Source organism: Candidatus Alcyoniella australis (assembly GCA_030765605.1).
In the GTDB taxonomy this organism is placed as follows: domain Bacteria; phylum Lernaellota; class Lernaellaia; order JAVCCG01; family Alcyoniellaceae; genus Alcyoniella; species Alcyoniella australis.
This window is the reverse complement of sequence record JAVCCG010000035.1, coordinates 1-57671: the sequence shown is the minus strand read 5'-3', so window position 1 is coordinate 57671 and position 57671 is coordinate 1. Positions and strand designations below refer to the sequence as shown.

Sequence of the window (57671 nt, the reverse complement as noted above, 5' to 3'; positions counted from 1 at the left end):
GCCTTCCGCGGGATGTGTATGACGTCCATCGGTGCGATGAACGCGATCAATCGACCGATCGACAGCGCTGCGAACTCGGTGATCCGTCTGTTCGTGTTGCAACTTCCTATGGCCTGGTTCGGCGCGAAGCTCTATGGCTTTAAGGGCGTGCTGATCGGGATGGTCGTGGCCGGCGTTTTCTCCGGGCTGCTCTCCGCGTTCTGGGCATCGATCGTGATTCGTCGCAAGGTCGCCAGGGAACAGGTTGCCAGTGTGTCTGCGTCGTGATCGTGATATACAAAAATCGAGCCTGTTAATCCCGAATCTGGAGAACCATCAAATTGCGTACTCAATTGCTGGTTCGAATCCTGCTACATGCCCTGGCGCTGAACTACAACCTACGCCCGAGCCTCAAAAAGCGGCTTTACAGCGACCAGGGGCCGATCGATTTTACGCTGGGGATCAAGACCGAGCAATCCACCGTCGATCTGGCGGTGGTTTTTAAATCGGGCAAAGTGCGGGTCGCGTCACCGTGTCCGGACGATGCGAATGCGGTAATGATCTTCGGCAACGACGACCTGGTGCGCCGCATGCTGCAGATCACCCCCAATGAGGTTCTCAACCTGTTGATGAAGAACAAGCTGCGGGTGGTCGGCAACATGTCGTACCTAAGCTTGTTCAATTTTTATCTGTCGCTGTTGCTGGGAAAGAAGCAGGCGAAAATGGAATCCCGTCGCCAGCGTCGCGCCGCCGCCCAGACGGCGAGCACTGCCGGCGAATCGCAGCCCGCGCAAAGGCCGCGCGCATTGCGGGATCCGGAGCCGTTACGCTGTGCGCAGAACGATTCGGGAGTGCAGTTTCTCGAGGAGCAGTACCTGTCGCAATACACGCTGGAGGACTTCCCCAGGTTCAGGCGGCTGTTGGAGGTCCATTTTAATACCCGCCCGCGGATCTGCGCCGAACGCCCCCGGCTGCTCACCGCCTGGTTCAAGGAAAACGGATTCGAGACCGATCAGCAAGGCCGTACCTGGGCACCGCAGCTGCGCCAGGCGCAGGCCTTCAGGCACCTGATGCAACAGCGCAAGCCGATGATCCACGAGCACAACTTGCTCGCAGGCACGACCACGGCCGAGCAGATCGGGGTAGTGATCTACCCTGATACGCACGGGACGTTGATCTGGGGCGAGCTGCTCTCGCTGCCGATGCGCGAGCTCAACCCCTACGACATCTCCGCCCAGACCGTTGATACGCTGCACCACGAGGTATTTCCATTTTGGGCCCAGCGCAACGTGCGAGAGCAGGTGCGCAAGGTTCACGACAAGCCGCTGTGTCAGCAGATCGACGAGCGTTTCGCCGTGTACTTCATCTGGAAGTCGGTGGGCGTATCGCACACGATTCCCGATTTCCCCAAGCTGCTCAAACTGGGAACATCCGGCATCATCGATCAAATCCAGAGCCGGATCAATGCAATCGAAAACGGTGATGGAGAGCAACGCACGAACCTCGAGGCGATGCGCATCTGCCTACAGGGGCTTGAAGACTACGCAGCCAACCTCGCAGCACACGCCGCTAGCCTGGCGCAGTCCGAGTCGGACCAAGGCCGCCGCTCCGAGCTCGAGCGGCTGGCCGCGATCTGTGCTCATGTTCCAAAAAACCCGGCGCGCACCCTGGACGAGGCGATCAACGCGATCTGGATCGTTTGGATTGCGCTGCACATGGAGAACACCAACACCGGCCTGTCGCTTGGACGGCTCGACCAATACCTACAGCCGTATTTCGCCGCTGAGATTTGCAAGCTCGAATCGAAGTCCGAACGCGAGGCGTACGTGCGCAAGGCAATCGAGCTGGTCGGCTGTTTGTATATGTCCTGCACCGATCATCTGCCGCTGATTCCGGACATCGGCAACTATCTGTTCGGCGGCAGCTCGTCGGATCAGGCGATCACCCTGGGCGGAGTCGATCAGCAGGGAGACGACGCTGTCAATGATATGACCTACGTGCTGCTCAAGGTCACCGAGATACTGGCGATCCGCGACCCCAACGTTAACGCGCGATACCACGCCGACAAGAACAGCGACGCCTATCTGCGCAGGCTGTGCGAGGTAAACCTGATCACCTCGGCCACCCCCTCGATGCACAACGACAAGGCGGTCTTCGCCGGGCTGGAGCAGTTTAGCTATCCGCCCGAGCACGTGCGCGACTGGTCGGCCACCGGCTGCGTGGAGCCGACCCTCTCCGGCAAACATATGGGGCACACCGGAGCGATGATGATGAACATGGTGGCGGCGCTGGAGATGGCGCTGAACAACGGCCGTCACCCGCTGATGAACTGGCAGGTCGGACCGCGCACCGGCAGCGTCCACAACGGCGCTTTCGAAAAGTTCGAGGATTTCTTCCAGGCGTTCGTGACTCAGTACCGGTTCTGCATGCAACAGGCCGTCGAGTACAACAACCTGCTGGGCGAGGCTCATGCGCTGATCCGTCCCACTCCGCTGCTTTCATCGTTAATCGATGGCTGCATCTCCAGCGGCCGCGACGCCAGCGCCGGCGGAGCGCTGTACAACACCACCGGCACGGCCAACATCGGGTTGGCCGACGTCACCGACTCAATGCTGGCGATAAAGCAAATGGTGTTCGACAAATCTCAAGTGAGCTTTTCCGATCTTAAGCGCGCGATCGACTCGAACTTTGCCGACGATTCGGTGATCAGGTCCAGGGCGCAGCACAAGGTGCCGCTGTTCGGATCCGGCGACGCCGAGGCCGTGCAGATGGCCGATCGCATTGCCGCGGTGGCCCGCGAGTTCTACGCCGCGCAACGCAACTTCCGCGGCGGACCGTACACCACGGGATTCTGGTCGATGTCCAACCACGTGGCATTCGGCACCTTGACCGGCGCTCTGCCATCGGGGCGGATGGCGGGCAAGGCGTTCACCCCCGGGCTCACGCCCCAGCCGGGAGCATCGCGCGAGCTGCTGGACAATCTGCGCGACGTGGCCGCGTTGGATCCGGCCAATTTGAGCAACAATATCGCCTTTAACGTTAAAGTTTTTCCGGGGATCAACGATTCGCGCGAGCGCGCTGTAGAACGGATGCAAGCATACGTTCACGGCTATTTCGAGCTCGGCGGAATGCAGATGCAGATGAACGCGCTGACCTCGCAGACTCTGCGCGATGCCATGGCCCATCCCGATCAGTACCCTCAGCTGCTGGTGCGCATCTCCGGGTACAACGCCTACTTCGTCACCCTCAACCACGACATGCAGGTCGAGCTGATCGAACGGGCGGAGTACGGACTGTCCTGATCAGATCCTGTAGGCGCTCGCCAGGGCGTCGGATGTCTTGCGCAGTATCTTCAAACCAGGCAGATAAGCCCGGCGGTAGATCCGCTGGTACAGCCGATGATTTTCAGGAATCGGCTCGACCAGCGGCGCGTCGGGCACCATCGTCTCTACCGCGGTTTCGAGGTCCGGATGCAGACCGGAGGCGGCCGCGGCCACAATTGCAGCGCCTCGAGCCGCCAGCTCCTCGGAGTGAGGCCGTCTAATTGGCAGACCCGTTACGTCGGCCAAAATCTGCACCACCACATCCGAACGCGATCCTCCGCCTCCCACCGCCAATGTCTTAACCGGCGACCCGGTGGCGCGATCGACGATCTCCAGGCCGCGACGCAGGTCGTAGGCAATCCCCTCGAGCAGCGAGCGGAAGAAGTGCCCGCGGTTGTGGGTCTCGCGAAAGCCAACGCTGGTTCCGGTCTCATGCGGATGTTGCAAGGTCGGCGACCAGCGCGGCCAGGTGAGCAATCCGTCCGAACCGGCCGGCGCCCCTTCGGCCTCGCGGCACAGCAGTGCCTCCACCGGCTCGCCGCTGATATCCGATTCGCTGATCAAGTCGCCGCCGAGCTCCTGGGCAAACCAGCGCACCGTCCAGATTCCGCGAAACAGCAGGTATTCCAGCGACCACGATCCGGGCTCGCACGAGGCCATGGTGATGTAGTCGTATTTGCGGTGGGTCAGCGCCTTGGGCCAGGGCACGCTGATCGACGAGCCGGTACCCAGGCTCACCGCGGCCACGTCCTTGCGCCCCAAGCGTACCCCCGCACCCATGGCCTCGGCCTGCTTGTCGCCGCCGCAGGAGTAGATCGGCAGCCCGGAATTCAGGCCGCAAAGCTGCGCTGCTTCCGGGGTCAGACGTCCGATAAGTTGGCCGGCCTCCACGATCCGCGGCAACCATTCGTGCTTAAACCCGAGCAGCTTGTACATGATCGCCGAGTCGGTCCAGCACCGTTTCTTAGTGTCCAGCGGCCAGGGTCCGGCAATGCCGCCGGGAGCCAGTGCCATCTCGCCGGTAAGCTGATGGTGCAGCCAGGCCTCGATCGGCGCCACCCAGTGCGCGCGTTCGAGCATTTGCGGTGCGCTTTCGCGCCACTGCCTGGGAACCGATTTTGACAGTAGGCGCGGGACCAGGCCGTTTTTGCCCATCGCCTTGAGAACCAGACGGATCAGCGACGAGGGCTCGGAATCGATTCCCGCGCTGCGCCGGTCGAGCCACGAGACCAAGTTGCAAAGCGGCTCGCCCGCTGCGTCTGTGGCCAACATCGTGTTGCGTTGGGTGGTCAGGGCCGCGCCGCTGATTTGGCTGGTATCGCCACCCCATTCGGCGATGCACTGTTTGATCGATGCGAACAGGCAGCCGCGGATGTCGCGCGGATCCTGCTCCACCGCTCCGAGAGTAGGGTGCAGCATCGGAGCATGCTTGTGCTGGGCCTTGCCCAAAACCTCGCCGCGTTCGTCGAACAACAGCGCGCGTGAGCTCTGGGTTCCCGAGTCGAGCGCCAGAACGTATTTACTCATCGATCTTCCTCATGGGTTCGCAACAGATCGGCTGTTCGGGCCAAGTTCGCTTGATCGGCGAGCTCGGCCGCGTTGCCGGCCGATTCCTGCCAGCCCTCCAGGGCGTTGAAGTGTCGGTCCACGGCGTCTCCGGTGCTCGTGGGCACCACGAACAGATGCGTATGCGGAATACGTTTACCCCGCGCGTAGATCATCACCATCTCGGGCCGCAGCTCGCGCTCGATGCGCAGGGCCACCTCGCGCGCCAGCGTGAACAGCGAGGCGGTCTCCGCAACTGTCATCTCGTGCCACCACTGCACGTGGCGCTTGGGAATCACCAAACAATGCCCGCGGGCCAGGGGTTGGATATCGAGGATCGCAAGCGACAACTCGTTATCCGCTATCTTGTGGGCCGGGGCCTCGTTGCGTAGGATGTCGCAGAATATACAATGCTCACGCAGGTCGTCGGGCATCTGTCAATCCAGGTTGTTGCTGTTCGCTTAACGTCCGACCACCGGGTCGAACGTCACACAATAGATTATGACGCCGCAACAGCCGCTGCAACCGTTGAGCACGCGACGCGGCAAAGGATGATCGCAGAAAATGGTCCATACACAACACGAGAATATCCTCAAAGAGCTACGCAGTCTGCACGACAAGGTCGATCACCAGTCCGAAAAGATCAGCGGGTTGCTCGGGACGCGGCTGGTCTGCCGATCGGGTTGCTGCGAATGCTGCCAGGACGAGCTCACTGTTTTCGAGATCGAGGCGCTGCGGATCATGCACGAGTATCCCCGCGTACTGGCCACGCAGCAACCTGCACCGGAAGGACGCTGCGCTTTCCAGGGCGATGACGGGCGCTGCCGGATTTACTCCGCACGACCCTACGTCTGTCGCACACAGGGGCTGCCGCTACGCTGGCTGGAATTCGGCGAGCAAGGGTGCCTGGAGCTGCGCGACATCTGTCCGCTGAACGACAACGGCCCGCTGATCGAGAACATTGACAGCGAATGCTGTTTTACCATCGGGCCGACCGAGGAGCGGCTGCGCGAGCTGCAATCACAGCTAGCTGACGGTGCGTTAAAACGCGTCAAGTTGCGCGATCTTTTTAACCGTCGACTCTCATTTGTTTAGTACCATATCCGCGGGTAGGATATCCGCATCGACCAAGGAGGTTTACATGGAAACAATTCGCATCGAGCGCAAGGGCGATATCTGCCACGTGATCCTCGATCGACCTGACAAACGCAACGCGATGAACTCGGTGATGTGGGAAGAATTAGGCACGGCTGCCGACGAGCTCAATGCGATGGAGGGCGTACGTTGCGGGATCCTGCGCGGCGAGGGCAAGAGCTTTTGCGCGGGGATCGACCTCTCGCTGGAAAACAACGAGCTGCTATCGCTGATGCAGGAGCAAAATAAAGCCACGTTGACGCGGGGGATGTGGGACCTGATTCGACGCTATCGGTCGTCGTACGAGAAAATGTCCAACATACCGTTCCCGCTGATCGGCGCGCTTCACGGCCACGTTTTAGGCTCGGGATTCGAGCTGAGCCTGGTGGCCGATTTCCGCATCGCGGCCAGGGGCACGCTGTTCGCGATCCCCGAGGTCAAACTGGGGATGCAGCCGGACATGGGAGGCTGTGCGCGTCTGGCCAAGTTGATCGGCCAACCGCAAGCACGAAGACTGGTCTATACCGGCGAGCAGATCGACACTGACGAGGCGGAGCGCATCGGTCTGGTGCAGATCGTGGTCGAGCCCGACGAGCTGATGGACAAAGCCGAAGCAATGGCCGCGCAAATTGCAGCCAACGCGCCGCTGGCCGTGCAGTCGGCCAAAAAGGTCTTTTTGCGTTCGATGGACATGCCGCTGTCCGCAGCGTTGGAATACGAGTCGGTGACCGCGTCCACGGTGATCATCGCCGAGGATCCATTCGAGGCCTTTGCCGCAAAGCTCGAGAGGCGCGACCCGGTATTCAAGGGTAAGTAATGGGACCATTGCGCGGCGTAAGGGTGCTCGATCTGACCCGGCTGCTGCCCGGGCCCTTTGCCACGACGATTTTGGCCAACCTCGGAGCGCAAGTGCTCAAGGTCGAGCCGCCGGACGGCGGGGATTACGCCCGCTGGATGCCGCCGCTCAACAGCGAGCAAGGCACGTTCTTCGCCTCGCTGAATCACAACAAACGTTCGATCACGCTGAACTTAAAGAATCCCGACGCCCAGAAGATCTATTGGAGGCTGATCCAGCAGTATGACGTGGTGGTCGAGCAGTTCCGTCCCGGCGTGATGCAGCGGTTGGGAATCGGCTACGAGCAGGCACGCGAGCGATTTCCCCAAGTGATCTACGTCTCGCTCTCGGGCTATGGTCAGGACGGACCGCATCGTCAACGGGCCGGGCACGACCTGAACTACATCGCTCTGGCCGGTGTGTTGGGAATCAGCGGCAGCATCGAGGGTATGCCAACCGTGCCCGGTGTGCAGCTCGCCGATATCAGCGGAGCGATTTACGCCGCACTGGGAGCTCTGGCTGCGGTCGTGCAGCGCCAGAGCAGTGCTCAGGGCGATCACGTGGACGTCTCGCTGGCCGAATCGGCCCTGAGCCTGGTCTCGCCCTACCTCGACGAGGCTTATTTGCGGCAGCAGGCTCCGGGGCCCGGAGATATGATGCTCAACGGATTGCACCCTTGTTACAACATCTATCGCACGGCCGACGACAGATTCATGGCCCTGGGCGCGCTCGAGCCAAAATTCTTCAGGCCGTTCGTCGAGCTGGTAAATCGACCGGACTTGGCAGACGACGGAATGGCCACCGGTGAACGTGCCGAACAGGTCAAGGCCGAATTGCAGGCGATCTTTTCCAGTCGAACCCAGGACGAGTGGATCGAGCTGTTGCGCGACCACGACGTTTGCTGCGAGCCGGTACTCGATCTCAAGCAGGTCCCGACCCATGAACTTTGGTCAGGCCGCCAAGCGATCAGCAGCATTGAGCATCCTAGCGAGGGAACGCTGCATGGCGCCTACGGCGCGGTCCGCTTTGCCTCCCATCAACGCCCGTCGATCGCGCCCTCTCCGTCTCTTGGAGAGCATACCGACCAGGTGCTGGCCCAGCTGGGATTTGAGCCGGAGCAGATCGCCAAGCTGCGGCAGGATGGCGCGATTTAGGCGATGACCATTGCTTTGCCGCAGCCTCGATCAAAGCCGCTGAATTAAATAAATGCCTGAATTACCCGAAGTCGAAACCATTGTCAGACAGCTTGGTCCATTGGTGATCGGCCGACGACTTAAACGCGTGCAGATCCTCGATCCCAAACTGGAGAGCCCGGACCTGGCAGCGGCTAAGGGGAAGATTGAGAATATCTTTCGCGCGGGAAAACAAATCGTCATCGAGCTTAAGCATCGCGGAGCCGAGCAATGGCTGTGCGTTCATCTGCGGATGACCGGAAGACTGTTGTTCCAAAGACAAGTCGATCAACGGCCGCGGGCGATCCTCGAGCTCGACCACGGTAATCTTATCTTTTCCGACACCAGGCGCTTTGGCACGATCACCATGCACCGATCGCTTGATGAGCTGCTGCCAAACGCCTTGGATCCGCTGGACCATGGGTTCACGCCTTTTGCGCTGGCCAAGCTGCTATCTGGCAGCACACAGCCGCTCAAGGTCTGGCTGATGCGCCAAGATCGGCTGGTCGGCCTGGGAAACATCTACGCCTCGGAGATTTTGCATCGCGCCAAGCTCAGCCCGTTCGCGCCCGCCGGCTCCCTTAATCGCGCGCAGGTGCGGCGACTGCACAATGCAACGCGCCGCGTATTAATCTGGGCCATCGATTGTTGCGGCACGACCTTTTCCGATTTTCAGGACGCACGTGGAGAGCAGGGGACTTTTCAGCAACGCCTTGCTGTTTACGGCCGCGAGTCCCGGACCTGCAAGCGTTGCGGCGCTGCCATTAAGCGTAGCGTCCAGGCCCAGCGCAGCACCTTCTACTGCCCGGACTGCCAAAGCTGATTACGATTCAAGATCTTATGTCCAAGATCATTATTCCCGCCGTTGTCGATGTGGAACTATCTCAATAAATGGAAGTTTTAAAGGGGGAAAATAATGGATGAAAATTCAAACGCGGTGACGCTCAACGGCACGCCAATGACGCTGATCGGAAAGCTGATCCAGGTCGGAGCGCAGGCGCCCGATTTTAAATTGCTCGACAACGATATGCAGCAGGTCGGCCTTGATGCGATCACCGGCAAGACCTTGATCATCTCGGTTGTGCCCTCATTGGACACCCCGGTGTGCGACATGCAGACGCGTACGTTCAACAAAGCGGCAGTCGAACTGGGGGCGGATGTGGAGATTCTCACGATAAGTATGGACCTGCCGTTTGCTCAGAAACGCTGGTGCGGCGCAGCCGGAGTCGAGGCCGTACGAACGCTGTCGGATCACCGATACGCGTCGTTCGGCGAGGCTTACGGTCTGCTGATCGGGGAATTGCGGCTGCTGGCCAGAGCGGTAATCGTGGTCGACGAGCAACGGGTAGTGCGCTACGTGCAGCTCGTGCCGGAGATCTCCGCGGAACCCGATTACAACGAGGTTATCGCACGGGTGGCCGAGTTGATCTGAGCGATTGCCACCGCGTATGCGACGACCTGCCGGGTCCAGGCGGCAAAGTAATAAATTATCCCGAAGAATTGCACGATGTGATGCAATCGCTTAATATCCCCATGACGCGTAGCGTCATAAGATCAACCCGAAATGCCATTTAGCTTGCTGGCCCGGCGTATGGGCGGGAGGATATGAGATGGGACGTATTGCCGACATGATTCAGATGTTAAAGGAGCAGCGCTTAGGCTTCATGATGGACGAGAAGATGAGCGGCACTCATACATTCGCCAAGGGCGCGGGGCCCGAGGGCGAGCTGCCGATGCATTTCGAGGTCACCTGGGGCAACAAGCGCATGGAGCGTTTTATCAATCCGCTGGGAGACCAGTTCATGATGAACTGGCTTCGGGGCAAGGTCACGGTCGGCGGCTTGTGCCAGGACGCGCCGTGCGAGGGAACCCTTGAGCTGCGCTACTTCCAGGAAGGCAAAATCCGCTATACCTTCAATTTCGAAGCCAACGGCAAGAAGTATCACTACGTCGGCGAGAAGGTCGACATCCGCCCCTGGAACCTACACCGCACGCATACCACCTGCTACGGTAAAATCACCGAGATCGGCAGCGGAAAGGTAATCAGCGAGGGGATCGTCTACTTCAAGCTCAATACCATGCCCGAGTTTATGATCAGCGCCAGGCTGGGCTGACCGCCACAATCTGTTTAGGTATGGGCCTGCCGTGATCTCGTGGCGGGCCTTTGTGCTGTATACTGTCCTGCAATAATCGACGAAACAGGGGGCGGTCTACAGTGCAATATTCATCGCCTTACAAGCTGTCGGCGATCGTGCTGCTCTTGACGCTGTGTGCCGTGTTGTTGTTCGCCTGCGGCAACGGCTCGGATGGTGACGACGATGACGACCAAGTTGACGACGATGGCGACGACGACTTCGAGTCTCCCGGCGAAGCTTCGACCGCGGACGCTGACATCCTTCCGCGCTTCTTCCGTGATCGACCCTGGTTGCAGGATCGCTCACTTTGGAGCATGCAGGTCGAGGCGGACAATCCGCCGCTGCTGCGCAATATCGGCGAGCTTGGTCTGGGCAACGGTCATACCTTTTCACTGCTGAGCACCAATCTCCCGCTGAACAGTCTGCATAACATCAGCGGACCGGATTACCACAAAGACGTGCACTGGTTCTCCGACAAGTCGCTGAGCCTGCACGCTTACGGAATTCCGTTGGCCTACGAGGACCAGAGCGCCTGGCGCGTGAGGCGCACGGCGATCAACATCACACGCTCGGTTGCCGGACCGCTGGACCTATGGACGGTCGATTTCGCTCCGCTGGTTGAGGGCGCAGAGGCGGAAAAGTCCCTGCCGATCGACGCCATCGTGCGCATCTGCGTGGTGCATAATCCGGGCTCGCAAATCGTGCGCGATGTGCGCCTTAAGATCGGGACGGTGTTCGGATCGCCCGACGGCGTAATGCTGCACGAGGAAAACGGCGACGAGAGCATCTACGTGGCGCACCCCGGGCGTCAGGGTTGGTTCGAAGATCAGAGCCTGGTGTTGCCCGTACAAGATCTGGGACCCGGAGAAGAGGCCGCTGTTCCGGTGGTGCTAGCCTTTGTCAATGGAGACCAGAGTCCGGAACCGATCCTCAACGTGGTCCAATCGTTGGGCGCTGAAAGCCTGCTGGAATCGACCCGCGACGCCTGGTACGCCTGGTCCGATCAGGGGGCGCAGGTCAACACAAATAATCAGCGTTTCGACGATCTGATCGAGGGCCTGCAAGTGACGATCCGCGCCCAGCAGACAGCACAAGGCGCGAGTGCGGTGATGAGCGAGTACGGCGGCACCTGGATCAGAGACATCATGGGCCCCACGGTTTTCTTCACGCCCATCGGCCGCTCCGAGGATGTGGCCGCGATGCTCGATTACTACTGGGCAGCCGCACTGTTGCGCGGCAATATCTCCAACTCGATGGCCTTGGACCTCGACATCTCCGAGCTGCCCGCACAGCCCGATTGGGATGCGATGAGCACGATGCACGGACGAACCGGAGCAGAGACGCCAAGCTACATCGTGTTGCAATACCGCGAGCTGTACCGCGCCACCGGCGACTTCACGCCTTTGGCCGAGCGCTATGGGCTATTAAAGCATTGCCTGCTGCATCAGGATTTTCGCGACGATTGGCTGCTGCCGTTTTCCGACGACGAGACCTACCGGCTGTTGATGCAGGCGGCCTACGGGATGTGGTTCGGCGACTCGATGTACGAGACGCATCTGAGTTCCAACTCGTCGTTTCTCTATGTGCCCGCGGCGTTGTTTGCCGCCGAAGTGGCCCGCGAGCTGGGATACGAGGCCGACGCCGAGCAGTTCGAGCTGATGGCTCAGCGAGTGCGACAGGGAGCTGAGGAGCACTACTGGGTCGATGACCCCCACGGTGGCTATTACGCCTCGATCGTTGACGTCAATACGCTCGAGCCCTGGCCACAGCCCTACGAGGATGTGGCGACCAAGCCGCTGTGGACCGGATACGCCGCACCCGATGACGAGCGGGCGATCGAGTCGCTGCTGACCTTGACCGACTGGTTCGGCCGTAGCGACGGGACGGTGATCAGCTATACCGATCCGATGTACACCTTGCTGATGGACCTGATGGGAATCCGTAGCGGGATCTTCTCCGGGATGTCCCAGGGCTACGTGCTCAGCGGACTGAGCGCCATCGACCACCCGCGTGCCGAGCAACTATTCCTATCCTCGCTGGACGTGTTCGGATCAACGGGCAATACCGGCGAGGCCCAGGTAGCCGACGATTACGGTCGTTTCGCCTACCTCTGGGAGCCCTTCGGCCTTGTCTGCGACCTGACCTCGCGCTATCGACCGTGGGAGGGCGGAATTTACGGCGACGCGCTGCTGGACTACCTATTTGGCTATCGCCCCGACGCTCCGCACGGCCGCGCCGCGCTGACGATCCATCTGCCCCGCCAATGGGATCACGCCGACGTTAGCGGCCTGACCTACGGCCAGGGCGGGCTCGACGTAGAGGTAAGCGACAGCGGCGGCGCGCGCAGCGTAGTGGTGGGTTCTAATGGAGTGGCGCTCGAGATCGAGCTGGCAATTTCTGTAATCGGCGCAATCGCCGGACTATGGATCGACGGAGTGGAGCATGATCTCGCGGGGTATGAGCTCTTCGAACGCTGGGGCGTCAACCGGGTAACGGTTCCCTTTGACCTGGCAGCCGGCGACTCGGTGGAAGTGGAGATCAGCTACCGTTAGCCGCGATTTTGAAAGATCACGTTATTGGCTCTCAGGCCCTAACGCCAAGTCGAAGCGTGTGCTGCCGACCTCGAACGATCCGCTGAGTGATTGGGGCAGGGCGCTTCCTGATGCGAGTTGGACCAGTACTACATCGGCTGAGAAATCGTTGACCATCGACTCGTAGGCGATAATGCTCGCGTGGGAGGCGTAGCCGTCGAGGTCGACCACGGCCAGGCCTGAGGCAGGATCGTACTGTGCCAAACGCGCCCGGCAGCTCAGAGCGCGCAGGTAGTCGCCGCGCGCCCCCTCGAACAGTTTCCAGTTGAATCCGGCCAGGCCGATGAAAGCGGTTTGCAGCCCGGGCGTTCCTTGCAACTCCACACGACGCTGTTCGGCCGTAGCATGGTCGATCTGCTGCTCGCGAAGTAGCTTGGGTTTATCGTAATGCAGGGTGTAGCCGTGGGACTGCTCGATTGCCGCACCCTGATCGATCAGTACCAGCAGGTAATCGACCACCATCCGGGTTGTCGAATGCGGGACCGCCGCGTTCATGTCGTCGCGATCAGCCACCGCTGCCTGGCAGCGAACCCGAACATCGAACGTCGCGCGTCCGTTTGTAAGCTCAGGTCGACTTAGGCGTATACCAAGCCCTTTGGATGTATAGCCCAGTGCCGGGTCGTAATCAGCGGGGAACTCCGGATCGGATTGCTCGACGCCGGTGTAGATCTCCATGCCCTGGACCAGCGCAACGGCTGTGCTCGGTACGAATTCACCCAGGTCTGGCAGCTGAATTTGCAGCTGTTCTTCGGTGATGAACTCCGGGCCGGTGACGTACAACACGGCGCGTCCGGGAATGAAGCGAACCTGCGGCGAGTCCACGCTGAAGTAATCGTAATCAAACCAGGGGTTGTCGCGAAAAAGCGTGCCCGTGGTGAAACTGCCGCCGACAACGGCCATACCCAGCGACGCGTCGTCCGGCACCTTCGGCGGACACAGGCCGCCAAACTCCGGGGTGATCCGCCACAGGCTCAGCCGGTGGTTGAGGCGCTCCCAACCGTAGCCCAAACCCGAGGTGACCACCGCTCTTGCACATGGCGGGCTTACGCTGGGTTGGGGATCGGACAGCGCGAGCTCGCCGGAACCGACCTTGACCTCGCCGTGCTTGTCGCAGGCGCAGAGTACTAAGAAACACACTCCGATAATCGCGATCAGCAACAGTCGTTTCATCGACTGGATCTTAACAATTGAACGCCGTGTTTCACAAATCTTACGCTCAAGCGATGACAATCGGTTGTGAGCAGAACGCTTTGCAATCAGGGCATAGGTGTTCCACAATTGGATAGTTAAAAATCGGCCTCCACGGAGAATGAAAATGCGAATCGTACGATTTCTGGCTGCCTGTGCAATATGCTTGGTTCCAATGGCCGTGTTGGCAGGACCGTCGTCGAACCCGGATCAACTGCATTTCTCCTGGCAGCAAGATCCGTCAACCTCCATCACCGCTGTGTGGCGCACCGATGTGAGCGTTACAGGCAGTGTTCTGGAATACGGTATTGGCGAGCTGGCCGACTCTGTGGAGGGTTATAGTTATTCGTATTCAGGAGGGCACGGAATTCTGCACGTGGCCGAGGCCACGGGGCTCGAGCCGAACACGGTCTATCAGGTGCGCGTGGGCGACGGAGCAGGTCACAGCAGCGGCATTGAGAATATCGTTACCGCACCACTTCCGGACGACGTGTGTCAATCCTACAGCTTCGTGCTTTTGGGCGACAGTCGTTCGACAGTGGGCGATGGCGTATCGATCTGGTGGCCCACGCTGCTCGACGTGGCCACCGACCAATCGCCGGACTTCATGCTGTTCAACGGCGACGCAATCAAAGAGGGAGACAATCAGGACGGCTGGGATGATTTCTTCGATCCGGGCGATATGGCGTACTGCCCGCTGATGCCGGTATGGGGCAACCACGAGGACCGCGGCGGATCGAAGTATCTGCCCCAGTACGCCCTGCCAATCAACGACCGCACCGCGACCGAGGATTTCTACAGCTTACGCTACGGCAACGCGCTGTTCCTGGCGCTGGACACTGAGCACGGCGCAGCGCAATACCTCACTCAGCAGTCCTGGATGCACGATCAGCTCGGCGGCAGTGACGCACTGTGGAAATTCGCCTTCTTCCACCGTCCGGCATACTCCTCGGGCACGACCCACGGCTCGGAACCCGAGGTGCAGCAGTACCTCGTTCCGCTGTTCGACCAGTACCACATTGACGCGGCCTTCGGATCTCACGATCACATGTACGAGCGCACCGTGCCGATCTACAACGACCATCAGGTGGAGCAGAGCGAGGGCACGGTCTACTTCGTTTCCGGCGGCGCCGGCGCCTTTGTCAACCCGATCGGCGGGATGGCCTGGTTCACCGATAAGTTCCTGGGGATGATGCACGTGTTGCTGGTCGAGGTGGACTTCGACCGCGCACGGTTCACGATGATCGGCGCCACGGAGGTCACCTGGGAAACATATGAAATTTTTAAACCCGGCATCGGCAAGCCCACGGCGGCATTCACCATCGATCCGCTGCCTGCGACTACGGGCCAGACAGTGCGCTTCGACGGCTCGGATAGCTTTGATCCCTGTGATGAGCTGGCCAACTACTCCTGGCAATTCGGCGACGGGACTGCGGGTGAGGGGGTCATACCCGAACATATCTACAACGAGCCAGGCACCTACAGTGTGGCGCTGATCGTGACCGATTCCGACGAACAGACTGCTCAGCTGGTGCAGCAGCTCGAAGTGCTCGAGGGTTCCGGCGACGACGATGACGACGACTCGTCGGACGACGACGATCAGAGCGGCGATGACGATGACGACGATGCTGACGGCTGCGGCTGCTGATCCGGCGGCTTGACTTCAGGTAGCGTCGTTATAGACTAGATACAACTTATGCGGTGCGGTTCGAGGGAAGCCGGTGAAAGACCGGCGCGGACCCGCCACTGTGATGGGGGATGCACTGTTCCGAAAGCCACTGGCGCAAGGGCGCTGGGAAGGCGGGACAGGGCGCTTGACTCCAGAGCCAGGAAACCTGGCCGCACCGCACAACCATGATCCTCGAGGAACAAGAGATCGGTTGTGGATCGTCGGCCAAGCAAGATCAAACAAAAAGCCTTCGTTCCGCTCTCGGTCTCGCACGCGCGAAAGGAAACCGATATGCGTGCGGGAAGCCTAGTTACAATTCTTGTGTTGTTGTTGATCCCGATCGTCTCTGCGGCGGGACCGTTCGACCAAACCGGCATCGATAAAGACGATCCGCATATCCTCGGTTGGGCCAGCGGATACCTGGACTACCTGCCTGCCGATGGCGTTGACCTGGCCTGGCAACACCCGGAAAAGGCGCTGGGCCCGGCCACGGGCAAGCACATCGACATCGTCTCCCTTGGGGAACGCGCGCAGGGATCCACGGAGCCTCCCGGCGAGATCACCCTGACCTTCGATGGGTTGATCAGCAACGGCGAGGGAGCGGATATCGTCGTCTTTGAGAACGGATTTACCTCGGACGGTCTGTTGTTCGCCGAGCTGTCGTACGTCGAGGTCTCCACCGATGGCGAGAGCTTCGCGCGCTTCCCCTGCGTCTCGCTGATCGACGGGCCGGTGGGCGCCTACGGGCTGATCGATCCGACCGATGTCTTCAACCTTGCCGGACGACACGCCAACGCCTACGACGTTTCCGAGGGCACGGGGTTCGACCTGGAGGATCTGCAGAGCGACGCGCTGGTGCTCTCCGGTGAGGTGGACCTGCAGCGGATCAACTTCGTGCGGATCGTCGACGTTCCGGGCTCGGGCGATTACAGCGATACGGCAACGCGGTTGGGTTATGCGCAGGACAATCCGATCTTTGACGTGTATCCCACGTACGGCTCGGGCGGAACCGATCTGGAGGCAATCGGATATTTGCACGGCAGTACGGCTGCGGATGACGACGACTCTAGCGACGATGACTCGGACGATGACGAAGATGACGACCAAGTTGCTGACGACGACGATTCCGCTGATGACGATGACCTCGATCATCAGTCCGCCGTGGGCAGCGATAACGCGGCTTGCGGTAGTTGAAAATGTCCCGTCGACAGAACGAACTTTCGAAGGTATTAACATCGCTGCTTTGCTGCATGCTGATTTTGGTTTTAGCGGGCTGCGAGGATCCTGCGGTCGATGAAGATCAGCCGATTGACCTGAACGACGATGACGATGCGCCCTATCCGTACGCCTTGGTAATCGGCGGCGGTCTGAGCGAGACGCTCTCGGTGCTCAAGGTCGAGGGCCCTGGAGAGTACGTGCTGCTCGACGACGTTCGCGCCACGGGCCAATCGATCACGCAGACGCTGCTGCACAGCGGCGAACTGTACGCGCTGTGCTCGCTGTCCAACTCGGTGGTGGTCTACGACCAGGGCGAGCTGCAAGTACAGCGTGAGATATCGGTCGGATCGGGCAGCAACCCGATAGCAATGGACTTCGATTCGCAGGGTCTGGCCTGGATCGCCAACTTCATGGAACAGGACGTATCGCTCTACGACCTGTCGACCGGGATCAATGCTGAAGATCGCGAGCTGGCGCGCATCGCGCTACCCGAGGAATTTCAGCTGCCCGGCGACGAGGGCTGGGCTCGTCACAGCGGCCTGCTCGTTGTCGACCAGCGGGTGTTCGTGGCGCTGCCCAACCTTGACGGCGATTTCACAGCCAACGGGCCGGGAGTGGTGATCGTCATCGATCGCGCTGAGCGCAACCAGACTGCGGATCTGACCCTCACGGGAAGCGATACGGTCGGACTGGTCGAGGATTTGCAGCGCGGATTGCTGTGGGCGGTCAGCGCGGGCGACTACGATCAACAGGACGGTTTCGTTGGCAACGGCCGCGTTGAGGCGATCGATCCGCAGACCCTCGAGCTGGTGCGCGACTTTGAGGTCAACGGCGCGCCGATCGAGATGTTGATCGACGAGCAGGGGCTGGGTTGGTTGGGCAATGCACGCAACGGCGTGCTCACGGCAATCGACCTGGAGAGCGGCGAACAAGTGTATCAAGTCGATTTACGCGACCAGGACGATCCTCTGGGCTTGAGCATGATCAGCGGCCTGACCCTGTCGCCCGACGGTCTGCTGTGGGTCACGGAATTCAACCACGACCGGCTGTTCGCCATCGATCCGCTTAGCGGCGAGAAGGTCGAGAGTTTTGTGGTCAACGACGGACCGGACACCCTGACGGTAATCGATTGAGACAAAGAGAGCTGATACTTGCAGCGGCGCTGTGGGCCGTGTTGCTGGTCTGTGCGCCGCTGCGCGCTGAAGAGGATGCGGACGAACAGCCGCCAGGCTACACGCTGCCCGAGCTGGTTGTCAGCGCCGAGGCGCTCAACGAATCGGTGGAGGATCCTCCGGCGTTCGTGCAGGTGATCGATGCCAAGAGCTATGCCGGTCGCATGGCGACCACCGAGGAGATGCTCTCCTCGGCCGTGGGCGTTCACATGCGCGACTTCGGCGGCCTGGGCCAGCTCTCGACGATCTCGATCCGGGGGACCAGCGCGGACCAAGTCGTAGTCTTGATCGACGGCGTGCGGGTCAACCCGGCCAGCGGCGGCGGAGTGGACTTCAGCTCGATCCCGGCCGAACACATCCAACGCATCGAGGTGCTGCGCGGCGGCGAGTCCGCGCTCTACGGCGAGGGCGCTGTGGGCGGCGTGGTCAACATCGTCACGCGCAAGGCCGGTACGGGCGAGGCCAATACTTTAGGCGTCAGCTACGGCTCGTTCGATACGTTGCGACTGTCAGCGGCGCGTAGCGCGCAGCTCAAGAAATGGAGCTATCTGGCCTCGATCGGCTATTTGCACTCGTCGGGCGCGTTTCCATTTGTCAGCAACAACGGCACTGAGCTTGACGACTCGGACGATCGCAGGGACGTGCGCCGCAACAACGGGTTTGACAGCCGCGGGCTGTTGATTAAGGCCGGATTCGCAGCGACCAAGATGCTGGACGTTTCAGTGCAAAACGAGTTGGTCAGCTCGCGGCGCGGCATGCCCGGTCTGGTGACCTTTCCCACGCCTCACGCCTATTCCGAGCAGCTGCGCGAAATGCTGACCGTCAAGTCGGCGCTGGCCGAAGTGCTGCCCGGCCTGACTCTCACCAGCGGCGGCTCGCTGATCTTTGCCGACCAGAGCTATGGCGATCAGGCGGGCGAGGGCACTGGTGTTGCCATCGACTCGCACCAACGGCAGTACGCGCCCGAGGTCAGGCAGGCCCTGCAATACGTTTGGGGCGCGCACCAGATTTGGCTGCTCAGCGGACAATACCGCCTGGATATTTTGCGCGACGAGCAGTTCGACGACCCACAGCGAACAACCTGGTCAGCTGCCTTGCGCGATCAGATCATGCTCTGGGGCGAGCTGCTGACCGTGGTGCCTGCCGTGCGCTACGACTCGGCCAGCGAAGCGGGCGACCAATGGTCGCCCAAGCTCGGCATGGCGCTCAAGCCGTTGTCGTGGTTGACGATCAAGGCCAACGCCGGGCGCAGTTTTCGCGCGCCGAATTTCTACGAGCTGTATTTCAATCAGGGTTTCGTGGTCGGCAACCCGCAGCTCAAGCCAGAACGCGCCTGGAGCATGGACGGCGGGGTGCAGTTCAACACTCGGATTTTCAACGCCGAGGCGGTCTACTTCCGCTCGGAGATCGACGATCTGATCGAGTACCTGCTGCTCTCGGGTTTTCGCTACAAGCCGTTCAACATCGGTCGGGCGATCATCAGCGGGTACGAGGGCAGGGCGGCCCTGCGGCCGGTGGACTGCCTGGCGCTCTCCGCGGCATACACCTACACCGATGCCATCGACGACACGGACGAACCCAACCGCCGCGGCAATCAGATTCCGGGACGGCCGCGACACAAGGCAGCGGGAAAGGTTGAACTGCTGATCGAGCCGTGCACGCTGTTCGCCGAGTACCGATTTATCAGCGGCAATTATGTTACCCGAGCCAACACCAAGCTGCTCGAACCGCGCCAGGTGCTCAACGCCGGATTGATCGTGCGCGCGGGCGAACACTTCCGCATTGGCGCCGAGGTTAAAAACCTATCCGATGATCGGATGGTCGACGTGCGCGGACTGCCGTTGCCCGGACGCAGCGTGTTTCTCACGCTGCAGTCATCGTTTTAGCAAAAAAGAAAACGGCGCGACCATCGGCCGCGCCGCAGTAGAAGCTCCGTGAATGATTCGGGCTACAGATCGTACAGCGCGCCGAACTTGGTCTCGAGGTATTTCATGAAGTCCTCGGCGCTCGGCGGTTTGCCCGTGACGCGTTCTACCAATTCCGAGGCGACGTAGCGTTTGCCCTGGCTATGGACGTTGGTGCGCAGCCAGTCCAGCAGCGGCTTGAACTCGCCTTGCGCGAACATCTCGCCCAGGTCGCCCAGATCCTGCGAGGCCTTGGCGAACAGCTGCGAGGCGTAGAGGTTGCCCAAAGTGTAGGTCGGGAAGTAGCCCATCATACCCTCGCACCAATGCACGTCCTGCAACACGCCCTGAGCGTCGTCGGGCACGTCCACATCGAGGTACTGCTTCATCTTGGAGTTCCAGGCCTGCGGAAGATCCTCAACCTCGATCCCGCCGTTGAACATCTCGCTCTCGAGCTCGAAGCGCAGGATGATGTGCATGTTGTAGGTCGCCTCGTCCGCTTCGACGCGAATCAGCGATCCCTCGACAACGTTGATCGCCTTGTAGAATTCATCGAGGCCCACCGAGCTCAATGCCTCGGGAAAGGTTTGACGCAGGTCGCCGTAGAAGTGCTTCCACAGCGGCAGGCCGCGACCCACGAGGTTCTCCCACATCCGGCTCTGGCTCTCGTGGACGCCCAAAGAGACCGATTCGCCCAAGGGAGTATCGACGTTCGCGGGATCGATTCCCTGTTCGTAGAGCGCGTGTCCGCCCTCGTGCATCATGCCGAACAGCGAGGGGCGCAGGTCGTCCTTGTAAAAGCGCGTGGTGATCCGCACGTCGCCCAGTGAGCCGGTGCAGAACGGATGCACGCTGATGTCCTGGCGTCCGCCCTCAAAGTCGAAGCCGAACTGCTTGATCACCTTAAGTCCGAACTCGCGTTGTTTGTCGATGGGATAGTTCTTGCCCACGATCACGCCCAGGTCGTGTTTGGGTTTGGCCAAGATCTTTTGCAGGAACGGCACCAGCCGGCCGCGCAGATCATCGAGCAGCGCCTTGGTGCTCGCCTCGTCGGCGTACGGTTCGAACAGGTCGAGCAATGCGTCGTAGGGACGGTCGGCGAAACCCAGGCAGGCCGCCTCCTGCTTGCGCAGCTCGATCATCTTTTTCAGGTAAGGGGCGAACGCGGCGAAATCGGAGTTCTTGCGCGCCTCGGCCCATGCCTGGTGACTGATCGTACCGTGCCGCGCCAATTCCTGGACCAGGTTCGGCGGAACCTTGGTCGCGCGGTCGACCTCGCGTTTGAGCTCGCGCACGTTGGCCTGTTGATCAAAATCAAGCTCGTCCCGCACCTCATGCAGCTGGTTGATCCCCTCGACAAAGCGCGGTGAGCAGACCCACTCGTGGACCAACCCCTCGAGGATGGCCAGCTGCTCGCCGCGTTTGGCAACGCCCTTGGGAGGCAGGTTGACCATGTGGTCCCAGTGCAGGATCGCCGTGGCGCCCTGCAGCCTAGAGATCTTGGCGTATTGTTCGATGACGTTCTTGTAGGTCGGTTCGATGTCCATATTTACGTCCTCGTGGTTCTGGGCAGGCGGATCTACGCCAAAGAATATAGCTGCCGAACGGTCCTAAAACAATGCTCGTCCGGCGGATCAAAATACTCGATTGGGCGGATGGTGGTAAAATAATCGCATGTCGATAATTCGCGCATCGGCCATTGGGCGGAGGTTGCTTGCAACGAGCGCGCTGCTTGTCGTTGTTATGTTGTTTGCCGGCTGCAACTTCAACGACGGCGAAGGACCCGTGAATTGGTTCGACGAGGACGACGACGCTGCTAACGAGAACGATTCATCAGACGACGACGATTCGCCAGATGACGACGATTCAGCGGACGACGACTCATCAGATGACGACGACGACGATGACGATGATTACGGCGAGCTGATTTTTTCCGAGGATTGGGAGCGACACGAATCGGGATCGCCGCCCGGCGAGCCCTGGCAAGTCTACGACAACGGTGGAACGGCGCAGGCCAAGATCGTCTACTCGCGCACCGGATGGGGCAAGTCGCTGCAGCTTGACGCCGACGTGCCATCGGACATCACTGCTGTTTCGCCCTGGGCCGTGGGCGGGCTGACCAGCGGTACGATCAGCGCGGAGTTCGACGCGGTACTCGACCAAGGCGACAACCTGGGCGTAGTTCTGATCGGCGAGGGCTCGCTTAACCAGGTATACGCGATCGTCATCGCCGGACAGGTGGTAACGATCGACGGCGAGGAGTCGGTGGTGGTCTGTGGATCGCACGATCCGGGCAGCTGGGTGCACGTGCTGATCCAGGCGCGGATCGGCAGCCAAACTCACAGCGTTACGGTCAACGGCCAAAGCGGGCAGTGCAGCGATCTGGGATGGGTCAACGCCGGAGTCGGATCGGGCGAACTGGGAAGCATGGGGATTTTCATCGACCAATATCGGGCCGGAACCGGCCGGGTGGACAATATTCTGGTCTATTACGGTGAATAGCTCGCACCTACGCCAATTGGGCAGGGGCTAGTTCGGCCCCTTTTTATTTCCAGAGACCACCGACAGCAGCTCGTCCTCTTTTTTAATCAGCTCCTCGATGAATTCTGAATATTCCGGCGGTGCAAGAACCAACTTGACGCCGACCATGTAACCGTTGGGAGAACCGGGGGGCAGCGTGCGCTGCCAGACTACGCGTCCGCCCGTGCGGATTATACGCTTGGGGGGCATTTTGACGTCGATCAATACTTCGCTGGCCATCGGGATGTTGTGGTCGGTGGTGATGCCGAAACCGGTCTTGCTCAGGTTGTGCACATAGCCAAAGCACTCCCCGCCGGAATAATTGATCTTCGCCAACAATGCCTTGAATACTCGACGGTGCTCGCGCTGATCCATGGACATAGGGCCCCCACCAATTTTTGCGGAGGATTTTGGATCATTGCTGCTGCGCCGAGATGCGGGCAAGATGCCCACATTTCAAAACTATTATTCGATCTTGACGCTGATTGCGAAGTGACAAAGGTCACTAAATTGAAAAAGAATAAAAAGGGGCCGCGAACGGCCCCTTCAGGGAATCGATCTAATTTGCAAAAACGATCAGTCGGCGAGTTTCTTCGCCAAAGCGGAGTTGGCCTGCTTGGCCTCGGCCACGATACGTTCTATCAGCTCGGCTGTCGTGGGTACGTCCTGCACCAGGCCCATGACCTGTCCAATGGGATAGACGCCCTCGTCCAAATCGCCTTCGACCGTTGAGAGCCGGAAGCCGCGGAAGCCTTTGGCCAGGTATGCCAGCTGCATCGTGGTTTTCAGGCCGGCCTTCATTGTCTGGAGGAACAGCTTGTAGTACGGGACCTGCATCTCCTTGGCAATGGCAAAGGAGTTGAGGAAAGCGCTCCACAGTCCTACGCGACGGCGCATGGCTTTGCGCGCGCCGGGCGTATCCATTACTCGTGCCGGAACGCCATCGAAGCGGTTGGTGTAGAAAGTCTCGGTAACGTCTTTCTTGATCGTCATCTGCTTGGTCGAATCGTGGACCGGGCTTTCAGCGGTGCTGGCAAAGCGCGTGCCCATGGCGACACCCTCGGCACCCAAAGCAAGCGCCGCGGCCAGTCCGCGTCCATCGCCGATGCCGCCGGCGGCGATTACAGGGATATCGAGCAATTGTGAAAGCCTGGGAACCAGCAGCATGGTCGTCACGTCGCCGCCATGGGCCGCGGCCTCGTGCCCCGTGGCGATCACCGCGTCGCACCCGTATTCCTGGGCGCGCTTGGCGTGGCGTGAGTTGACCACCGTGGCAATGACCTTGCCGCCGTAGGTCGCGGCTTCTTTGACGATCCAGTCGCCCTTGCCCAGGGCAAAGTTGATCACCGGCACCTTCTCTTCGAGAATCACCTTGGCGTTCTCGTATGCGCCGGGGAACAGCAGCGTGGCGTTGGCGCCAAACGGCTTGTCGGTCAAGCTTCTGATCTTCTTGATGTATTCTCTGGTCTGATCTGCGTTGAGGGTACCCGTTGCCAAAATCCCCAATCCACCAGCGTTGGAGACCGCGGCCACCAGCTCGGGCTTGCTGACAAAGCTCATTCCGGAGAGCAGGATCGGGTACTTGATTCCAAACAGTTCTGTTATCCGCGTTTTCATAGGTGCTCCTTGTGAAATCGGCGCCACAGTATACTGAAATGCCCGGTGGGTGGGAAGTGCATCCGGATCCGATATTCACTTGCCCAGACACAGCTGTAATTCCACGCCAACGTCGGTCGCATGATGCAATTAAACTAAACGCCGCGTTGAGGCAATGATATGATTAAGCTGCTGAATATTTTAAGAGGGGGAACGCGATGCTATACCACAGGCTGGTCGAGCTCATCGAAAAGAACGCCGATGATCTAACAAAACGCTGGATCAAAGAAATACGGTCAAATCAGCAGACGCCGACCTATGCTGAATTTGACGAACAGCAGCTGTATGAGGGAACGTATTCAGTCTACAGCGAGCTGGGCAAATGGATCGGCAAGGAAACTACCAAACAGGATGTGGAACAGCATTACACCAGCATCGGCCGTCAATTCAGGAAGGAAGGCCTTGCCCTGTCCGAGGTAATCCAGGCGATGGTCTTGATCAAGCGTCACCTATGGCTCAAGGTGCTGCGCGACGGACTGCTGGATACTGTGATCGATCTGCACAGCGCCCTGGAACTGAACAATCGGGTAGTGCTGTTCTTCGACCGGGCGATCTACTTCTCCACCATCGGTTACGAGACGGCAGGAAAATAAGCAACTACTTTTGTATTTGCTCCAGGTCCTGCTCCACCACCTGTTTGAGCTTGGCCCAGTAGCATCGCATTTTGTTGTGGTACATGGTCTTGCCGTAGATTTGCCACAGCACCCCGAAAACCCTGCCGTTGGGCTGGATCGACATCTCGTTGATCAGGCGCGTGCCGCCGTTTGCCAGGGGCTCCAGACGGTAGACGAACCAGCCGCCGAGCATTCCGTCGATAAAGGCGATCTTAACCAGGCGACCCGGATCGACCTCCACGAACTCCATCAGCATTGAGGGGTTGGAGATAAAGTCGATGGTGATCAACATCCGCTTGCCCAACACGGGGCAGCCGCTGTTGGGAAAGCTGACGTGGACCATGCTGTCGATGCCGTTCCAGCGCACGATCTTGTCCTCATCCACCAAATAAGGGTAGACCATCGCGGGATCGGCGTTGATCTCGACGCTGATCGATACGGTCTGTAGCGGCTGAGCACTTGAACAATCCGGTTCCGGGGAATCGGCGCGAGCCGGTAAGCACAGCGTACCGACCAGCAGCAGGCAGGCAATTAGCGCAGGTGCGAGGAGCGGGCGTACCCGCTGTAGCGTGTCGAGCACGGATCGTCGCGGATGACGCAGTAGTTGCGGACGGATTGTGCTTCGCAGTGGAAGCCTCATGATTAATCCAGGTCAGTGGATGATCTGATAGGTGTCGAACACCTCGCCGTCGAGATTGATCGCGTCTAAGGTCATGGTCTGGTCCGCGACGTGTACGCTCATAAAATGGTGCGTCGCTTCGTACACGCTGATGTGCTCTACATCGCGCGCCCAGCTATCCAGACCGCCGCCGGCGCCGCCGATGATATAGCTGGCAACGCCGTTGCGCAGGCCGCGCTCGTAATCGTGCGTATGGCCGTTGAAATAAACATCGACGTTGTAATTTTCCATCTGCGGCACGATGAACAGGCGAATTAATTTCTCGCCCTCATAGCCCTCCCAGCCTTCGCACCAGGGCGGGGTGTGGAAGAAGACCACGCGAAACTCCGCGTTCTGCGCTTCTTCGGAGGAAAGCGCCGCGACCATGAACTCATACTGCTGCGTGCCGGGAAAGGTGAAGTGCCAGGTGTCCTGCTCAAGACACAGGAAAAACACGTTGCCGTAGGTAAATGAGTAGTAAAGCTTGCCGTCACCGGGAAAGCGGAAATTATCCTGAAACAGCGGCGATCCGCCCTCGTGGTTGCCGATCGAAACGAAAAACGGCGTGGAGCGCCACAGCGACTGCGCGGGGGTGAAGACCTGCTGATCGTAGTCTTCCTCGACCCAGCCGTCGTCCACGATGTCGCCCACAGAGATCGCCATGTACGGATCTTCCATTTCCATCAGCGAGGCGATTTCGGTGAAGGTCTCATAGCCACTCTGGTTGTCGCCGAAAGCCACGAAGTTGAGCGGATCGGCGCTGGTAGGCGCTGTGCGGAACGAGTCCACGCTGGTCTGATCAAGACACGTGCGCGCCCTGTAGTAATAGGTGGTGTTCGGCTCAAGCCCGGTGATTGCCAGCTCGTGTTTCGTAACCCAGTTTTCGTCGTAGACGAACTTGCCCAAATCCGCGGTCGTGCCGTATTCGACCAACGAATCGCCCGTCTCATCGGATCGCCACAGCACGCTCATGCCGGTGGTTGTTCCCAATTGCAGGTAGGGCTGCCGCACCAACACGGCCGGGCAATCCAGCGGATCGGGGGGCGGATCGTCGTCATCATCGTCATCGTCGTCAGCGTCGTCGTCGCCGATATCATCGTCATCATCGTCGTCGTCATCGTTAACGGAATCATCGTCGTCGTCATCGGAATCCGTGGAGCAGGACGCGACGATCAACAGCGAGAGCAGAAGCAACAGCAAGATAGGCAACGCGTGGAGACGATGTGAATTCATTGGCAGTTCCCCCCATCGATTTACAGGATTTTGATGAGCAGCTAAGCGTCGATTGAGCCGCACGTACGGGTCGCGGGGTTGTGGTGGCGTCCCCAACGGGATTCGAACCCGTGTCGCCGGCGTGAAAGGCCGGTGTCCTAGGCCTGGCTAGACGATGGGGACATCCTTGATGAGCCGTGCAGGGATCGAACCTGCGACCTGCGGATTAAAAGTCCGCTGCTCTACCAACTGAGCTAACGGCCCAAACTTTGGGCGCTAAAACTAGATATCACGCCAAGCTTTGTCAAGCCGTAATGCTACCCGGGTTCACGATGTGCTGAACGGCTCGCTGAGCATGATCGTCTCTTCGCGGCCCGGGCCCACGGAAATCAGCGTCACCGGGATGCCCGCCAGGCTCTGGATGCGTTCGATCAATGCCCGCGCCTGCGAGGGCAGGTCTTCGAGCTTACGGCAGTCCTTGACGCTTCCCGACCAGCCGGGGAGCTGCTCGTAGATCGGCGTGACGCGTTCGAGTTCATCGATCAGCGCCGGAACGCTTTGCAGCGGTTCGCCATCGAGCTGATAGCCGGTGCAGATGCAAAGCGGGTCAATGCCGTCGAGCACGTCGAGCTTGGTCAGGGCCAGCTCGCTGAATCCGCAGAGGGTCGTGGAGTAGCCCAGCACCATGCCGTCGAGCCAGCCGCAGCGCCGCGGGCGTCCGGTGGTGGAGCCGAACTCGGCCCCGGCCTTACGCAGTTGGTCGCCGACCTCGTCGCTAAGTTCGGTGGGAAACGGTCCGGCGCCAACGCGGGTAGTGTAGGCCTTGGTCACACCGACGATGCGCTGGATACGCTTGGGCGCCACGCCCGAGCCGGTGCAGATCGCGCCGGCCGTTGTGTTGCTGCTGGTAACAAAGGGGTAGGTGCCGTGGTCCAGGTCGAGCATCACGCCCTGGGCCCCTTCGAACAGCACGCTGCGCCCCTGGTCGACGGCCTGGTTGACCAACAGCATGGTGTCGGCCGTATGGTCGCGCAGCTTATCGGCCATCGCGCCGTAGCTCTCGAGCACCTTTGCCAGTTCCAGCGGCGGGCGTCCGTAGCGCTTCTCGAGCATGAAGTTGGCTTCGTCGGCCAGCGGCTCGAGCAGTTCGCGCAGCCTGGAGGGATCGACGAATTCGGCAAAGCGGATGCCGCTGCGGTCAGCCTTGCTGCGATAGGTCGGCCCGATGCCACGGCCGGTCGTGCCGATTTTGTCGGCGCCGCGGCTGCTTTCGCGGGCCTTGTCCAGTTCGATTTGGTAGGGCGTGATCACGTGCGCGCGCTGGCTGATTTTCAGACGCGACGCGTCGGCGATAACGTTGATCGTCGCCAGGCGTTCGATCTCCTCGAGCAGGATTTCCGGGTTGATCACCACGCCGTTGCCAATCAGACACAGGCAATCCGGATGCAGAATCCCGCTGGGGATGTGGTGCAAAATCGTGGTGCGACCTTTGACCACGATGGTGTGGCCGGCGTTGTTGCCGCCTTGGTAGCGGACCACCAAGTCCGAACGCCGGGCGTAGAGATCGACGACCATCCCCTTGCCCTCGTCGCCCCATTGCGAGCCGATTATCGCGGCGGTCGGCATATTACAGCTCCACCTGGTTGACGGAGTTGACGTTGCGCAGCTTGGCCAGGTCGGCGAGCTGACGCTTGTCCAGCGAATGATCCAGGGCGATCAAGGTGGCCGCATTGCTTCCGGACTTGAGGCGACCGAGCTGCACCGTGGCGATGTTGATCTTGCGTCGCCCAAGGAACGTGCTGATCGAGCCCAGCACACCGGGCAAATCCTTGTTTTGTACGATCAGCAGCTGACCCTGGGGCTCGATGTCGACCGGGTAGCCGTTGTAGTCCACCAGCCGCAGCTCGCCGGTCTCACGCTTGGTGCCGGCCACGCTGAGCTTGCCCCGCGAGACGTGCAGCGTCACTTTAATCAGGTTGGAATGGTCGCGATGCGATTCGCTACGCGTCTCGATCAGCTTGATCCCACGCTCGGTGGCAAGCGAAGCGGCGTTGATCTCGTTGGCATCGTCGGTGAACTGCGACATCATTCCGCACAGCAGGGCCTGATTCAGCGGTGCATGCGGCAGCTTAGCCACGGGCCCGCGGTACTCGACGTCGACCTGGCGCACGTCGCGCGGCGCGAGCTGCCCCAGCAGGCTGCCCAGCTTGCCGGCCAGCGTCTGATAGGGACGCACTGCGTCCATCATCTCCGGCGGAATTCCCGGCACGTTCACCGCGTTGCGCACGACTTTATCGAGCAGCATGTCGCGGATCTGCTCGACGACGGCCACGGCCACCTTGTCCTGGGCCTCGACCGTGCTCGCGCCCAAATGCGGCGTGACAACCACGTCGCCGCGGTTGAACAGCGGAGAGTCGGTCATCGGCTCGCTGATGTAGACGTCGATCGCCGCCGCCGCGACCTTGCCCGATTCCAGCGCGGCAAGCAGGTCCTGCTCGTTGACGATCCCGCCCCGCGCGCAGTTGATGATCCGCACCCCGCGCTTCATTTTGCGGATCGCCTCGGCGTCGATCAGCGAGGCGGTGTCCTTGGATTTGGGAACGTGGACCGTGATGATGTCCGCTTCCTTTAACAGCTGGTCGAGCTCCACCAGGGTCACGCCGAGTTCCGCCGCACGATCCGGAGCAATGAACGGATCATGGCCGATGACGTTCATGTCCATGGCCGAGGCGCGCTTGGCCACGATGCTGCCGATGTTGCCCAGGCCGATCACGCCCAGCACCTTGCCCGTGAGTTCGGTGCCGATCCACTTGGATTTTTCCCAACGCCCCTCGGCCAGCGAGCGGTGCGCCTGAGGGATGTTGCGCGCCATGGAGCACATCAGGGCGATGGTGTGCTCGGCTGTGGTGATCGTGTTGCCGCCGGGGGTGTTCATCACCACGATCCCGCGCTTGGTGGCGTAGGGCACGTCGATGTTGTCCACTCCGCTGCCGGCCCGGCCGATTACCTTGAGCAGCGGCGCGTCGTCGATCAACTCGGAGGTGACCTTGGTCGCGCTACGCACGATCAGCGCGTCGGCGCGCGCCAGCTTGGCCTTGAGTTGATCGGGGCCCAAGCCCGGGGAGTAGGTCGTGCGGACGCCCTTGATCGCCTTGAGCGCTGCCAGGCCCTTGGCTGAAAATTTGTCGCTGACCAATACATTAAAGCTCATTTACGCTCTCCGAGAATTTCCGATGCCCGGCGCAGTCCGGCGCCGCGTTCGAACTCGTAGTCCAAATCGGCGAGGACGTTTTCAAGAGCGGCCACTAGTCCGACTACGTCGCGCTCGCGCACGTTGCCCATCATGCCCACGCGGAATATCTTGCCCTTGGCCTGGTCCTGTCCGCCGGCCACGGTAATGCAATAGCCCTCGCGCAGTCCGGCGACGATCTTGCCCGCATCGATTGTCTCGGGCGAGTAAATCGCGGTCACCGCATCGCTTGGCGAGCTGGAATACAGCTTCAGCCCCAGAGCCAAGGCCGCCTCGCGCAACGCGCGGGCGAACAACGCGGTACGGCCGTAAAGTTCATCTAGCCCCGGTTCGAGGAAACGGTCGAGCACCGAGGATAGTCCGACCACCAGGCTCACCGCCGGAGTGTAGGCCGAGCTGTTCTTGGAGATCGCCTTATGTTCCTTGGCCAGGTTGAAGTAGAAGCGGGGCAGGGTGGAAGACTCGCTGAGTTTCCATGCCTTTTCCGATAGAGCAATCATCGCCAGTCCCGGTGGAAGGGACAGGGCCTTCTGGCTGCCGGTGATCAGTACGTCGATTCCCAGCTCGTCCATCGGCAGCGGGAACACTCCCAAACCGGTGATCGCATCGACCACCAGCACGGTATCCTCACGCTGGGCCGTCAGCTGGGCAAGCTGCTCCACCGGATGGCGCGTGCCCGTACTGGTCTCGCTCGCCTGGCAATAGACGGCCTTGATCTGCGGGTCGGCCTCCAGGGCCAGTCTGACCTGCTCGGGATCGACCGCACTGCCCCATTGGACGTCGATGTTGGTCGTCTCGACGCCGTAGGCCTCGCAAATCTGGGTCCAGCGCTCGCCGAACTTGCCGCCGAGAATCACCAATGCGTGGTCGCCGGGGCACAGCAGGTTGCTCACCGCGGCCTCCATGGCGCCGGTGCCCGAGGACGCGAGGATCAGCACCTCCTGCTGTGTGCCGAACAGCGTTTTAAGCTGACCGCGTACTTTTTCGAGCAACTGGGCGTACTCGGGCGCGCGGTGGTGGATGATCGGTTGAGCCATGGCCAGCAGGGTCTGCTCATGGATCGGAACTGGTCCGGGAGTGTAAAGTAGTCTGGTTTTCATTGGAGTATCTCAGCCCTAACTAGTAGTTGGTTGAATTTGCGCCGGACAAGATACCTCTGAATCAAGCGCCGAAGCAAGGTTGAAACATTTTGCCTAAAATCAGTACGAGTAATCAACCGGACCGCGAAATACGTAAGCTGTGTTAAACTTGTAAGAGGCGCTGATACTTAAAGGGGCAACAACGCGAGGAAACAAACAGATGAGTAAAAGTGGCCACGTTTTTCACCTAAGCATCGCCGTCTTGGTCAGCCTGCTGCTGATATTTGCCGTTGCGCTCGACGCCCGGGCGATGATCGTTAAACAGAGCTTATCCGATATCGTGCTCCAGTCCCAAGACGTGGTGCACGGCGTTGTCAGCGGGGTGCACAGCTACCCTGATGGCGATCTGATCAGAACCTCGGTCGAACTACAGACCATCGAAACCCTGGCTGGAGAGCCGGCCGACACTGTTTCCTTTGAAGTGCTTGGTGGAGAACTGGACCAGCTCGGTCTGTGGGTCGAAGACAGCCCGCGGTTCCATGTCGGCGAGCAGGTCGTGGTCTTTTTGCGCGATCACCGCGATTTCCCGTTGGTCGGACGTATCCAGGGCAAGCTCAGCGTTACCGACGGCCAGGTGCGCGAGTACGGCGTTTCGATCGATCTGCTGACCTCGGCCGTAGACGACGCGCTGGCCGGCAATCCGTTGAACTACCTGCCCCAACCTACGTTCTACAATCCTCCGCCGGGCTGCGACAACGCTGATCCGCCCTCCAAGGGCTGCCATTACGAGTACGAGGGCTACCACTGGTCGCTGTCAAACCCCACGCGCCAGGACTATCGATACAACGAAAACAATCCCAACATCTCCGGAGAGGGCGGCCAGATCAACAGCGCCTCTCCGACTTGGTCGCTTTTCCACTCCGGCGCGGCCTGGGAAATAAGCGATAACGGTACGACCACGGTCAACGACTACACGTCAAACAACACGAACGAGGTGTTTTTCGGCTACCTCGATCTTAAGAGCGGCACTCTGGCAATGGTTATGGCATGGTACAACCCGCAGACCGGCATCATCGCCGAGTGCGACATGGGCATCAATCTGCAATATTCATGGTCCACCGGCTGCGCCGCGGGCAAGTACGACGTGCGCACCATCGCTCTGCACGAGTTCGGCCACTTTCTGCTGTTGGGCGACATCTACGACGACTCCTACGACGACCATGTAATGTACGGCTACGGCTGGCCCGGCGAGTGCGACCACGACCTGGCCTGCGGCGACCGCGACGGCGTACAGCAGATCTACGGCCTCTACAGCGGCCCTGACGATGACGACGACGACGACGTCATAGACGACGATGACGACGATACCAGCGACGATCGTGCTGATGACTGCCGGATCGTCTGCGACCGGATCAGCACCTGTAGTCTGGGAAGCGACATCGGCTTCGCGACCATGGGCGAGTGCCTGGACACCTGCGAAAACTTCAAGCAGACCGTGGTGGATTGCATCCTGGGCGCGGACACCTGCACCGAGATAGCAAGTTGTGTGGGGCTCGACGAGGGCTCCACGCGTAGTTCAGACAGCTCGGACGATTCTTCGAGCTGCGGCATTTAGCGTCTGAGAGCCCATCGGGTTTTACAGGGACGGATCAAGCTATAAGTCCGCTGCTTTTTTACGAATTGTCCGTACGATCATTGTTGACAGCGTTCAATATTGTCTTTATATAGATCTAACCGCGAAATACCTTTTTCGGAGGCTTTGAAGCACATGCGTACTGCGACGACCCTCGGATTGATTGCTCTGCTTACGCTTGCCATAGCGCTGCCGGCCATGGCGCTTACCAGGGAGCACCGCTGCCAGGTCTATTTCGGACCCAATACCTCCGAGGTTTTCGGCGACCAAGTCCACGGATCGATCCGTGACCTGATGCTGGTATGGGACTCCTCGGGGCTGAAGAACATCAGCTTCTTCATCAGCGTCTACGGCAAGGGCGAGTTGGAAGTGCAAGATATCCTCTACGTCGAGGACGGCGAGACCAAGTGGAAGATGTCAGACCGTAAGCGCGGTCTGCCGATCATGCTCTCGCACACCAATCCCAGCTTCCGTGAGACCTACGAGGAGAAGCTTTTCATCTTCGGCAGCGGCCCGATCGACTACGAAAACAGCGGTAAAATCGTTTTTCAGATGAAGGCCGGGGAACTGCCGTTCGAGATGTATTGGGAGATGAAAAGCAACCATATCTTCAGCCCGATGATTCCCGACGAGGAGTGCCCCGATGCCAAGCAGGGCGATCAACTCTCGATTCCCGACGCCGAGCCGAGTCCGCCTGTAACCGACTACAAGTGACCGGCTGACCGAACCTGAACTTTGACGCGTCGGGTAAACGCTCGGCGCGTTTTATTTTGTAAGGGGCTCAGCGAGAGGTTACTCAGATGAATGCCAAATACGATCCTACAACAGGCATGGAACAACACTGGCAGGCGGTCTGGGAGGAGAGCGGTCTCTTCCAGGTATCCGAGGACGACCAGCGACCAAAATTCTACCTGCTCGAGATGTTCCCCTATCCCTCGGGCAAGATCCACATGGGTCACGTACGCAATTACAGTATAGGCGACGTGCTCAGCCGTTTTATGACCATGCGCGGCTACAACGTGCTGCATCCCATCGGCTGGGACGCGTTTGGCATGCCGGCCGAGAACGCTGCGATCCAAAACCAGAGCCATCCCGACGACTGGACGCGCGAGTGCATCCGCATGATGCGCGAGCAACTGACACGCCTGGGATACTCCTATGATTGGTCGCGCGAGCTGTCCACCTGCGATCCGGAATACTACCGCTGGGAGCAGTGGCTGTTCACCAAGATGTACGAACGCGGGATGGTCTACAACAAGCGCTCCTACGTCAATTGGTGTCCCAAATGCAACACCGTGCTGGCCAACGAGCAGGTGGTCGATGGCGGCTGTTGGCGTTGCAATACGCAGGTCACGGTCAAGCAGCAGCAGGGTTGGTTCTTCCGCATCACCGAGTATGCCGACGAGCTGTTGGAGATGACGCAGCAACTTGGTCAGAACTGGCCCGAGCGCGTGTTGACCATGCAACGCAACTGGATCGGCAAGAGCAAGGGCGCGCGGATCATCTTTAAAATCGAGGGCGGCGAAGAATCGATCGATGTATTTACCACCCGACCGGATACGATCTTCGGCGCGACGTTCATGGTGCTCGCCCCCGAGCATCCGCTGGTAGAGGAGCTGAGCAAGGGCACGCAGCACGAGCAGGCGGTCCGCGAATTCGCCACGCGGGTGATCCTCGAGGATAAAGAGAAGCGCACCAGCGACGAGTACGAGAAAGAGGGGATCTTTGTCGGAGCCCATTGCATCAATCCGTTCACCGGGTTCCGCATGCCGATCTACGCCGCCAACTTCGTCCTGATGGACTACGGCAGCGGCGCTGTGATGTCCGTACCGACCCACGACCAGCGCGATTTCGAGTTCGCCAAGCGCTACGGACTGGAGCTCAAGGTTGTGATCGCTCCGCCGGACGATCTCGATCTGACCCCCGAGCGCATGAGCGAGGCCTACGTTGACGAGGGCCTGCTGGTCAATTCCGGCAAGTTCAACGGCATGAACAACCTCGACGCCATCGAGACGATCACCGCCGAGCTGGCGAAGATCGGCTGCGGTGGAGAATCCTTTAGTTATCGCCTGCGCGATTGGGGCGTCAGCCGCCAGCGCTACTGGGGCGCGCCGATCCCGATCATCTACTGCGAGGACTGCGGCACCCAGACCGTGCCGATCGATCAGCTACCCGTCGAATTGCCGCTGGACGTGCCGCTTACCGGCGAGGGGGGCAGCCCGCTGGAGACGATCCAGGGTTGGGCCAACACCAGCTGCCCAAAATGCGGCGGCCCGGCGCGGCGCGAGACCGACACCTTCGACACCTTCGTCGAGTCCAGTTGGTACTTCGCCCGCTATTGCTCGCCGCACTACGACCGCGGAATGGTCGACGCGGAGGCCGTTGGCTACTGGATGCCGGTCGACCTCTACATCGGGGGCATCGAGCACGCGATCCTGCACCTGCTCTATGCGCGATTCTTCCTCAAGGTAATGCGCGATATCGGCCTGGTCGAGGTCGACGAACCGTTTACCCGGCTGTTGACCCAAGGGATGGTGATCAAAGACGGATCCAAGATGTCCAAGAGCAAGGGCAACGTTGTCGATCCGGACCAGATCATCTCGCGCTACGGGGCCGACACCACGCGGCTGTTCATTCTCTTCGCCAGCCCGCCGGAGCGCGACCTGGAATGGTCCGATGCCGGAGTCGAGGGCGCGCACCGCTTCCTGAGCCGCGTCTGGCGAATGGTCCACGATTGGTTCGACGTGATCGACGGCGTGCAGCCCCAGAGCGGTGAGCTGACCGGCGAGGAGAAACTCGACGCCTTGCTGCGAAAGACTCACCAGACGATTAAAAAGGTTACCGACGACATTGCCGAACGTTTCCACCTCAACACCGCAATCTCGGCGATCATGGAGTTGGTCAACGAGATCTACGCGATCAAGCCCGAGCAGGCCGTTGGCCCCCAAGCGGCGGCTGTAATGCGCTTTGCCGTCGAAACGACGGTCATGCTGCTCTCGCCGTTCACCCCGCACATCTGCGACGAGCTGGCCAACCGTTTGGGTTATGACGATCCGCTGCTGACCCGCGCCTGGCCAAAGTACGATCCCGAGATGTGCATCGAGCAGACCGTAGAGGTCGTGGTTCAGGTCAACGGCAAGGTACGCGAGCGGATCCTGCTGGCGGCCGACGCCTCGCGCGAACAGGCCGAGCAGGCGGCTCTGGAATCGTCCAATGTACAGCGCCACATCGAAGGTCTCCAGGTTCGCAAGGTGATCTGGGTGCCCGGTAAGCTGGTCAACGTAGTCGCAAAATGAGAACTCGCGTACAGCCGCTGGCCCGCTGGCTGACGGCGTTGGTCCTGATATTTGTATTTGCAGGCTGCGGCTACCACCTGCCCCGGCGCGGCCACAACCTGCCGGTGCGCATCAAGAGCCTGGCCGTACCGGTCTTCGCCAATAAGACGTTCGAGGCGGGCATTGAGGACGGCCTGACCGATGCGCTGATCCTCGAGTTGAGCAAGACCGGGTGGGTGATCGTCTCGGATGTGGAACAGGCCGACGCCGTGGTCTACGGCACGATCAACAGCTTTCGCACCAGCCCGATCAGCTTCTCGATCAGCGAGTTGGCCGTGGAGTATCGCGCGGTGATGAGCTGCAAGGTCGTGGTCGAGGACAGCAGCGGACACAAGCTGTGGAACGACCCCAACGTCTCCGAGCGCCGCGAGTACGAAGTGACGTCCGATCCGTTCGCCTCCGAGGCCGCCAAGCAGACGGCGCTGGACCAGATGGCCGCGGCCATCGCCGAGCAGATACACGACAGGCTGTTCGATGGCTTCTACTAATCTCTCCGCGCTGCTCGATCCAAAGCTCGCGCCAGATAAACTCAAGCCGGTCTACCTGCTGCACGGCCAAGAAGCTTTCCTGGTCGAGCTCGTGGCTTCCCGGCTGACCGAGCTGGCTCTGGACAACGCCCCGCGGGACTTCAACCTGGATCGGGTGCAGGCAGGCGAGGCCAAGATCGGGCTGCTGATCGAGAACGCCAGGACCGTGCCGATGATGGCCAAGCGCCGGATTGTGCGAATCGACGGCGTCGACCGGCTCAAGGACCACGATCTGGGACCGCTCAAGGATTACCTCGCAGCCCCGGTCGACAGCTGTCTGCTGCTGCTCACCGCCGCGGGCAAGCGCGCCGCGCCGGCACTGACCCGAGCCGTGAATAAACACGGCGCGACCGCTGAGTTCAAACCACCGCGCGAGCGCGAGCTGCCCGGCTGGATCGACAAGCTGGCCGCGCAACGCGGTATCGTGCTTGATTCCGAAGGACGTGCCTTTCTCGCCCGTGCCATCGGTTCCGATTTGGGAAAGATCGCGGCGGAACTGGAGAAGGTCGCGCTTTACGCCGGGGAGCGCAAGCAGATCAAGATCGAGGACCTGCGGGCGCTGGTCGCCGACGTGCGGATCGACGCCCTGTATAAGCTGACCGATCATCTGGCGGCCGGGCAGGTCGAGCAGGCGCTGGTATTGGTCGACGGCATGCTCGGGCAGGGCACCCACCCGTTACAGATTATGCCGTTGCTGGTCAGGCATTACAGCCAGCTGCTGCAAGGCGTGCAAGCCAACGCACGCGGAGATGACCTGTCCGATCTGGCGGCGTCGATCGGCGTGCGGCCGTTTCTGATAAGGCAGTTTATCGGTCAGGTGCGATCGTTCGACGAGCCGACCCTCGAGCAGTGCCTGCGACGCCTGTATCAAACCGATCAAATGCTTAAGTCGAGCCGACTGGCGCCAGGACTGATTATGGAGCGGCTGATGTTAAAACTTGGCCGCGCGGCCGGGACGGGCCGCGGGCAACGTCAATGAAGTCTAAGAATGTTTCGGAACTATTCCTGGACAGCCTTGGCCTTGGCGGCGCGTTTGGAAAGTCGACCGATTTTTCGTGAAGCGGTGCGGTGATGCAGCACGCCTTTGGATGCCGCCTTGTCGATGGTCTTGATCGCGTCGCGCAGATCAACCTCGATCTTTTCGGCATCATTTCCTTCGAACGTTGCAAGAGCCTTTTTCGTCTCGGTCTTTACCCGGGTTTTAACCATGCTGTTACGCATGCGACGCTTTTCGCTCTGGCGGTGGCGTTTGATTGCAGACAGATGATTGGCCAATGCATCCTCCATGTCGCACGGGGCGATTGCTCAGCCCGGTCGACTCAATTTTGAGGCGCAAATAATGCACAAAAGGCCGTGCTGTTGTCAAGTGGAGAATGCGTCGCGGTGACAAACAGCGTGAATAGCCAGCGGCCGGAGTCATCTGAGAACACGCGCATCGCCCGCGCCGCCGGGGTCGTTGGTTCGGCGACCATGCTCTCGCGTGTGCTGGGCTATGTTCGCGATATGGTGATTGCGCTGTTCTTCGGCGCCGGTCCGGCGGCCGATGCGTTCTTTGTAGCCTTCCGCATTCCAAACATGCTGCGTCGGCTGCTGGGCGAGGGTTCGCTGACCGTCAGTTTCATCCCGGTGTTCACCGAGACCCTCGACAGGCAGGGGGAGCAGCGGGCCAAGCAACTGACCTCGGCCGCGTTCAGCATGGGTCTGAGCCTGCTGGTGCTGTTGACTGTGCTCGGGATCTGGCTGGCCCCGTGGCTGGTGCGCGTAATTTCCCCTGGGTTCGGCGACGATCCGCTGAAGTTTGCGCTGACCGTCAATCTGTTGCGCCTGATGTTCCCGTTTCTGATTTTCGTCTCGCTGGTGGCGTTGTGCATGGGAGTGCTCAACTCCCTTGGCCACTTCGCAGCTCCGGCGTTGGCGCCGGTGGCGCTGAACATCTGCATGATCCTTGGGATGGTCGGGCTCGGCCCGCTGTTCGGCACCGAGCGGATCTACGCCCTGGCGATTGGAGTGCTTGTCGGCGGAGTTGCGCAGCTCGCGTTGCAACTGCCGTTCCTGGCCAAACGCGGTTTCCTGCCGCGGCCGAGCCTGTCCTGGAACCTGCCCGAGCTTCGTAAAATCGGAATGCTGATGCTGCCGGCGATTTTCGGACTGGGAGTGACCAACCTCAACGTGATGGTCAATACGTTCTTCGCCTCGCTGCTGCGCGAGGGCTCGGTGAGTTTTCTATACTACGCCGACCGCATCATGGAGCTGCCGCTGGGGATTTTCGGCGTGGCCATCGGCACTGCCGCGCTGCCGGCGATGAGCAGGCAGATTTCGGCCAACGACCTAAGCGGAATGAAGGGCACGCTCAATCTTTATCTGCGGATTATCATCTTCATTACGCTGCCCGCGGCGCTGGGGTTGATCATGCTGCGCGAGCCGATCGTGGCCGTGCTGTTCCAGCGTCGGGAGTTCGACGATGCGGCCACCCAGGCCACGGCACTGGCGCTGGCCTGCTACGCTGTGGGGCTGGTGGCGTTCTCCGCGCTGCGCATCGTGGTTCCCGCGTTTTACGCGATGAAGGATACGCTGACTCCGGTGCTTTGCGCTGCTGCGGCATTCTTTGCCAACATCGTCTGCGGCCTCTGTTTCATCGGCCGTGTGCCATACGTCCAGGGATCGGGCGCGATCGTCGGCCTGCGCAATGCCGTGGCCTGGACCACGCAGCACTTCTCGCTGGCCGACCTGGACCACGGCGGACTGGCGCTGGGGGCCAGCGCAGCGGCGTTTCTCAACCTGGGGCTGCTGTTATGGATTCTGCGTAGGCGCGTGGGCAGGCTCGGAGCGCGACTGGTACTGGGCTCCACGGCGCGCATTGCGCTTGCCTGCGTACCGCTGGTTCTCGGCTGTTGGGGGGCGCAGCGGATCGGGCTGGTGAACAACGGACGCGGCTTCCTGTTCGAGGCCGGCGGCCTGTTGCTGACGATTTTAGCAGCCCTCGTGCTCTACGCCGGGGCCGCGGCTTTGCTGCTGCCGGCGGAACTGGGGCGTATAATACAGATCGTCTCCAGGAGACTTCGCAGGCGTCCATAGCTTCCGCAAGCTTGGCACAAGCCCGGCCTTCTGGTAAAAACACACGGATATTATGAGCAAATCACCCTTGCGAATCTGCGGCCTGATGGCGATCGGCGAACAGGACTATACGACCTTCCGGCCGCTGTGTTTCGCCTCGCTGGGCGCCTACATTCATCGCGAGCTCGATGGAGTGCGCCTGCAGGTGGCCGACAGCCTGGAGCAGGTCATCTCGCTGGCGCCGGACCTGGTCTGGATCAGCTCGGGCTCGATCAACTTCGGTCTGGCGCGCAGCATGGCCGTCCAAATCAAGGAACGCTTAGGTGTGCCGGTCTGGATCGGCGGTGTGCATATCACGGTAATGCCGCACACTCTGCCCGAGGAGTTCCAGATCGGAGTACTGGGAGAGGGTGAGTTGACAGCGGTCGAGCTGCTGCAACTGGTGCAGTGGAAAGCGCTGGACCCCGAGATGCTCAAAGACGTCAAGGGCATCTGCTATCACGACGAAGACGGCGGTGTATGCGTGAACCAGCGCAGGCCGCTGGTCGAATCGCTTGACGATCTGCCGATGCCCGATCGTTCGTTGGTCGGGTACAAGGGCGAGCCGGCCTATATGTTCACCAGCCGCGGCTGTCCCTACGACTGCTCCTTTTGCTCGTCACAGGCGTTTTGGGGCAAGTATCGGGCGCATTCGGCACAGCGGGTGATCGAGGAAATCGAGCTGCTGGTCGAGCGCTACGACTGCAAAGAGATCCACTTTTTTGACGACCTGTTCATCGCGCGCAAACAACGTCTGGAGCAGATCGCCGATGGTATCGTGCAGCACGGTTGGCACAAAGAGATCTCGTTCTCGTGTACGATCCGCGCGAACCTCGTCGATCGAGAGGCTCTGGAACAGCTCAAACGAATGAACATCAAGCGCGTGACGTTCGGTGCGGAATCGTGTTCCGACCCGGTGCTGCGCTACCTCAAGGGCGATTCGGTCACCGCCGAGATGAATCAGCAAGCCCTCGACCTGTGCTTCGATTATCAAATCAAGGTCGGCCCCAGCTTTATTAAGGGCGCACCCGATGAGAGCACGGAGGATCTGTTCACCACCTATGAATTCATCCTGCGCAACCTGCGCGATCGCAAGATCGATTACTTTGAGATGCACACTCTGACGCCGTTTCCCGGCACCAAGATCTGGGACCAAGCTCTGGAGCGGGGCCTGGTGTCCGAGCAGATGGATTTCGAGCAACTGCGCTACCCATGGGAGCGGTTCTACATGGGGCGCAAGCTACCCAAGACCAACTTCTACTTTTTCGACGATCTGACGCGGCTGGGCCAGCGGATGATGAAGCTCAACGAGATGATGATCGTCGGACTGCTCGACGTGACCGACTTGGCGGGCAACGCCGACGGGCCGCAGCTCGCAAAGCAGTGGGCCCAGCAATGCCTGGCCACCGGTTTCTTCGACAAGCTGATCGCGGTTGATTTCGGGCTCTACGATCCAACGCCCGAGATCTGCGATGCGCTCGAGCCTTTGCACGTTCAGCAGGTCGGCCGCAAACACCTGCATCGCATTCCACGCGATGGGTGGAAAAAGACGCTCACCGCCTACTTCAAGGCGACGGCCGACTTTGATCCCGAGCGGCTCAAGAGCATCATCTGGCACCACTTCCTCGAGGATGCGGACTACACGACCCACGCGCCCACAGCGCATTTCATGCCCGAAAATGCATTCGCGCGCAACCTGCTTGTATTCTCGGAGCGCGCGCTGATGGTCAACCGCCAAGCTTACTTCGAACAGACCGTACCCGGCGAACCGTTCCCCGATATTCGCGACATCCTGCAACGCAAGCACTTCCGCCTCAGCATCTTCCGGCCCGAGACCGACCCCTGGCTGAGCTTCAGCCCGGCGCGCGGCGTATTGGCCGGAATCCTGAGCAACAATTGGAAGCTCGATCGCATGCACGGAGACAAGCGCGAACGCAGGCACCGGATCATCGAGCAACGAATGATCGACGACGAACAGACCCTGGCCCAACGTGAGGCCGAGGCGCGGAGCAAACGCGGTCGCAAATGAGAGGCGAGCCCGCGGGCGCTGAACGAACAGGGCGGCGCGCCGCCTGGTCCCTGGCCGGGATAATAGCCCTCGCCGTTGGTCTACGGCTGTTTGCGCTGACCCGCCAATCGATGTGGGACGACGAGATCAGCCAAGTGATCGTCGCCTCGCAAAGACTCGACGTAATCTGGCAACGCATGGCGCTGATCGATTCCAACCCGATGCTCAGCTATACGCTGCTCAAGGGCTGGATGGCGCTGGGGCTGGTCTCGGATTTCGGCTTGCGCCTGTTCTCGGTGCTGCTGGGCAGCCTGACGGTCTATCTAAGTTACCTGCTGACCCTGCGTCTGGCGGGCAGGGCCGAGGCGCTGGTCACGGCATTGCTCGTCGCCTGCAGCCCGATGCTGATCTTCTTAAGCCAGGAAGTCCGCTACAACGCGCTGGTGATCGCACTGGTGCTGGCGGCCCAGATTGCGTTTGTCGGTCTGTTGCATCGTCCGCGTTGGAGTTCTTTCGCCGCACTGGTGTTGTGCGGCACAGCCGCGATTTACACCCACTATTTCGCCTGGCTGGCAGTGGCCTCATTTGCACTGATCGCACTTGCCCAAGGCTATGTGGTTTCGCGCGCAGCGGGCAGGGGAGCCTCATCGGCCGCAACACTGCTCGGCATTGCCCAATCCTCACAGCTTGCGGCTCCCAAGGCCTTCGGCCTCTCCGCGGCCAACGCCTGGATTTCCGCCCTACGGCGATCAATCCGCGCCGCCGGACTGGCACTGCTGGCCGTGGCGCTGATCGGCCTGGCGTTTTTACCCTGGGCCAAGATGTTCTCAATGCAAATCCTCAAGGGCACGCCGTGGCTCACGCCGCTGCCCACGCTGCGCGGGATATTCAACATCGCCTCGCAACTAATGCTAACGCCCACTCCTGATCGCACTTTCGGGCTGATCGAACCACTGCGTTCGCTGATTGATTCGGATTTCCATGGCTACGCGTTGATCGCCGCGCTGGTGATGCTGCCGATCTGGGGACTGGTGGCGCTCGGAGTGCTGCTGCTGCGTCCCGAACGTCAGCGCGTGGGATCGATCCTATTGCTGGGCGCAGTGCCGACCTTGGGCATTATCGGCGCAGCATTGGCCATGCACGTTTACGAGGCGCGCTACGCAGCTCCCTATTTACCGCTGGCCCTGCTGCTGATCTCGGTGGCGCTGGTCGGACTCTGGCGTAAGGGGGGCGCAACCCGCGTGCTGTGCGTCTGCCTGGCGGCCTATCTGGGCCTGACCACTGCGGCCAGCTTGCGCGAGTACTACTTTCATCCGGACTACGCGCGCCAGGATTGGCGCGGCGTCGCACGGTTGATCGAGGATCAGGCCGAGGATCAGGACTTCATCGCCTACTACCATCTGCTCAAGGGAATCCCGTTCAATCGTTATTACCAGGGGCATAACGAACAGCACTGGCTGATCGGATACAACGAATGGGACCTGCCCGACAGTGTCTACGTCCCGCGTTGCGAGCAGCTGGCAGCGCAGCTGACCGCGTCGGGCGGCGCGCTGTGGCTGATCGATTACCACGGCGAGTTCTATGATCCGCCCGGGCTTGACGGCCGCGACCGCCTGGGGCGCGCCCTGGCGCGGGCCGGGTACGTCCCGCAGGTAGTGCACTGTGAGCGCTACGGACTGCGGCGCTTCTGCGTCAAGCGCTTTGAGCACGATCCACAGCAGTTGGTTGCGGGATTCAGCTCGCAGATCGACTTCAGCGGTCCTCACGAGATGCTGCAGCTCGCAGACGGCTGGTTCGACGAGGTGCTCAACGGATTTCGCTTCATCGGACCGCAGGCCGAGCTGCGGCTGCGCAATATCGATCCGCCCGGTCAAGCGTTGATCGAGGTCGAGGTTTACATTGCCCGCGAGCTGCTCGACGGCCCGTTGCGCCTTGAACTGCTGGTCGACGGGGAGCCGACGGCCTCGCGGCTGATGGACAGCAGCGGGATTTACACTGTGTCGGGCGAAGTTGATACGAGCGCGATGGGCGAGCTGATCGACGTCACGCTGCACGCCGACCGCTGGTTCGTTCCGGCCGAAGTCGGATTTCCAGGCGATTACTCCGTCAAGTCGCTGCAGGTGCGCAACGTGGCTCTGCGAAAGGCGGATCGATGAAAATCGAGAGCCGCGATATTCGCACGGCCGCGTTCTACGCGCTGTTGGCCGGGTCAGCCTTCGCCCTGCGGATGCACGATATCGGCCAGCAGCCGATGTGGACCGACGAGGCCACGACCATCGAGCCGATCCGTCGACTGGGGTTGCTGCAATTCCTCTCGCTACAGGCTTCGATCGATCCCAACCCGCCTCTTTATCACCTGCTGGCATACTTGTGGGGACGCCTGGGCAGCTCCGTAGAGTGGATCAGGGCTTTCTCGGCGGTCTGCGGCGCGCTGAGCGTGCCGCTGGTTTATCGGCTGGGTCGCGAAGCGCTCTCGCGCCCGGCGTCGCTGTTGGCCGCACTGTGGCTGATGATCACTCCGCTGCACGTACACCTCTCGCAGCAGGCGCGCTACCCGGCGTTCCTTGGGCTGTGCGCTGTACTGAGCATGCTCTACCTCGTGCGTTCGATGGACGGCGGAACGTCCGTCGACCGACGACGATTCATTCTGTTTAGCGCGGCGATGCTCTATACCCACGCCTTCTCCGTGCTGGTGATCGCCGTCGAGCTGCTGGTGACCATCATCTACTGTAAAAAGGTTAAAGGCCTGGGGCGACTTGCGTTGTCCTGGCTGATGGTCGGGTTGCTATTTGCGCCCTGGATCGGCCACGTAATGCAGCAGGCCAAGGCTTACCACGGAGTGGTGTCGTTGCTGCCGCTGCCCCTGGTCCTGACCATGACGCCGGTCTACCTGACCATGGGCTACACCGATTGGCATCCGCCGCTACGCCTGCCGCTGAGTGTCAGCGAGCTGTTCGGTCTGGACAAGCTCGATATAACTTTGCACCTGACGATCCTCACCCTGGCGCTGTTGCCGTTCCTGGCACTGTGGGGCGTAGGCGCCCTTCGCGGACGCAAGCGCGAGATTGGTCATGGTCTGATCAGACTCGGTCTGCCGCTTGGCCTGCTGATGCTGATCGGCGCGATCGTCGCGGTGACGCTGGGGCTGGAGCACGGTTGGTTGAACAAACCGATCAGCCTGTTCAAGCCTTACTATTTGGTGGTGCTGCTTCCCATGGCGTGCCTGCTGTTTGCCTCCGGAGCCGAGGCGGCCTGGCGGCGCAGCCGATTGGCGGCGATGCTGCTTGTCTGCGTCGCGGCAATCCCCACCTGGTCCGGCCTGCGCGAGTATCAGCATCCGCTGATTCTCAAGGAGGACTGGCCCGGGGCGGCCGAGCTGATCGAGCAGCGGGCGCGCACCGGTGACGGCGTTCTGCTGCCTAATCGGCTCAACGAGCTGTGTTTCGACAACTACTTCGACCTGCACATTCCAATGCGTACGGTGACCGGGTTCCATCCTATGCCCGACGGCTCCGAACCAGTGGCAATCGACGCCCAGGCCGTGGACGCGGCATTCGAGCAATATATTTCAGGGCTCGAGCGGGTCTGGATCATCAGCGCCTACCCCGAGCGAACCGACCCGCAACGGTTGCTGCGACAGCGGATCGATCAAGAGCTGTATCCGATCGGCTGCGATAATTTCCGCGGAAACGATCCGCAGCTTGAGCCGCGCTTCAAGCTCGAGCTCTACACCACACGGCCCGAGGTGCTTTGGCGCGAGTTCACACCCTGCATCGATTTTATGCAGGATGATTTCCACTTCCTGCAACTCGACGATGGTTGGAGCTCGGGTGGTGAGCAATGGCGCTGGATCGGTCCGCGGGCCAAGGCTTGGCTGCAATGGACCAAGGGCGCCGATCGGCTCTCGGCGCAGATCTTCGTCGACACCGGTCACTTCGAGCAAGTGCCGTTTTTCGTGCATTTGACGGCAGAGGGCAGGGTAGTCAACAGCCTCTACGTCACAAGCACCGGGATATTTGATATCCAGGGCGTGCTTCCAAGCGACCTGAAGTGGAGGCCGATTCTCGAGGTCGAGCTGATCTCCGAGCAATTCTTCATCTCGAACCACGTGTACGGCGACGGTGATATGGAGCCCAAGTCGATCAACGTCCAGCGGATTGAGCTGCAATGATAGCGAACGGCCCCACGACTTTGCGAAGGCTGAAATCCGGTTTCGACAACAGCCGGGGCACGCTGGTCGGCGTACTGTTGATCGTTGTTGTCGGCGCCGTGTTGCGCCTCTACAAGCTGGGCTATCAATCGTTATGGACCGACGAGGCGCTGACGATCTACGTCAGCCAGTCGCGCCTGATGTCGCTGTTGCAATTCCAGTTACACGACGCCAGCCCGCCGCTTTATTACCTGGTGATCGGCGGCTGGACGATGTTCATAGAATCGGATTACTGGATCCGCATCTTTGCCGCGCTGTTCGGCATCGCGGTATTGCCCTTCATCTACTTCCTGGGCCGCGAACTTTTTGGACGACGGGTGGGAATGCTGTCAACGGCGCTGTTTGCGCTGTGGCCGCTGCACGTTTACTACAGTCAGGAGAACCGCTACCAAAGCCTGTTTGTGCTGCTGGTGGTGCTCAGCTCGCTGGCCTATTTGCGAATGATGGTTTCGTTGCGGCTAAGCTCATGGGCGGTCTACATCGCGGCCTCGGCCTTGGGGATGTACACCCATTACTACATGCCGATGGTGATCTTCGGCCAGACCATGGCGACGTTGCTCTATTTCCGCAGTCGACGCGCCTGGTTGCTGCAGGGCCTGGCCCTGCTCGCCATCGCGCTGGCGTTCCTTCCGCAGTTGCCGTTGTTCATGCTACAGGCCGGCTTCGAGCAGCAGCGCGAGACTTTCCCGCTGATTCAACGCTTGATCATTTTGCTGGGATTCATCGTGTTCGGCGGCAGCGAATGGAGCATGGCCACGCTGCCCTACGTCAATCTTGATCCGGGCGTTAAAAGCTATACAGCGGCCGCCTTTGTTTTGGGCGCTCCGCTGCTGCTTTCGATCGCCCTGGGGGCCTGGCGCGATTTTCGGCATCCGCGCCATCGCGGGCTGATCGCGGTGATGGTTCTGCTGCCGATCGTCATTTTGCTGTTGCTCGCCTCGTTCAAGCAGGTGTTCCGACCCAAGTACTTTCTGTGCTGGATGCCGTTCTTCGCGATTCTGGCCGCCGGTGGGTTGTCCCTGCTTTGGCATCGCAGCCGGCCGGCCGCGTCGCTGCTTGCCACGGCGGTAATTGCGCTGTTGCTCGGCTCGACGCTCAATATCTATGATGGTCCGAACTATCGGCGTGAGGCATGGCGACATGCGGCGTTTGAGATCAGCGAACAGGCGCAACGCGGCCGCGATTGCGTGGTGGTGCTCAACCGCTATTCCAGTATCGCCTTCTTTCACTATTTCGACGGTGAGGTGCCGGTAATCCCGATCCTTGGAAACTTCACCGAACCTGCGAACATTCCGCAGAAGGTGGTGCAACAGCGTTTGGAAAAGCTGTCGCAGTATTTCGAGCGGATGTGGCTCGTGTTGTACCAGGAGCAGATCTGGGATCCCGAGCGCGCTGTGCGCAATACTGCGGAGCAGATGTTCCAGCAGGTCGAAATCAAGAACATCCCCCACGATCCGCGCTTCGATGTCGCGGTCTATTCTCTGGAACGTGATCGTCAAGGGGCGGGCCTATCCAGCTGCGTCGATTTTATCGACGACGCGTTTTCTCGCGAACAGTTGCTCGACGGATGGCTGCGCGAGATCGAGAATCAGCGCTGGATCGGACGCTCGGCCGAGGTTAAGCTCAAACATCACCAACGGGAGCCGTTCGTGCAGTCGATCTTCTACTTCTACGCTCCGTACTTTCAAGACCGCACGACGCAGGCCTGTCTGACGGTCGAGGGGCGGGACGTCAACTGCCGCGATCTTGACCAGACCGCCAATTACTGGATTCACGGAGTGATCCCTAACGACCTGCTCGATCGCGACGTGTTGCGGGTCGGACTGCGCTTCTCCGAGGGATTCATCCCCGATGAGGTGCTGCACGATGGCTACACCGAGGAACTGACAGTGCTCGTGCAACGCATTTGCATCCAGGATGCTGACGAGCGGGTGTCTCAGTGATGAAGCTCGGGCTGTTGCTCAGTCGCGAGCCGGGCGACTTGTCGTGGTACCACCCGTTGGGCCTGGGCTACCTGGTGTCGTACCTGCGCGCAGCGGATTTGGACTTCGAGCCGCTGGTGACCGACGACGTCGAACGACTGATCCGCTGGAATCCCGACGTGGTCGGAATCTCATGCTCCTCGGCAGCCTACGGTCGTGCCGTGGACCACGCGGCGCGGATTCGCTCGAGACTGGGCGTGCCGCTAATCATCGGCGGCGTGCATATCTCGACATGTCCGCAGAGCCTGCTGCCCGTTTTCGACCTGGCGGTGATCGGCGAAGGCGAGCGGACGCTGCTCGAGCTGCTGACAGCGCTAAGGCACAGCGGTCGACTGCAACGCGAGGAACTGCGCTCGATTAACGGACTAGCCTGGCTTGAAAACGGCGAGCTGGTAGAGACTCCCGGACGCGCGCTGATCGATCCGCTGGACAGCGTACCGTTGCCGGACCTCGATGCGTTGGGCTACACCGGCGGTCCGGCACACGTAATGACCAGCCGCGGCTGTCCGTTCAAATGCGCATTCTGCTCTTCCGCTGTGCATTGGGGCGGCTACCGTTCGTTCGGCGCGCAGCGGGTGGTCGACGAACTGCAACGGCTGGCTGACAACTACGGCGCCACCGAAGTGCACATCTACGACGATTTGTTCACCGCCGACCGTAAACGGCTTGAACAAATCGCCGAACTGATGGACGAACGCGGGTTGATCGGCCGGCTGAAGCTTTCCGGCGCAGTGCGCGCCGACTTGACCGATCCACAGCTGGCGCTTTTGCTCAGGCGGATGGGATTTGAGCGCATCACTTTCGGCGCCGAGTCGTGCTCCGGACCTGTGCTCAAATTCCTCAAGGGCAACGTCACTCCCGAACAAAATCAGCAAAGCGTTGACAGCGCGTCCGCGGCCGGAATCAAGACCGGGCTGAGCTTCATCGTCGGAGTGCCCGGCGAGACCCGCGAGGACGTGCTGACGACCTATCGCTTTATCAGCCGCAACATGCTTCAGCGCAAGATCGACCAGGCCGACGTCAACATCTTGGCTCCGATGCCCGGAACGCAGATCTGGCAAATCGCCCTCGATCGCGGGCTGGTCGGCCCGCAGATGAATTTCGAGCTTCTGCGTCGTCCGTGGGACGGGCTGCTGCTGGAGCCGAGCTTCGAGCGCCACGGCCTGGAATACTTCCGTTGGGATCGCACGGTACGACGCATGGTCGAGTTGTTCGGCAGGCCGATTATCGGCCTGACAGGGTTCAGCGTCTCCGGCCGGGAGTCGGCACAGGATTGTGAGCTGCTGGGCAGGATCCTTAACACGCTCTATCTGATCTCCACCGAGTCGCGTAATCCGCAGGTGGTTAAAGGGCAGGGGGCCGACCTGGTGATCTGCTCGTGCGACGACTGGTACCGCACGTCACGCGAGCTGATCGACAAGATCCCCGAGGCGCTGATCGTGATCGCGGACGATGCACGGACCCTGGTCCGCGACGCGGAGCAGGTCGGTCGGATGCTCTGGCGCTCACATCTTGCGGGCCTGGACCTGCTCTCATCTCAACAGATCTGCGTCATGTCGATTGCGGCCCTGGCCCGGGCGTGCGACCCATCCCCGAGCCGCTTGCTCGAGCTGGTTGAAAACGTTGATCTCAGCGGATTGCAAATCGAGATTTTCGACGATCAGCTCGACATCGACCCGTTCAGCCCGTCGAATATCGACCGCTTCGAGGTCGGAGAAGCCACGTTGAGCGAGGTGCTCGGCGCATATTCAGACGGCTTCCTGGAAAAGCAGCGCGCCTTGAACCTGGAGAGCGAGCTGCGCGCACGCGTAGCACAGCTCGAAGGGCTGATCCGCAACGGACAGAAACAGTCTTGAAAAGCAGACTAATCGTACTCCGACGGATCTTCAGCGTGGCCTTGTGCGCATTGCTGCTGGCGCTGATCGCATCCAGCGCACATACGGCCTGGGTCGAACAAGGAACCGGATTAAACGCCAAGTACTGGCGCTATCAATCGCTCTGGGATTCGCGCAAACCCGCTGAACTCGGCGGATTCAAACCCGAGCCCGGCGCGCGATTGCTCTATCCGGATATGTATCACGTGCGCTCGCTCTACCAGCGTTCGACTCTCGAATTCACGGCGCAACAAGCACGTGGGATAGCGCTGGAGGTTACCGGCGTGAGGAGCGGCAAGCGCTTCCGCTTCGAGCTGGGCCCGGAACAACAGGCGTTACTGCAGCCGGGACGTCACACCCTGAGCCTGGACACCAACGGCAAGCAGTTGGGGATGATGCTCGACGGAGAGTTCGTTGAACGCGTGGAGAGCATTGACGACTATCTGCGCGACCTGGTGATCGAGCTGGGCGACTCGGAGTTGGAACTTATCAATTTCAGGGTTTACAACACGATCGCGAACACACTATCGGAGCAGACCGATTTTGAACCACGACGCGTGCAGGTGCTGGGCATGCTGCCGGTCTGCGCAGTGGCGGCGATCATCGGCGCGCTGTTGCTGTTGCTGGACTTGCTGCTTGTCTCGCGTCTCACTGTTCGTCCGTGGCGCGAGATACTGGACAAGCTGGCGCTGCATTATCTGCCGCTGATGATCGGTCTGCTGATCTGGCAAGGGCACACCGACCAGCCGATCGTTCCGCTGACGGGGTTGGCGATTTCGTTATTTTTGCGCGCTCGTAGCGCGATTCTTGTAAGAGGGCTGTTCAGCGTTCGCCACAGGCTGACCTCGAGCTCGCGAATCTGGCAACGCCGCATCGATGCTCGCGGCATGGTGCGCTGGTCCGTTGCCGCCTTGGTGCTCGGTGCGTTGTATGGTCGTGCGGCGCTGCCCTACGACCTGGACGCGCCCGAGCTGCTGTCCGCCTGCGCCGCCTTGCTCTGGGCCTTTGCCCTGGGCTACGGCACGCTGCTGGCCGCGCTTGGACGCTTCGGCGGTCACGAGGTCGTGCGGCGCTACCTGTGGACCTTCTCGCCGCTGGCGCTAACCCTGCCGTGGGTTGGCTTGTCCATGCCGCGTGCAATTGTCGGTCCGGTGCTGCTGTGCGTGTTGCTGCTGCAGTTCACATTTCTCACGGCCAACCGCAGCAGGCTGCGCGGCTACGGACTGTTGATGAGTCTGTGGCTGGTAGTACTGGTCGCTGGATTCGAGCTGTGGATGCGCAGCGAACCGGCAATGCGGCGCTGGGAACAACCGATGGGGCTGGGCAGTGGGTACGTGCCGGACGATTCGTTGTTCTACATTCCCAAGAGCCTGTTCGTCCGTCGCGAGGATTTTCAGATGCGCGACGATTTCAAGGTCCATCGCGAGGTTAATTTCCGCAGCGGCGTGATCCCCTTTGACAAGCCGCCGGGTGTTTTTCGCATCATCGTTATCGGCGGATCCAACGTCTACGGCGACGGCGTCGACGAGTTGAGCGACGTTTTTACCGAGGTGCTCGAGCGCCGACTGAACTCCCACGGAGCGAACGTCGAGTTCGAGGTAATCAACTCCGGGGTCAGCGGCTACAACTCGTTCCAACTGATGATCCTCGACCACGAGTACCTGTCGCGCTATGAATTCGACCTGAGCATCCTCTATCTAAATCGTAACGACCTGATCCACGACGAGGGGCCCTACACCTACCGCGAACTGCACCGAATGATGCAGCGCGGCGAGCACCGCAAGCGCTGGGTGCCCGGGCTGCAATCGCTGCTGCGTCAAAGTTTCGTCTACAATTATTACACCGACCTGGTGGTGCGCATCCGGATGTGGATCGTGCGCAGCTACAGCCCGAGCGTGGGCATCAGCAAGAACGTCAACCCGCCCGAGGACTATGCGCAGAACTTGCGCGAGCTGATCTCGCAACAACGCGGGCGCGGCGCGCAAGTGATTCTTGCGGCCGAATACTGGGGTGAATCCGCAGCGCGCAATATGGACCTTAAGGGAGTTATCCCGCAGCAGCGGGAACTGATGCAACAGATCGCCGAGGAGACGGGTGTGCCGTTCGTCGACGTCTACGGCTATCTGCGCAATAACTACGAGGTGGCGCAGATCGTGTTCGCCCACGACTTGGTGCACTGTAACCAGGTCGGCCACCAGGCGATCGCCGAGCTGCTCGAACGAACGTTGATCGAAAATCGACTGGTGCCGATCGACTAGCTGAAGTTACTTGACCCGGTAGCCCGCGATCTGCGGATCGTTGTTAAAGATCCAGGCTACGACTTCCCCAATATGGATTTCGTCGTACAGGTAGGCGTCGCGCGTAACGTACTCACTGGACCACTTGCGGCCCCGGTTGTAGTGCGAGCGCAGCATCTGGCGCATTGTCTTTTGCCACCAGGCCATGTGCTCGGGACGCAAGTCGATCCAGCCGCGTTTGGCCCAGCCATCGATGCTCTCTGGGTCTGAGGGAAGCTGCCATTCGCCCTTGAACTCCGGAACCTTGATCCGTTCGCCACGCCAGATATTGCGACCGTCGGGGTGCAGGATCGGAATGCCGATTGAGGTGATCGTCTCGCGGTGCGGACTGCGCTTGAGATGGTTGAACAACCGCCGTGAGATTTCCGCAGTCGGCCGATCGCTTTCGCCCTTCTTGCCCTTTTTACGCAGCATCTTCTCCAACGTGCCGTAGGTCTCCTTGAGCAGCTGCGATTCGAACAGGTACTTGGCCAGTTGGGGTGGACCAAGCTGTCCGATGGCCACCGACGGGCCCTTGACCGCCTCCAGCCTTTGGACCTCCTCCATTGCGGTATGGCGGATGAACCCGGCGCGGTAGCTGGGATTGAGCACCGAGCTGTCCACCGCCGAGATCACGTCGTACCCCGTGTTGCGGCCCAGCACCTCGAGCGAGACGATGTCGGCGATCTCCTCGGGCGTGACGAACTCCATCTGGTGCAAATGTGTGATCGCCTCGAACTCGCCGCGGCTGAAGATCCCATTCTCGCCGGTATTGACGCAGACCACCTGATATTTGCGCAGCCGCTCGAGTCCCTTGAGCGGGCTGAGGTCGAGCACGCCTTTCTCGTCGAGCTTCTCGGTTTGCGATTGCCTGACCCACAGCGGCCCGGAGCCGCCGGGCTGCTGCACTGTGCGATAGCCGATGTTCTTGTAGCCGATCATCGCGCCGGGTTTTATCTCTTTAATGATCGGCGTATCGGGCGAACGAGCGAGCAGAAACAACAAGCCGGTGTGCGCGAACCCGATCGACGTTTTGGCCATCAGCTTGGTCGATGGTTTGTCCTCGCCGTGGGTGTAGGGAATGTTTAGCCCCATCCCGCCGGTGCCGGTGGTGCCGATCTTGACGTAGATTCCGGTATGGGCTTCGCGGCAGGCGCGATAGAGCAGCATCACGTGACGCACCAGCTGCGGCACCAACGGAGTAAGCAGATGGACCTCGAGGTTTTTTATCACCTGCTTGGGTATCCGGTCTTTACTGTCGACTCCCTTGAGCCTCTCGATATCGTTCTTGACCACCAGCGAGCTGGTAAAGATGTCCTGGTAGGAGATGCCCGTGGCGGTGTTGACGCAATCGACGATGATCGCCGGCCGATGTTTGGTGATCAGCTTGACCATCGTCGAGCGGCCGTAGGCCGCGTCAGGCGGGCCGAAGGTGTCGTCGAACAGCGCCTCGCGGCAATCGTCGTCCTCAACAACTTCGCGGCGGCGGCGGTCGCATAGCTCGTCACGCACGAAGATATCGCCCCACGCCGGTTCGAAGCAGATATCCGGGAACTCTCGCAACAGTTCCTTGCAAGTCTCGCGCGCCTCCCCACGATGGAGGCTGGCGATAACCATTTTGGAGGGGGAGTGTCCGGCCAACGCTTTTGCGACCTGGATTCCGACGAGTCCGGCGCCGCCGAAAATTAAAACTTTCTGTCCCTTGATTTGCATTACACCTCCGCTGCAGGCGGGCAGGGAAGAATACTATTCATCTTTTGGCTGAGCAGGCAACCTTACGTAAATCGTGCTGCCCTCACCCAGTTTGCTCTCAACGCTGATCTCGCCGCCGTGCATGCGGATGAACGCCTGGGCCATCGGTAGACCGAGACCCATTCCACCTCCGTGCGAGGATTTGGAAAAGCGCTCAAACAGTTGATCGAGCTCGTCGGCCGTAATTCCGGGTCCGGTGTCCCTGACCGAAAGCGTTATCATGTTTTCCAGAGTGCGGACTCCGACTACGATTTCGCCGCTGGATGTGTACTGCACCGCATTGAGCAGCAGGTTGTGCAGCACGAGGTCGAGCTTGCGCCGGTCGGCGAAAATCTCAATGTCGCGACCGGAGACCAGATCGACAATGCTCAGACCTTTGGCCTCAGCCTCGGCGGTCACCGCTTCGATTACTGTTCTCACCGATTCGGCGAGGTCAAAGCGCGTAGGTTCCAGGCGGACCTGTCCGGCTTCGATATCGGCCATCAACAGAATCGAATCGATAAAGCGCGAGAGGCGCTGGGCGTCGTGGTAAATGTGCTTCAAGTCCTCGTGCACACGCCGTTCGAGAGATTGATCGGCCAACAGCATGCTGGAAAAACCGATGATCGTATTCAGCGGGGTGCGTAGTTGGTGGCTGACGTGGGCCACGAAATCGCCCTTGAGCCGGTCGAGCTCAAGCACTTGTTGCATCGCCTTCTCGAGCCGATGGTTGGCCTCGGCCAACTGCTCCGTGCGGCTGTGAACGATCCGCTCCAGATCTTCGGAGTGTCGTTTGAGCTCCTGTTCCAGACGCACGCGTTCTGACACGTCGCGCAGGGTAACCATCAGCGCGGTGGGTTGGCCCACCTCGTCGCGAACAACTGATACCGTAATGCCGGCAGGGAAGCTCTTCCCGTTTTCCGTTCGGTGCTCGACCTCTCCATCGAAAGCTTGCGGGCGCTTGAGCAGTCGCTTGATCAGCGCCACGACCTCGTTTCCGTTGTCGTGATGGATCTGTGCGAGAGTTTTCCCGATATATTCCTCAGCGCGCGACATCCCGTGCATTTCGACGTAGGTATGGTTGGCGTAGAGCAGTATTCCGTCGAGGTCGAACAGGGCGATCCCCTCGCGGGACTGTTCAACGGCCTTGGACAGCAGCTGGACCGTCTCCTCCAGACGTAGTTCCCGTGACAAGTCGTGGCAGACGAGCATCGCCCCTTCGCCGATGTCCGGCTCGTGGTAGGGGACCACACTGATCTGCAGGTCGACCCACAGTCCGGAACTGTGGCGGGCACGCAACGTCATCTCCGAAACCGCGGGATCGTCTTTTTGCTGGTCCAATTCGGGAAGTGTGATCCAGCGCACGCTGTCGATGTCGACCAGTTCGTCGTAGCGGCGGCTCGCCAGTTCGTGCGGTTCGTAGCCGAGCACTTGCAGCGACCGTGGCGAGGTGCGCACGATCCGGCCGTCGGCACCGACGTAGATCACCAGATCATAGAGGCTCTCGAACAGCAGCCTTTGGCTACGCTCGCTTCGTTCGGCCTCGATCGTACGTTTTGCAAGCTGCGAGGTCTGGGCCTCGATCCTGACGGCCATCGAGTTGAATACCCGGCTGACCATGGAGAACTCGTCTTTCCGGCGATCCTCGATGCGGTACGACATATTTCCCGAGCCAAAGGCCTTCATTCCGTTGAGCAGCGGCTCAAGCGGTCGGAACAGCAGTTTGCTAATCGAATATCCGATCGTTAAAACGAGCAGAACGATGAAAGCGGTAAAGACGATGATCTGCTGCGTCATGTCCAACCAGCAACTGATTATCAGCGATTCGGCCTGGATTGCGGGTTTGAGAAACTCGTCGGTGTAGACCGTGGCCGCGAGGATCATCTCGGTCCCGGTCACCGGCGTGCAGGCCATATATTTCTCGCGCTCCCGGGAGCCCTCGCGCCACATGTAGTACCCGCCGACCGGCTTGCCCTCCAACGATCGGCGGAACAGATCGAGAAAATCCTGGCTATAGTCGCCGGCGCCGAGCATTTGTGTATCTTCAATCCCTCGGTTGGGATGGAAGCGGCTGTAACCATCATTCGTATGCACAGCGGTATATCCGGTCGCGCCTACGCTTTGGATCGCCAGGCTTCTGAAACGCGGATCCTGTTGAAGTTGCGAGAGGGATGCCTCGGGAACGGAGTCGATATAGAGTTCGAGCTGGCGCGCAATATCCTCGGACTTATATTGAATCTCCCGTTCCAGGTTGACCCGAATCAAGCTGGTGTTTTCCGATACCAGGCGATCCTGCAGGCTGTTGAGCGAGAACAGGATGATAAGCGTCAGCCCCACGATCGGCACTGTCGAGATCGCGATCAGAACCAAGTGAAGTTTGAGACGCAGCCTCATAGGCGACCTTACGGCAGTGGGTTGCGAACCAGGGTAGAACCGCCGTATCTGCCCGATTTGTGTACAAAAAGGCTTGGCAAATTAATCGTAAGTATGCTATACAGTTCGCGCAATGTCAACGAGACCTACCTTCTTGCATCCGAGGTAAATAGGAGCGTTTTCGATGTCCGGCCATTCCAAGTGGAGCACGATTAAACGCAAGAAGGGAGCAGCGGACGCCAAGCGCGGCAAGCTGTTCACCAAATTTATACGTGAGATAACGATTGCCGCGCGCGAGGGCGGCGGCGATCCGGAGGGCAACCCGCGGCTGCGCACTGCGATCGATAAGGCCAAGGCCTCGAACATGCCCAACGATAACATCGATCGCGGGATTAAGAAGGGCACCGGTGATCTCGAAGGCGTCAGCTACGAGGAGATCGTCTACGAGGGATATGGACCGGGCGGCGTGGCGATCATGCTCGATGTGCTTACCGACAATCGCAATCGCGCGCTGGCTGACATCAGGCATATTCTTACCAAGAACAACGGCAACCTCGGCGAAAACGGCTGCGTGAGCTGGCTGTTCGAAAAGCGCGGTCTGATCCAGTTCGACCGCGGTTCGGTTGACGAGGACAGCCTGATGGAGGTGGCGCTGGAGGCCGGTGCCGATGATATCTCGGAAGACGAAGACGTGCTCGAAGTGCTTACCGAGCCCAGCGCAATGCAGTCCGTGCGCCAGGCGCTGGTCGAAGCCGGACTTGAGCCGGCGAGCGCCGAGGTGACGTCGATCCCACAGTCCACGGTCAAGCTCACCGGCAAACAGGCCGGACAAATGCTGCGGATGATGGACATGCTCGAGGATTGCGACGACATCCAGAACGTCTGGGCCAACTTCGACATCTCCGATGAGGAGATGGAGGCCTTGGGCTAGCCCGGATGCCCGGCCTGTTGCGGTTCGGTTTACCTCGATCAACAGACCCCGATAACATTTCAAGTCGAGATCTTCTACGATGATCTTTTTAGGAATCGACCCCGGCTCTCTGGTGACCGGCTGGGGAATAGTCGAGGAACAGGGATCGCGGCTGCGTCATATTGACAACGGTCTGATCCAGACCACTCCAGGCAGCAGCTTTGCACAGCGGCTGGACACGATCCACGGCGGACTGGTGCAGGTAATCGCGCTCCACGCGCCCGACGAAGCGGCCTGCGAGCGGATTTTCTATTCCAAGAACGTACAGAGTGCATTTAAGCTCGGCGAGGCGCGCGGCGTAGCCGTACTGGCTGCGGCCCAGGCCGGTCTCGAGGTTTTCGAGTACACGCCGGCCGAGGTTAAAAAGGCGCTGGTGGGTTATGGGCGGGCCGAAAAGCGGCAGGTGGCCAGGATGGTCACCTCGCTTCTGTCGTTGCCCGGCGAACCTGCCGAGGATGCGGCCGATGCCCTGGCGGTTGCGATCTGCCATATCAACAGCCGCAAGTTAAAGTCGTTGGGACGCTGATCTTGCGAGTTGCGGACGCCGCGGACCGCGTGTAGAATCGCGCCAAATGATCAGGACAATCCGCGGCAAGCTCACCTATAAATCACCGGACTACGTGATCCTGGACGTCAATGGCCTGGGCTATCGGCTCTACCTGCCGTTTTCCAGCTTTAGCGCCCTGGGTGAGGTCGGCGAACAAGTCGGATTGTTGGTGCACACTGTTGTGCGCGAGGACGCTTTTGATCTCTATGGGTTCGTCAGCGAGATCGAACGGCGAATGTTCGAGCTGCTGATCTCGGT

The 57671-nt window shown here is 60.3% G+C and carries 44 protein-coding genes, 2 tRNA genes and 1 riboswitch (1 of these 47 running past the window's edge); of the genes, 30 read left to right on the top strand and 16 right to left on the bottom strand.

The window, feature by feature from the left end; genetic code table 11:
- Positions 1 to 267, top strand: partial view of an MATE family efflux transporter gene (locus P9M14_04225; GenBank protein ID MDP8254932.1) — the 3' portion only. The gene continues 1125 nt to the left of window position 1, outside the view; the window shows 267 of its 1392 coding nt (coding positions 1126-1392); its start codon lies off the left edge, out of view; the stop codon is at positions 265 to 267.
- A gap of 65 nt (positions 268 to 332) precedes the next feature.
- Positions 333 to 3281 (top strand): pyruvate formate lyase family protein, encoded by a 2949-nt coding sequence (locus P9M14_04220; protein MDP8254931.1) that lies wholly within the window; start codon positions 333 to 335, stop codon positions 3279 to 3281.
- Here P9M14_04220 and P9M14_04215 read toward each other — a convergent pair whose 3' ends face one another.
- Both P9M14_04215 and P9M14_04210 read right to left on the bottom strand, forming a co-directional pair.
- A complete protein-coding gene (locus P9M14_04215; GenBank protein MDP8254930.1) occupies positions 3282 to 4829 on the bottom strand; it encodes an FGGY family carbohydrate kinase in 1548 nt (515 codons plus the stop codon).
- Positions 4826 to 5281 (bottom strand): HIT domain-containing protein, encoded by a 456-nt coding sequence (locus tag P9M14_04210; protein ID MDP8254929.1) that lies wholly within the window; start codon positions 5279 to 5281, stop codon positions 4826 to 4828. The genes P9M14_04215 and P9M14_04210 overlap by 4 nt, the downstream gene beginning before the upstream one ends.
- Before the next feature lie 130 nt (positions 5282 to 5411).
- Between P9M14_04210 and P9M14_04205 the strand changes: the two genes are divergently transcribed.
- From P9M14_04205 to P9M14_04175, 7 genes are all read left to right on the top strand, one after another.
- Positions 5412 to 5942, top strand: a complete 531-nt coding sequence (locus P9M14_04205) for a YkgJ family cysteine cluster protein (GenBank protein MDP8254928.1) — start codon at positions 5412 to 5414, stop codon at positions 5940 to 5942.
- A gap of 46 nt (positions 5943 to 5988) precedes the next feature.
- Positions 5989 to 6798, top strand: a complete 810-nt coding sequence (locus P9M14_04200) for an enoyl-CoA hydratase/isomerase family protein (GenBank protein ID MDP8254927.1) — start codon at positions 5989 to 5991, stop codon at positions 6796 to 6798.
- Positions 6798 to 7970 carry a CaiB/BaiF CoA-transferase family protein gene (locus P9M14_04195; protein ID MDP8254926.1) on the top strand — a complete coding sequence of 391 codons (1173 nt, stop codon included), beginning with the start codon at positions 6798 to 6800 and terminating at the stop codon, positions 7968 to 7970. Before P9M14_04200 ends, P9M14_04195 begins: the two co-directional genes overlap by 1 nt.
- 52 nt (positions 7971 to 8022) lie before the next feature.
- Positions 8023 to 8811 carry a bifunctional DNA-formamidopyrimidine glycosylase/DNA-(apurinic or apyrimidinic site) lyase gene (mutM, locus tag P9M14_04190; protein ID MDP8254925.1) on the top strand — a complete coding sequence of 263 codons (789 nt, stop codon included), beginning with the start codon at positions 8023 to 8025 and terminating at the stop codon, positions 8809 to 8811.
- 93 nt (positions 8812 to 8904) lie between these two features.
- Complete coding sequence (gene tpx, locus P9M14_04185; GenBank protein MDP8254924.1) at positions 8905 to 9420, top strand: thiol peroxidase; 516 nt, start codon at positions 8905 to 8907, stop codon at positions 9418 to 9420.
- A gap of 178 nt (positions 9421 to 9598) precedes the next feature.
- Positions 9599 to 10102 carry a hypothetical protein gene (locus P9M14_04180; protein ID MDP8254923.1) on the top strand — a complete coding sequence of 168 codons (504 nt, stop codon included), beginning with the start codon at positions 9599 to 9601 and terminating at the stop codon, positions 10100 to 10102.
- A gap of 101 nt (positions 10103 to 10203) precedes the next feature.
- Positions 10204 to 12675 (top strand): hypothetical protein, encoded by a 2472-nt coding sequence (locus P9M14_04175; GenBank protein ID MDP8254922.1) that lies wholly within the window; start codon positions 10204 to 10206, stop codon positions 12673 to 12675.
- 21 nt (positions 12676 to 12696) lie between these two features.
- On the opposite strand, the gene P9M14_04170 is transcribed toward P9M14_04175, so the two are convergent.
- Complete coding sequence (locus tag P9M14_04170) at positions 12697 to 13884, bottom strand: hypothetical protein (protein MDP8254921.1); 1188 nt, start codon at positions 13882 to 13884, stop codon at positions 12697 to 12699.
- 193 nt (positions 13885 to 14077) lie between these two features.
- Between P9M14_04170 and P9M14_04165 the strand changes: the two genes are divergently transcribed.
- The 4 genes from P9M14_04165 (at position 14078) to P9M14_04150 (ending at position 19847) form a co-directional block, all read left to right on the top strand.
- Positions 14078 to 15550, top strand: a complete 1473-nt coding sequence (locus tag P9M14_04165; GenBank protein ID MDP8254920.1) for a PKD domain-containing protein — start codon at positions 14078 to 14080, stop codon at positions 15548 to 15550.
- Positions 15551 to 15590: 40 nt separating this feature from the next.
- A riboswitch (cobalamin riboswitch) is annotated at positions 15591 to 15760 on the top strand.
- A gap of 141 nt (positions 15761 to 15901) precedes the next feature.
- Positions 15902 to 16765 carry a hypothetical protein gene (locus tag P9M14_04160; protein MDP8254919.1) on the top strand — a complete coding sequence of 288 codons (864 nt, stop codon included), beginning with the start codon at positions 15902 to 15904 and terminating at the stop codon, positions 16763 to 16765.
- 2 nt (positions 16766 to 16767) lie between these two features.
- Positions 16768 to 17922, top strand: coding sequence for a hypothetical protein (locus P9M14_04155; protein MDP8254918.1), 1155 nt, complete (start codon positions 16768 to 16770; stop codon positions 17920 to 17922).
- Complete coding sequence (locus P9M14_04150) at positions 17919 to 19847, top strand: TonB-dependent receptor (protein MDP8254917.1); 1929 nt, start codon at positions 17919 to 17921, stop codon at positions 19845 to 19847. The genes P9M14_04155 and P9M14_04150 overlap by 4 nt, the downstream gene beginning before the upstream one ends.
- Positions 19848 to 19909: 62 nt before the next feature.
- Here the strand turns inward: P9M14_04150 and P9M14_04145 are convergent, their stop codons facing one another.
- Complete coding sequence (locus tag P9M14_04145) at positions 19910 to 21412, bottom strand: carboxypeptidase M32 (GenBank protein MDP8254916.1); 1503 nt, start codon at positions 21410 to 21412, stop codon at positions 19910 to 19912.
- A 238-nt stretch (positions 21413 to 21650) separates the two neighbouring features.
- Here P9M14_04145 and P9M14_04140 point away from each other — a divergent pair, with 238 nt between their 5' ends.
- Entirely contained in the window at positions 21651 to 22367 is a 717-nt protein-coding gene (locus P9M14_04140) for a hypothetical protein (GenBank protein MDP8254915.1), read from the top strand.
- A 27-nt stretch (positions 22368 to 22394) separates the two neighbouring features.
- On the opposite strand, the gene P9M14_04135 is transcribed toward P9M14_04140, so the two are convergent.
- Positions 22395 to 22760 carry a PilZ domain-containing protein gene (locus P9M14_04135; protein MDP8254914.1) on the bottom strand — a complete coding sequence of 122 codons (366 nt, stop codon included), beginning with the start codon at positions 22758 to 22760 and terminating at the stop codon, positions 22395 to 22397.
- Positions 22761 to 22961: 201 nt separating this feature from the next.
- The gene (locus P9M14_04130; protein ID MDP8254913.1) at positions 22962 to 24002 is read right to left on the bottom strand and encodes a nitronate monooxygenase; all 1041 of its coding nucleotides are present in this window, start codon (positions 24000 to 24002) and stop codon (positions 22962 to 22964) included.
- A 197-nt stretch (positions 24003 to 24199) separates the two neighbouring features.
- On the opposite strand from P9M14_04130, the gene P9M14_04125 reads away from it, so the two are divergent.
- The gene (locus tag P9M14_04125; GenBank protein MDP8254912.1) at positions 24200 to 24634 is read left to right on the top strand and encodes an RsbRD N-terminal domain-containing protein; all 435 of its coding nucleotides are present in this window, start codon (positions 24200 to 24202) and stop codon (positions 24632 to 24634) included.
- Positions 24635 to 24638: 4 nt separating this feature from the next.
- Here P9M14_04125 and P9M14_04120 read toward each other — a convergent pair whose 3' ends face one another.
- The 7 genes from P9M14_04120 to P9M14_04090 form a co-directional block, all read right to left on the bottom strand.
- Positions 24639 to 25295 carry an SRPBCC family protein gene (locus tag P9M14_04120; protein MDP8254911.1) on the bottom strand — a complete coding sequence of 219 codons (657 nt, stop codon included), beginning with the start codon at positions 25293 to 25295 and terminating at the stop codon, positions 24639 to 24641.
- 12 nt (positions 25296 to 25307) lie between these two features.
- Positions 25308 to 26546, bottom strand: a complete 1239-nt coding sequence (locus P9M14_04115; GenBank protein MDP8254910.1) for a metallophosphoesterase — start codon at positions 26544 to 26546, stop codon at positions 25308 to 25310.
- 84 nt (positions 26547 to 26630) lie between these two features.
- A tRNA-Glu gene (locus P9M14_04110) sits at positions 26631 to 26708 on the bottom strand.
- Between the two features lie 8 nt (positions 26709 to 26716).
- A tRNA-Lys gene (locus P9M14_04105) sits at positions 26717 to 26789 on the bottom strand.
- Positions 26790 to 26852: 63 nt separating this feature from the next.
- The gene (locus tag P9M14_04100) at positions 26853 to 28151 is read right to left on the bottom strand and encodes an adenylosuccinate synthase (GenBank protein ID MDP8254909.1); all 1299 of its coding nucleotides are present in this window, start codon (positions 28149 to 28151) and stop codon (positions 26853 to 26855) included.
- 1 nt (position 28152) lies between these two features.
- Positions 28153 to 29736 carry a phosphoglycerate dehydrogenase gene (gene serA / locus P9M14_04095; GenBank protein MDP8254908.1) on the bottom strand — a complete coding sequence of 528 codons (1584 nt, stop codon included), beginning with the start codon at positions 29734 to 29736 and terminating at the stop codon, positions 28153 to 28155.
- Positions 29733 to 30875 (bottom strand): alanine--glyoxylate aminotransferase family protein, encoded by a 1143-nt coding sequence (locus tag P9M14_04090; GenBank protein MDP8254907.1) that lies wholly within the window; start codon positions 30873 to 30875, stop codon positions 29733 to 29735. Before P9M14_04090 ends, serA begins: the two co-directional genes overlap by 4 nt.
- Before the next feature lie 199 nt (positions 30876 to 31074).
- On the opposite strand from P9M14_04090, the gene P9M14_04085 reads away from it, so the two are divergent.
- The 5 genes from P9M14_04085 (at position 31075) to holA (ending at position 37328) form a co-directional block, all read left to right on the top strand.
- Positions 31075 to 32469: a hypothetical protein gene (locus P9M14_04085; protein ID MDP8254906.1), complete on the top strand. Its 1395-nt coding sequence runs from the start codon at positions 31075 to 31077 to the stop codon at positions 32467 to 32469.
- 153 nt (positions 32470 to 32622) lie between these two features.
- Positions 32623 to 33201, top strand: a complete 579-nt coding sequence (locus tag P9M14_04080; protein ID MDP8254905.1) for a hypothetical protein — start codon at positions 32623 to 32625, stop codon at positions 33199 to 33201.
- Between the two features lie 86 nt (positions 33202 to 33287).
- Positions 33288 to 35783 carry a leucine--tRNA ligase gene (gene leuS / locus P9M14_04075; GenBank protein ID MDP8254904.1) on the top strand — a complete coding sequence of 832 codons (2496 nt, stop codon included), beginning with the start codon at positions 33288 to 33290 and terminating at the stop codon, positions 35781 to 35783.
- Complete coding sequence (locus P9M14_04070) at positions 35780 to 36310, top strand: LptE family protein (protein MDP8254903.1); 531 nt, start codon at positions 35780 to 35782, stop codon at positions 36308 to 36310. Before leuS ends, P9M14_04070 begins: the two co-directional genes overlap by 4 nt.
- A complete protein-coding gene (gene holA, locus P9M14_04065; GenBank protein ID MDP8254902.1) occupies positions 36297 to 37328 on the top strand; it encodes a DNA polymerase III subunit delta in 1032 nt (343 codons plus the stop codon). Before P9M14_04070 ends, holA begins: the two co-directional genes overlap by 14 nt.
- A gap of 20 nt (positions 37329 to 37348) precedes the next feature.
- Here holA and rpsT read toward each other — a convergent pair whose 3' ends face one another.
- Positions 37349 to 37624: a 30S ribosomal protein S20 gene (rpsT, locus tag P9M14_04060; GenBank protein ID MDP8254901.1), complete on the bottom strand. Its 276-nt coding sequence runs from the start codon at positions 37622 to 37624 to the stop codon at positions 37349 to 37351.
- Positions 37625 to 37732: 108 nt separating this feature from the next.
- On the opposite strand from rpsT, the gene murJ reads away from it, so the two are divergent.
- The 7 genes from murJ to P9M14_04025 are packed head-to-tail and all read left to right on the top strand — an operon-like array spanning position 37733 to position 51774.
- Entirely contained in the window at positions 37733 to 39424 is a 1692-nt protein-coding gene (murJ, locus tag P9M14_04055; protein MDP8254900.1) for a murein biosynthesis integral membrane protein MurJ, read from the top strand.
- 52 nt (positions 39425 to 39476) lie between these two features.
- Positions 39477 to 41471, top strand: coding sequence for a radical SAM protein (locus P9M14_04050; GenBank protein ID MDP8254899.1), 1995 nt, complete (start codon positions 39477 to 39479; stop codon positions 41469 to 41471).
- Positions 41468 to 43606, top strand: a complete 2139-nt coding sequence (locus tag P9M14_04045; protein MDP8254898.1) for a glycosyltransferase family 39 protein — start codon at positions 41468 to 41470, stop codon at positions 43604 to 43606. Before P9M14_04050 ends, P9M14_04045 begins: the two co-directional genes overlap by 4 nt.
- On the top strand, positions 43603 to 45621 hold the full coding sequence (locus tag P9M14_04040) for a glycosyltransferase family 39 protein (protein MDP8254897.1): 2019 nt from the start codon (positions 43603 to 43605) through the stop codon (positions 45619 to 45621). Before P9M14_04045 ends, P9M14_04040 begins: the two co-directional genes overlap by 4 nt.
- The gene (locus P9M14_04035; GenBank protein ID MDP8254896.1) at positions 45618 to 47603 is read left to right on the top strand and encodes a glycosyltransferase family 39 protein; all 1986 of its coding nucleotides are present in this window, start codon (positions 45618 to 45620) and stop codon (positions 47601 to 47603) included. The genes P9M14_04040 and P9M14_04035 overlap by 4 nt, the downstream gene beginning before the upstream one ends.
- Complete coding sequence (locus P9M14_04030; protein MDP8254895.1) at positions 47603 to 49498, top strand: radical SAM protein; 1896 nt, start codon at positions 47603 to 47605, stop codon at positions 49496 to 49498. The genes P9M14_04035 and P9M14_04030 overlap by 1 nt, the downstream gene beginning before the upstream one ends.
- Positions 49495 to 51774, top strand: coding sequence for a GDSL-type esterase/lipase family protein (locus P9M14_04025; GenBank protein ID MDP8254894.1), 2280 nt, complete (start codon positions 49495 to 49497; stop codon positions 51772 to 51774). Before P9M14_04030 ends, P9M14_04025 begins: the two co-directional genes overlap by 4 nt.
- 6 nt (positions 51775 to 51780) lie before the next feature.
- On the opposite strand, the gene P9M14_04020 is transcribed toward P9M14_04025, so the two are convergent.
- Together P9M14_04020 and P9M14_04015 are read right to left on the bottom strand one after the other, a co-directional pair.
- Positions 51781 to 53505 (bottom strand): hypothetical protein, encoded by a 1725-nt coding sequence (locus P9M14_04020; protein MDP8254893.1) that lies wholly within the window; start codon positions 53503 to 53505, stop codon positions 51781 to 51783.
- Positions 53506 to 53538: 33 nt separating this feature from the next.
- Positions 53539 to 55917 (bottom strand): PAS domain S-box protein, encoded by a 2379-nt coding sequence (locus tag P9M14_04015; GenBank protein MDP8254892.1) that lies wholly within the window; start codon positions 55915 to 55917, stop codon positions 53539 to 53541.
- A gap of 163 nt (positions 55918 to 56080) precedes the next feature.
- Here P9M14_04015 and P9M14_04010 point away from each other — a divergent pair, with 163 nt between their 5' ends.
- The 3 genes from P9M14_04010 to P9M14_04000 all read left to right on the top strand — a co-directional run.
- Entirely contained in the window at positions 56081 to 56827 is a 747-nt protein-coding gene (locus P9M14_04010; protein MDP8254891.1) for a YebC/PmpR family DNA-binding transcriptional regulator, read from the top strand.
- Positions 56828 to 56906: 79 nt separating this feature from the next.
- Positions 56907 to 57392, top strand: coding sequence for a crossover junction endodeoxyribonuclease RuvC (gene ruvC / locus P9M14_04005; GenBank protein MDP8254890.1), 486 nt, complete (start codon positions 56907 to 56909; stop codon positions 57390 to 57392).
- Between the two features lie 46 nt (positions 57393 to 57438).
- Positions 57439 to 57671: OB-fold domain-containing protein (locus P9M14_04000; protein MDP8254889.1), on the top strand; the 233-nt coding region annotated here is incomplete at its 3' end.

Bases quoted from the DNA above. Each gene is read 5' to 3' on its own strand.
- P9M14_04020 (MDP8254893.1), bottom strand. From the start codon at position 53,505: ATGCAAATCAAGGGACAGAAAGTTTTAATTTTCGGCGGCGCCGGACTC.
- P9M14_04115 (MDP8254910.1), bottom strand. From the start codon at position 26,546: ATGAATTCACATCGTCTCCACGCGTTGCCTATCTTGCTGTTGCTTCTG.
- leuS (MDP8254904.1), top strand. From the start codon at position 33,288: ATGAATGCCAAATACGATCCTACAACAGGCATGGAACAACACTGGCAG.
- P9M14_04125 (MDP8254912.1), top strand. From the start codon at position 24,200: ATGCTATACCACAGGCTGGTCGAGCTCATCGAAAAGAACGCCGATGAT.
- P9M14_04010 (MDP8254891.1), top strand. From the start codon at position 56,081: ATGTCCGGCCATTCCAAGTGGAGCACGATTAAACGCAAGAAGGGAGCA.
- P9M14_04070 (MDP8254903.1), top strand. From the start codon at position 35,780: ATGAGAACTCGCGTACAGCCGCTGGCCCGCTGGCTGACGGCGTTGGTC.
- P9M14_04130 (MDP8254913.1), bottom strand. From the start codon at position 24,002: ATGAAAACGCGGATAACAGAACTGTTTGGAATCAAGTACCCGATCCTG.
- holA (MDP8254902.1), top strand. From the start codon at position 36,297: ATGGCTTCTACTAATCTCTCCGCGCTGCTCGATCCAAAGCTCGCGCCA.
- P9M14_04135 (MDP8254914.1), bottom strand. From the start codon at position 22,760: ATGGATCAGCGCGAGCACCGTCGAGTATTCAAGGCATTGTTGGCGAAG.
- P9M14_04120 (MDP8254911.1), bottom strand. From the start codon at position 25,295: ATGAGGCTTCCACTGCGAAGCACAATCCGTCCGCAACTACTGCGTCAT.
- P9M14_04170 (MDP8254921.1), bottom strand. From the start codon at position 13,884: ATGAAACGACTGTTGCTGATCGCGATTATCGGAGTGTGTTTCTTAGTA.
- P9M14_04145 (MDP8254916.1), bottom strand. From the start codon at position 21,412: ATGGACATCGAACCGACCTACAAGAACGTCATCGAACAATACGCCAAG.
- serA (MDP8254908.1), bottom strand. From the start codon at position 29,736: ATGAGCTTTAATGTATTGGTCAGCGACAAATTTTCAGCCAAGGGCCTG.
- tpx (MDP8254924.1), top strand. From the start codon at position 8,905: ATGGATGAAAATTCAAACGCGGTGACGCTCAACGGCACGCCAATGACG.
- P9M14_04080 (MDP8254905.1), top strand. From the start codon at position 32,623: ATGCGTACTGCGACGACCCTCGGATTGATTGCTCTGCTTACGCTTGCC.
- P9M14_04090 (MDP8254907.1), bottom strand. From the start codon at position 30,875: ATGAAAACCAGACTACTTTACACTCCCGGACCAGTTCCGATCCATGAG.
- P9M14_04210 (MDP8254929.1), bottom strand. From the start codon at position 5,281: ATGCCCGACGACCTGCGTGAGCATTGTATATTCTGCGACATCCTACGC.
- P9M14_04050 (MDP8254899.1), top strand. From the start codon at position 39,477: ATGAGCAAATCACCCTTGCGAATCTGCGGCCTGATGGCGATCGGCGAA.
- P9M14_04035 (MDP8254896.1), top strand. From the start codon at position 45,618: ATGATAGCGAACGGCCCCACGACTTTGCGAAGGCTGAAATCCGGTTTC.
- P9M14_04180 (MDP8254923.1), top strand. From the start codon at position 9,599: ATGGGACGTATTGCCGACATGATTCAGATGTTAAAGGAGCAGCGCTTA.
- P9M14_04100 (MDP8254909.1), bottom strand. From the start codon at position 28,151: ATGCCGACCGCCGCGATAATCGGCTCGCAATGGGGCGACGAGGGCAAG.
- P9M14_04015 (MDP8254892.1), bottom strand. From the start codon at position 55,917: ATGAGGCTGCGTCTCAAACTTCACTTGGTTCTGATCGCGATCTCGACA.
- P9M14_04200 (MDP8254927.1), top strand. From the start codon at position 5,989: ATGGAAACAATTCGCATCGAGCGCAAGGGCGATATCTGCCACGTGATC.
- mutM (MDP8254925.1), top strand. From the start codon at position 8,023: ATGCCTGAATTACCCGAAGTCGAAACCATTGTCAGACAGCTTGGTCCA.
- P9M14_04215 (MDP8254930.1), bottom strand. From the start codon at position 4,829: ATGAGTAAATACGTTCTGGCGCTCGACTCGGGAACCCAGAGCTCACGC.
- P9M14_04205 (MDP8254928.1), top strand. From the start codon at position 5,412: ATGGTCCATACACAACACGAGAATATCCTCAAAGAGCTACGCAGTCTG.
- P9M14_04045 (MDP8254898.1), top strand. From the start codon at position 41,468: ATGAGAGGCGAGCCCGCGGGCGCTGAACGAACAGGGCGGCGCGCCGCC.
- P9M14_04155 (MDP8254918.1), top strand. From the start codon at position 16,768: ATGTCCCGTCGACAGAACGAACTTTCGAAGGTATTAACATCGCTGCTT.
- P9M14_04085 (MDP8254906.1), top strand. From the start codon at position 31,075: ATGAGTAAAAGTGGCCACGTTTTTCACCTAAGCATCGCCGTCTTGGTC.
- P9M14_04165 (MDP8254920.1), top strand. From the start codon at position 14,078: ATGGCCGTGTTGGCAGGACCGTCGTCGAACCCGGATCAACTGCATTTC.
- P9M14_04030 (MDP8254895.1), top strand. From the start codon at position 47,603: ATGAAGCTCGGGCTGTTGCTCAGTCGCGAGCCGGGCGACTTGTCGTGG.
- P9M14_04040 (MDP8254897.1), top strand. From the start codon at position 43,603: ATGAAAATCGAGAGCCGCGATATTCGCACGGCCGCGTTCTACGCGCTG.
- ruvC (MDP8254890.1), top strand. From the start codon at position 56,907: ATGATCTTTTTAGGAATCGACCCCGGCTCTCTGGTGACCGGCTGGGGA.
- P9M14_04195 (MDP8254926.1), top strand. From the start codon at position 6,798: ATGGGACCATTGCGCGGCGTAAGGGTGCTCGATCTGACCCGGCTGCTG.